The sequence below is a fragment of the Stenotrophomonas sp. FR012 genome (genome assembly GCF_047520565.2).
Lineage (GTDB): Bacteria > Pseudomonadota > Gammaproteobacteria > Xanthomonadales > Xanthomonadaceae > Stenotrophomonas > Stenotrophomonas sepilia.
In genome coordinates, this window is the sequence record NZ_JAXBQL020000014.1 from 1 (window position 1) to 57511 (window position 57511).

The 57511-nt window shown below is 67.2% G+C and carries 49 protein-coding genes (1 of these 49 cut by a window edge); 34 read left to right on the forward strand and 15 right to left on the reverse strand.

Annotation, left to right across the window (positions count from 1 at the left end; all coding sequences use genetic code 11):
* Window positions 1-267 precede the first annotated feature (267 nt).
* From ACM0O9_RS17550 to cueR, 17 genes are all read left to right on the forward strand, one after another.
* Window positions 268-576 carry a YerC/YecD family TrpR-related protein gene (locus ACM0O9_RS17550; protein WP_111173367.1) on the forward strand — a complete coding sequence of 103 codons (309 nt, stop codon included), beginning with the start codon at window positions 268-270 and terminating at the stop codon, window positions 574-576.
* Window positions 577-610: 34 nt separating this feature from the next.
* Entirely contained in the window at window positions 611-1522 is a 912-nt protein-coding gene (gene hisG / locus ACM0O9_RS17555; protein ID WP_065177576.1) for an ATP phosphoribosyltransferase, read from the forward strand.
* Window positions 1519-2814, forward strand: coding sequence for a histidinol dehydrogenase (gene hisD / locus ACM0O9_RS17560; protein WP_065184995.1), 1296 nt, complete (start codon window positions 1519-1521; stop codon window positions 2812-2814). Before hisG ends, hisD begins: the two co-directional genes overlap by 4 nt.
* On the forward strand, window positions 2811-3905 hold the full coding sequence (gene hisC, locus ACM0O9_RS17565; protein ID WP_065184993.1) for a histidinol-phosphate transaminase: 1095 nt from the start codon (window positions 2811-2813) through the stop codon (window positions 3903-3905). The genes hisD and hisC overlap by 4 nt, the downstream gene beginning before the upstream one ends.
* Entirely contained in the window at window positions 3902-4975 is a 1074-nt protein-coding gene (hisB, locus tag ACM0O9_RS17570) for a bifunctional histidinol-phosphatase/imidazoleglycerol-phosphate dehydratase HisB (protein WP_053499882.1), read from the forward strand. The genes hisC and hisB overlap by 4 nt, the downstream gene beginning before the upstream one ends.
* Window positions 4972-5574, forward strand: a complete 603-nt coding sequence (hisH, locus tag ACM0O9_RS17575; protein ID WP_065177579.1) for an imidazole glycerol phosphate synthase subunit HisH — start codon at window positions 4972-4974, stop codon at window positions 5572-5574. The genes hisB and hisH overlap by 4 nt, the downstream gene beginning before the upstream one ends.
* Window positions 5571-6305, forward strand: coding sequence for a 1-(5-phosphoribosyl)-5-[(5-phosphoribosylamino)methylideneamino]imidazole-4-carboxamide isomerase (gene hisA, locus ACM0O9_RS17580; protein WP_065177580.1), 735 nt, complete (start codon window positions 5571-5573; stop codon window positions 6303-6305). The genes hisH and hisA overlap by 4 nt, the downstream gene beginning before the upstream one ends.
* Entirely contained in the window at window positions 6299-7075 is a 777-nt protein-coding gene (gene hisF, locus ACM0O9_RS17585; RefSeq protein ID WP_065184991.1) for an imidazole glycerol phosphate synthase subunit HisF, read from the forward strand. The genes hisA and hisF overlap by 7 nt, the downstream gene beginning before the upstream one ends.
* Entirely contained in the window at window positions 7065-7685 is a 621-nt protein-coding gene (gene hisIE, locus ACM0O9_RS17590; RefSeq protein ID WP_414603884.1) for a bifunctional phosphoribosyl-AMP cyclohydrolase/phosphoribosyl-ATP diphosphatase HisIE, read from the forward strand. The genes hisF and hisIE overlap by 11 nt, the downstream gene beginning before the upstream one ends.
* A gap of 77 nt (window positions 7686-7762) precedes the next feature.
* On the forward strand, window positions 7763-9352 hold the full coding sequence (locus tag ACM0O9_RS17595; protein ID WP_065177583.1) for a calcineurin-like phosphoesterase C-terminal domain-containing protein: 1590 nt from the start codon (window positions 7763-7765) through the stop codon (window positions 9350-9352).
* Between the two features lie 35 nt (window positions 9353-9387).
* Window positions 9388-9672, forward strand: coding sequence for a hypothetical protein (locus tag ACM0O9_RS17600; RefSeq protein WP_005409434.1), 285 nt, complete (start codon window positions 9388-9390; stop codon window positions 9670-9672).
* Window positions 9673-9756: 84 nt separating this feature from the next.
* Window positions 9757-10779, forward strand: coding sequence for a glucokinase (locus ACM0O9_RS17605; RefSeq protein WP_065197007.1), 1023 nt, complete (start codon window positions 9757-9759; stop codon window positions 10777-10779).
* A 51-nt stretch (window positions 10780-10830) separates the two neighbouring features.
* Entirely contained in the window at window positions 10831-11829 is a 999-nt protein-coding gene (locus tag ACM0O9_RS17610) for a glycosylasparaginase (RefSeq protein ID WP_065177585.1), read from the forward strand.
* Window positions 11826-12563 carry a copper homeostasis protein CutC gene (locus ACM0O9_RS17615; protein ID WP_065184978.1) on the forward strand — a complete coding sequence of 246 codons (738 nt, stop codon included), beginning with the start codon at window positions 11826-11828 and terminating at the stop codon, window positions 12561-12563. Before ACM0O9_RS17610 ends, ACM0O9_RS17615 begins: the two co-directional genes overlap by 4 nt.
* A gap of 405 nt (window positions 12564-12968) precedes the next feature.
* Window positions 12969-15926, forward strand: coding sequence for a TonB-dependent receptor plug domain-containing protein (locus tag ACM0O9_RS17620; RefSeq protein WP_414603885.1), 2958 nt, complete (start codon window positions 12969-12971; stop codon window positions 15924-15926).
* 162 nt (window positions 15927-16088) lie between these two features.
* Window positions 16089-18590, forward strand: a complete 2502-nt coding sequence (locus ACM0O9_RS17625) for a heavy metal translocating P-type ATPase (protein WP_414603886.1) — start codon at window positions 16089-16091, stop codon at window positions 18588-18590.
* An 11-nt stretch (window positions 18591-18601) separates the two neighbouring features.
* Entirely contained in the window at window positions 18602-19057 is a 456-nt protein-coding gene (gene cueR, locus ACM0O9_RS17630) for a Cu(I)-responsive transcriptional regulator (RefSeq protein ID WP_065177589.1), read from the forward strand.
* Window positions 19058-19137: 80 nt separating this feature from the next.
* Here cueR and ACM0O9_RS17635 read toward each other — a convergent pair whose 3' ends face one another.
* Complete coding sequence (locus tag ACM0O9_RS17635) at window positions 19138-19332, reverse strand: heavy-metal-associated domain-containing protein (protein ID WP_065184972.1); 195 nt, start codon at window positions 19330-19332, stop codon at window positions 19138-19140.
* A gap of 187 nt (window positions 19333-19519) precedes the next feature.
* On the reverse strand, window positions 19520-22594 hold the full coding sequence (locus ACM0O9_RS17640; protein ID WP_414603887.1) for a TonB-dependent receptor: 3075 nt from the start codon (window positions 22592-22594) through the stop codon (window positions 19520-19522).
* A gap of 1071 nt (window positions 22595-23665) precedes the next feature.
* On the opposite strand from ACM0O9_RS17640, the gene ACM0O9_RS17645 reads away from it, so the two are divergent.
* The 6 genes from ACM0O9_RS17645 (at window position 23666) to ACM0O9_RS17670 (ending at window position 33586) form a co-directional block, all read left to right on the forward strand.
* Window positions 23666-26131, forward strand: a complete 2466-nt coding sequence (locus ACM0O9_RS17645) for a GH92 family glycosyl hydrolase (protein WP_065184969.1) — start codon at window positions 23666-23668, stop codon at window positions 26129-26131.
* Window positions 26132-26227: 96 nt separating this feature from the next.
* The gene (locus ACM0O9_RS17650; protein WP_005416345.1) at window positions 26228-27277 is read left to right on the forward strand and encodes a LacI family DNA-binding transcriptional regulator; all 1050 of its coding nucleotides are present in this window, start codon (window positions 26228-26230) and stop codon (window positions 27275-27277) included.
* 60 nt (window positions 27278-27337) lie between these two features.
* Window positions 27338-28651, forward strand: coding sequence for an L-fucose:H+ symporter permease (fucP, locus tag ACM0O9_RS17655; RefSeq protein ID WP_005416346.1), 1314 nt, complete (start codon window positions 27338-27340; stop codon window positions 28649-28651).
* Between the two features lie 7 nt (window positions 28652-28658).
* Window positions 28659-29654: a carbohydrate kinase family protein gene (locus ACM0O9_RS17660; protein WP_065184967.1), complete on the forward strand. Its 996-nt coding sequence runs from the start codon at window positions 28659-28661 to the stop codon at window positions 29652-29654.
* Window positions 29651-30877 carry an AGE family epimerase/isomerase gene (locus ACM0O9_RS17665; RefSeq protein ID WP_065177594.1) on the forward strand — a complete coding sequence of 409 codons (1227 nt, stop codon included), beginning with the start codon at window positions 29651-29653 and terminating at the stop codon, window positions 30875-30877. Before ACM0O9_RS17660 ends, ACM0O9_RS17665 begins: the two co-directional genes overlap by 4 nt.
* A 90-nt stretch (window positions 30878-30967) precedes the next feature.
* Window positions 30968-33586 carry a beta-mannosidase gene (locus ACM0O9_RS17670; RefSeq protein ID WP_329888927.1) on the forward strand — a complete coding sequence of 873 codons (2619 nt, stop codon included), beginning with the start codon at window positions 30968-30970 and terminating at the stop codon, window positions 33584-33586.
* Between the two features lie 81 nt (window positions 33587-33667).
* Here ACM0O9_RS17670 and mtnC read toward each other — a convergent pair whose 3' ends face one another.
* The 5 genes from mtnC to ACM0O9_RS17695 all read right to left on the reverse strand — a co-directional run bounded on the left by mtnC (window position 33668) and on the right by ACM0O9_RS17695 (window position 39197).
* On the reverse strand, window positions 33668-34363 hold the full coding sequence (mtnC, locus tag ACM0O9_RS17675) for an acireductone synthase (protein ID WP_134955628.1): 696 nt from the start codon (window positions 34361-34363) through the stop codon (window positions 33668-33670).
* A gap of 3 nt (window positions 34364-34366) precedes the next feature.
* A complete protein-coding gene (locus ACM0O9_RS17680) occupies window positions 34367-34924 on the reverse strand; it encodes a 1,2-dihydroxy-3-keto-5-methylthiopentene dioxygenase (protein ID WP_065177596.1) in 558 nt (185 codons plus the stop codon).
* Window positions 34925-35016: 92 nt separating this feature from the next.
* On the reverse strand, window positions 35017-35658 hold the full coding sequence (locus ACM0O9_RS17685; RefSeq protein WP_057497058.1) for a methylthioribulose 1-phosphate dehydratase: 642 nt from the start codon (window positions 35656-35658) through the stop codon (window positions 35017-35019).
* A 553-nt stretch (window positions 35659-36211) separates the two neighbouring features.
* The gene (locus ACM0O9_RS17690; RefSeq protein WP_005416353.1) at window positions 36212-37639 is read right to left on the reverse strand and encodes an amino acid permease; all 1428 of its coding nucleotides are present in this window, start codon (window positions 37637-37639) and stop codon (window positions 36212-36214) included.
* 88 nt (window positions 37640-37727) lie between these two features.
* Window positions 37728-39197 carry an amino acid permease gene (locus tag ACM0O9_RS17695; RefSeq protein WP_111200478.1) on the reverse strand — a complete coding sequence of 490 codons (1470 nt, stop codon included), beginning with the start codon at window positions 39195-39197 and terminating at the stop codon, window positions 37728-37730.
* Window positions 39198-39329: 132 nt separating this feature from the next.
* Between ACM0O9_RS17695 and ACM0O9_RS17700 the strand changes: the two genes are divergently transcribed.
* Together ACM0O9_RS17700 and ACM0O9_RS17705 are read left to right on the forward strand one after the other, a co-directional pair.
* Window positions 39330-39944 (forward strand): NUDIX hydrolase, encoded by a 615-nt coding sequence (locus tag ACM0O9_RS17700; RefSeq protein WP_235649554.1) that lies wholly within the window; start codon window positions 39330-39332, stop codon window positions 39942-39944.
* Window positions 39944-40336 (forward strand): hypothetical protein, encoded by a 393-nt coding sequence (locus ACM0O9_RS17705; protein WP_065184959.1) that lies wholly within the window; start codon window positions 39944-39946, stop codon window positions 40334-40336. The genes ACM0O9_RS17700 and ACM0O9_RS17705 overlap by 1 nt, the downstream gene beginning before the upstream one ends.
* 125 nt (window positions 40337-40461) lie before the next feature.
* On the opposite strand, the gene serA is transcribed toward ACM0O9_RS17705, so the two are convergent.
* Window positions 40462-41703 carry a phosphoglycerate dehydrogenase gene (serA, locus tag ACM0O9_RS17710; protein WP_005409458.1) on the reverse strand — a complete coding sequence of 414 codons (1242 nt, stop codon included), beginning with the start codon at window positions 41701-41703 and terminating at the stop codon, window positions 40462-40464.
* Between the two features lie 169 nt (window positions 41704-41872).
* Here serA and ACM0O9_RS17715 point away from each other — a divergent pair, with 169 nt between their 5' ends.
* The 3 genes from ACM0O9_RS17715 (at window position 41873) to ACM0O9_RS17725 (ending at window position 45460) form a co-directional block, all read left to right on the forward strand.
* Complete coding sequence (locus tag ACM0O9_RS17715) at window positions 41873-43261, forward strand: D-2-hydroxyglutarate dehydrogenase (RefSeq protein WP_065184957.1); 1389 nt, start codon at window positions 41873-41875, stop codon at window positions 43259-43261.
* Window positions 43262-43323: 62 nt separating this feature from the next.
* Window positions 43324-43623: a DUF2388 domain-containing protein gene (locus ACM0O9_RS17720; RefSeq protein WP_005416358.1), complete on the forward strand. Its 300-nt coding sequence runs from the start codon at window positions 43324-43326 to the stop codon at window positions 43621-43623.
* Window positions 43624-43663: 40 nt separating this feature from the next.
* Window positions 43664-45460, forward strand: coding sequence for a DUF7844 domain-containing protein (locus tag ACM0O9_RS17725; RefSeq protein WP_065184955.1), 1797 nt, complete (start codon window positions 43664-43666; stop codon window positions 45458-45460).
* Here ACM0O9_RS17725 and ACM0O9_RS17730 read toward each other — a convergent pair.
* Together ACM0O9_RS17730 and ACM0O9_RS17735 are read right to left on the reverse strand one after the other, a co-directional pair.
* A complete protein-coding gene (locus tag ACM0O9_RS17730; RefSeq protein WP_065184954.1) occupies window positions 45438-46514 on the reverse strand; it encodes an ATP-binding protein in 1077 nt (358 codons plus the stop codon). The two genes, ACM0O9_RS17725 and ACM0O9_RS17730, sit on opposite strands and share 23 nt — an antisense overlap.
* Complete coding sequence (locus tag ACM0O9_RS17735; RefSeq protein ID WP_005416361.1) at window positions 46514-47230, reverse strand: response regulator; 717 nt, start codon at window positions 47228-47230, stop codon at window positions 46514-46516. Before ACM0O9_RS17735 ends, ACM0O9_RS17730 begins: the two co-directional genes overlap by 1 nt.
* Window positions 47231-47359: 129 nt before the next feature.
* On the opposite strand from ACM0O9_RS17735, the gene ACM0O9_RS17740 reads away from it, so the two are divergent.
* From ACM0O9_RS17740 to ACM0O9_RS17755, 4 genes are all read left to right on the forward strand, one after another.
* Window positions 47360-48508, forward strand: coding sequence for an efflux RND transporter periplasmic adaptor subunit (locus tag ACM0O9_RS17740; RefSeq protein ID WP_414604135.1), 1149 nt, complete (start codon window positions 47360-47362; stop codon window positions 48506-48508).
* A gap of 36 nt (window positions 48509-48544) precedes the next feature.
* Window positions 48545-51694 carry a multidrug efflux RND transporter permease subunit gene (locus ACM0O9_RS17745; RefSeq protein ID WP_235649555.1) on the forward strand — a complete coding sequence of 1050 codons (3150 nt, stop codon included), beginning with the start codon at window positions 48545-48547 and terminating at the stop codon, window positions 51692-51694.
* Window positions 51675-52067: a nuclear transport factor 2 family protein gene (locus tag ACM0O9_RS17750; protein ID WP_065184948.1), complete on the forward strand. Its 393-nt coding sequence runs from the start codon at window positions 51675-51677 to the stop codon at window positions 52065-52067. The genes ACM0O9_RS17745 and ACM0O9_RS17750 overlap by 20 nt, the downstream gene beginning before the upstream one ends.
* 83 nt (window positions 52068-52150) lie before the next feature.
* Entirely contained in the window at window positions 52151-52843 is a 693-nt protein-coding gene (locus ACM0O9_RS17755; protein WP_065184946.1) for a COG3650 family protein, read from the forward strand.
* A gap of 162 nt (window positions 52844-53005) precedes the next feature.
* Here the strand turns inward: ACM0O9_RS17755 and yeiP are convergent, their stop codons facing one another.
* From yeiP to ACM0O9_RS17780, 5 genes are all read right to left on the reverse strand, one after another.
* Window positions 53006-53572, reverse strand: a complete 567-nt coding sequence (gene yeiP / locus ACM0O9_RS17760) for an elongation factor P-like protein YeiP (RefSeq protein WP_005409468.1) — start codon at window positions 53570-53572, stop codon at window positions 53006-53008.
* A 48-nt stretch (window positions 53573-53620) separates the two neighbouring features.
* Window positions 53621-54391, reverse strand: coding sequence for an SDR family oxidoreductase (locus ACM0O9_RS17765; protein ID WP_164093552.1), 771 nt, complete (start codon window positions 54389-54391; stop codon window positions 53621-53623).
* A 100-nt stretch (window positions 54392-54491) separates the two neighbouring features.
* Window positions 54492-55388 (reverse strand): hydroxymethylglutaryl-CoA lyase, encoded by an 897-nt coding sequence (locus ACM0O9_RS17770; RefSeq protein ID WP_065184942.1) that lies wholly within the window; start codon window positions 55386-55388, stop codon window positions 54492-54494.
* Window positions 55385-55786 (reverse strand): VOC family protein, encoded by a 402-nt coding sequence (locus ACM0O9_RS17775; RefSeq protein ID WP_005416368.1) that lies wholly within the window; start codon window positions 55784-55786, stop codon window positions 55385-55387. Before ACM0O9_RS17775 ends, ACM0O9_RS17770 begins: the two co-directional genes overlap by 4 nt.
* A 2-nt stretch (window positions 55787-55788) precedes the next feature.
* Window positions 55789-56577, reverse strand: coding sequence for an enoyl-CoA hydratase/isomerase family protein (locus tag ACM0O9_RS17780; protein WP_414604136.1), 789 nt, complete (start codon window positions 56575-56577; stop codon window positions 55789-55791).
* Between the two features lie 119 nt (window positions 56578-56696).
* On the opposite strand from ACM0O9_RS17780, the gene ACM0O9_RS17785 reads away from it, so the two are divergent.
* Together ACM0O9_RS17785 and feoB are read left to right on the forward strand one after the other, a co-directional pair.
* Complete coding sequence (locus tag ACM0O9_RS17785; RefSeq protein ID WP_005416370.1) at window positions 56697-56951, forward strand: FeoA family protein; 255 nt, start codon at window positions 56697-56699, stop codon at window positions 56949-56951.
* Window positions 56948-57511, forward strand: the 5' portion of a protein-coding gene (feoB, locus tag ACM0O9_RS17790; protein WP_235649556.1) for a ferrous iron transporter B. Its footprint extends 1302 nt past the window's final position; 564 of the gene's 1866 nt are visible here — the first part of the coding sequence; it begins with the start codon at window positions 56948-56950; the stop codon falls past the right edge of the window. The genes ACM0O9_RS17785 and feoB overlap by 4 nt, the downstream gene beginning before the upstream one ends.

The window sequence follows — 57511 nt, forward strand, 5'->3', positions numbered from 1 at the left end:
GACGTCAAATGCTGGATGGCTGAGGGTTGGCGGGGTGGGTCCGGTGGCATGCATGCCGCGGACAAGCCCCCATGGACGGGTTTACGGCGTCCCATGCCACCGGACCCACCCCGCCAACCCTCAGCCATCCAGCATTTGACGTCGCTTCGGCATCTAGCGGGTGCAGGGCAGCAGCCTTGCCGCCCCCTCAACCCCCGATTTGACGCACTGCGCAAGAATGCGCTAATGTACTAACGCGCTATTACATTGATGCATGGAAACGACCCCGTGAAAGCCCGCCCCGAGATTGCCGCCAAAGACCCGAAGGCCGACCTGGAAGCCTTGGCCCTGGCCTTTGCCGCCCTGCGCGAGCCGGAGGAGGTGGAAGCCTTCCTGCGCGACCTGTGCACTCCGGCCGAACTGGAAGCCATGGCCGACCGCTGGAAGGTGGTGCCGTTGCTGCAGCAGGGCGTGCCGTACCGCGAGATCCACGAGCGCACCGGGGTCAGCGTGACCACCACCGGACGGGTGGCGCGCACGCTCGAGCACGGCCATCGAGGCTATGCCGCTGCCATCGACCGCCTTGCTTCGCGCTGATCCGCGCCCCGTTCCGAACTTCGAGACCTCCCCCATGAGTGCAACCCAGGCAGCGCCGGCACGAGACCGGCTGCGTATCGCCATCCAGAAGAGTGGCCGGCTGGCCGAGCCCGCCCGTAACCTGCTCAGCGCCTGTGGCCTGAGCTGGCGCGAAAGCCGCGACAAGCTGTTCTGCTACGGCGAATCGCTGCCGGTGGACCTGCTGCTGGTGCGCGACGACGACATCCCCGGCCTGATCGCCGACGGCGTCTGCGACCTCGGCATCGTCGGCCGCAACGAGCTGGACGAACAGGCCGCGGCACGCCGCCAGGTCGGCCTGCCGGACGCCTATCAGGCGCTGCGCGGGCTGGGCTTCGGCCAGTGCCGGCTGATGCTGGCGGTGCCCGAGGAATGGCAGTGGCAGGGTCCGGCGCAGCTGGCCGGCACCCGCATCGCCACCAGCTACCCGGCCATCCTCACGCAGTGGCTGGCCGAGCAGGGAGTGGACGCACAGGTGGTCGAGCTGTCCGGTTCGGTCGAAATCGCCCCGCGCCTGGGCACCGCCGACCTGATCTGCGATCTGGTGTCCAGCGGCGCCACCCTGCGCGCCAATCAGCTGACCCCGGTGCACAACCTGCTCGACAGCGAGGCGGTGCTGGCCGGTGCAGTACGGGTGCCCGAAGATGCACGTGCATCGCTGCGCGCGATGCTGCTGCGCCGCCTCGATGGCGTGGTGCAGCGCCAGGACCGCAAGCTGCTGATGTTCCGCGCCAGCGAGGATCGCGTCGACGCGCTGGCGCAGTTGCTGGCCGATGCCGAGCCGCTGGTGCGGTTGCCGGCCGATGGCGGTGCGCTGCGCCTGCAGACCATGTGCCCCGGCCCGCTGAGCTGGCAGCGCATGGAAGAACTCGAGCGCGCGGGTGCGCAGGGCCTCATGGTACTGAGCGTGGAGCGGTCGCTGGCATGAACCGTCTGATCTGGTCCCAACTTGATGAGGCCGCGCGCAGCGCGGCATTGACCCGCCCGGTGCAGACCGTGGCGCAGCAGACCCGCGACGCGGTGGCGACGCTGATTGCACAGGTGCGCGCGCAGGGCGACGACGCGCTGCGTGCGATCACCGCACGCTTCGATGGTGTCGAACTGTCGTCCTTTGAAGTGAGCGAAGCCGAGTTCGCGGCGGCCGAAGCCGCTGTCCCCGCCGAACTGCGCCAGGCCATGGTGGACGCCGCCGAGCGCATCGCCCGCTTCCACGCCGCCGGCATGGGCAAGGGATACGCAGTTGAAACCGCGCCAGGCGTGGTCTGCGAACGCATGCTGCGCCCGATCGGGCGGGTGGGCCTGTACGTGCCGGCCGGCAGCGCGCCGCTGCCGTCCACCGCGTTGATGCTGGGCGTTCCGGCGCAGTTGGCCGGTTGCCCGCAGGTGGTGCTGTGCACGCCGCCGCGCGCCGACGGCAGCGCCGATCCGGCAGTGCTGGTAGCCGCGCGCCTGACCGGCGTGCAGCGCGTGTTCAAGTTGGGCGGCGCGCAGGCGATCGCCGCGATGGCCTATGGCACCGCCAGCGTTCCGGCCTGCGACAAGCTGTTCGGGCCCGGCAACAGCTTCGTCACCGAAGCCAAGCAGCAGGTCGCGCAGGATGGCGCCGCCGCCATCGATATGCCGGCCGGTCCCTCCGAAGTGCTGGTGATTGCCGATGCTGGCGCCAATCCGGCGTTCGTCGCCGCCGACCTGCTGTCGCAGGCCGAGCACGGCCCGGATTCACAGGTGCTGCTGTTGACCGACGATGCCGCGATGCTGGCCGCGGTCGAGGTTGAGGTCGAGCGCCAGGTGGCCCTGCTGCCGCGCCAGCAGATTGCGCGGCAGGCGCTGTCAGCGTCGCGCCTGATCCAGGTTGATTCGTTGGACGAGGCCTTCGCGATCAGCAACCGCTATGCGCCCGAACACCTGATCCTGGCGCTGCGTGAACCGCGCGATTGGCTGGACAAGGTGCAGGCGGCCGGCTCGGTGTTCCTGGGTGATTACACCCCCGAAGCACTGGGTGACTACTGCAGCGGCACCAACCACGTGCTGCCCACCGCCGGCGCCGCGCGTGCTTACAGCGGCGTGAGCGTTGCCAGCTTCCAGAACCTGATCAGCGTGCAGAGCGCCAGTGCCGCCGGCCTGGCCGCGATCGGCGGCTGCGCGCGCATCATCGCCAGCGCCGAAGGCCTGGATGCCCACGAGCGTGCGGTGGCATTGCGCATGGAGGTGGCGGCATGAGCGCGGCTGTCGAGGAGGTGCTGGCGCTGGTGCGTCCGGATCTGCAGGCGTTCGCCGGCTACAGCTCGGCACGCAGCGCAGCGGTGCAGGGCGAGGTCTGGTTGAACGCCAACGAGTCCGCCTGGGCCAATACGGCCGACGCGGCTGGCAGCAGCCGGCGCTATCCGGAGCCGCAACCGTTGGCGTTGCGCGAAGGCTTGGCGGCGCTGTACGGCGTGACGCCACAGCAGCTGCTGGTCGGCCGCGGCAGCGACGAGGCCATTGATCTGCTGGTGCGCGCGCTGTGCGTGCCGGGCCGCGACGGCGTGGTGGTCACGCCGCCGGTGTTCGGCATGTACGCCGTCTGCGCACGCCTGCAGGGCGCCGCATTGATTGAAGTGCCGCTGGTGGACAGCGAAGATGGCCTGCGTGCCGATCTGGATGCGGTGGTCGACGCGGCCAAGGCGCAAGGTGCCAAGCTGGTGTTCCTGTGCGCCCCGTCGAACCCGGCCGGCAGTGACATCGCCCTGGACGAAGTCGAGCGGGTGGTGGTTGCGCTGCGCGGGCAAGCACTGGTGGTGGTGGACGAGGCCTATGTCGAGTACGCGCAGCGTCCGTCGGCGACCACGCTGCTGGCCGCGAACCCGAATCTGGCGGTGCTGCGCACGCTGTCGAAGGCGCACGCTCTTGCCGCCGCCCGCGTTGGCACCCTGATCGCCGCCCCGGAGCTGATTGCCGTGCTGCGCCGCTGCCAGGCGCCGTACCCGGTGCCGACGCCATGCACGGAACTGGCGGTGCAGGCGCTGCAACCCGCCGCGCTGACCATCACCGCCGAGCGCGTAGCCACGGTGATTGCCGAGCGCGAACGCCTGCGCGAGGCGCTGCCGGGCCTGCCCGGCGTGCGTCGCGTCTACCGCTCATCCGGCAACTACCTGCTGGTTCGCTTCGCCGATGCCCAGGCCGCGTTCGATACGCTGCTGGCTGTGGGCGTGGTGGTGCGCGACCAGCGCGCCGCGCCGCAGTTGGGTGATGCACTGCGCATCAGTATCGGCAGTCCCGAAGAGAACGACCGCGTGCTTGCGGCCCTGTCGGCGCGGAGGGCCGCAGCATGACCCCGATCCTGTTCATCGACCGCGACGGTACCCTCATCGAGGAGCCGTCCGACTTCCAGATCGACGCCTACGAGAAGCTGCGCTTCGTGCCGCAGGTGATCCCGGCGCTGCTGAAGCTGCGTGATGCCGGCTACCAGTTCGTGATCGTCACCAACCAGGATGGCCTGGGCAGCGACAGCTACCCACGCGCCAGCTTCGATGGCCCCAACGACCTGATGCTGCAGATCTTCGAGAGCCAGGGCATCACCTTCCGTGACGTGCTGATCGACTGCAGTTGGCCGCAGGACAACGCGCCCACGCGCAAGCCGGGCATCGGCCTGATGACCGCCTACCTGCAGGACCGCAGCATCGACTGGGCGCGTTCGGGCATGGTGGGGGACCGTATCACCGACCTGCAGTTCGCCGACAACCTCAACATCCGTGGCTTCCAGCTGCGCACCGAACAGTTCGGTGGCGAGTGGAACTGGCCGGGCATCGCCCATGCGCTGGCCGACGCGCCGCGTACTGCCGTGGTCCAGCGCAACACCAAGGAGACGAAGATCCGCGTTGAACTCGATCTGGACCGTGCCGGTGATGCGCGCATCGCCACCGGACTGCCCTTCTTCGACCACATGCTGGAACAGATCGGCAAGCACGGCGGGTTCGCGCTGGACATCCAGGCCGAGGGCGACCTGCACATCGACGAGCACCACACCATCGAGGACACCGGGCTGGCGCTGGGTCAGGCCCTGCGCGAGGCGCTGGGCGACAAGCGCGGCATCGGCCGCTACGGCTTCACCCTGCCGATGGACGAGACCCTGGCCAGCGCTGCGCTGGACTTCAGCGGCCGCCCGTACTTCGTGTTCGAGGGCGAATTCAAGCGCGAGCGGGTGGGCGACATGCCGACCGAGCTGGTGCCGCACTTCTTCCGTTCGCTGTGCGATGCCAGTGGCCTGAACCTCAACCTGCAGGTACGCGGCGACAACGATCACCACAAGGTGGAGGCCTGCTTCAAGGCGCTGGCGCGCGCACTGCGCCCGGCGCTGGCCCGGCAGGGCACGGCACTGCCGAGCACCAAGGGGGCATTGTGAGCGACGTCGCGCTGATCGATGCCGGTGGTGCCAACCTGGGCTCGGTGCGCTACGCACTGGAGCGCCTGGGCGCGACGGTGCGGCTGGTGCGCGATGCGGACGAACTGGTGGGTGCGCAGCGGGTGATCCTGCCCGGTGTCGGCGCCGCCGGTCCCGGCATGCAGCGCCTGCACGCGCAGGGCCTGGTGGAACCGCTGCAGCGATTGCAGGTGCCGCTGATGGGCATCTGCCTTGGCATGCAGTTGCTGTTCGAACGTTCCGAGGAAGCGGGCGTAGAAACACTGGGACTGATTCCGGGCGTGGTGCGCAAGCTGGTGCCGGCCTGTGGCATCCGGGTGCCGCACATGGGTTGGAACCGGCTGCTGCCGCTGCGGGAGTCGTTGCTGTTGCAGGGTGTCCCGGAGCGGGCCAGCGCCTACTTCGTGCACAGCTACGCGGCGCCGCTGAATGCCCACACCGTCGCGGCGTGCGACCACGGTGGGCTGTTCACTGCCGTGGTGGAGCAGGGGCGTTACTACGGCGCACAGTTCCACCCCGAGCGCTCCGGCGAGACCGGCTCGCTGATGCTGCGCAATTTCCTCGAGGGCACCGCTGCATGAGTTTCATCGTCTACCCCGCGCTGGATATCCGCGATGACCGCGTGGTGCGGCTGCGCCAGGGCGACTACGCGCAGGAAACCTCCTACGGCGACGATCCGCTGCCGCGCGCGCAGGCCTTCGCCGCCCAGGGCGCGCAGTGGATGCATCTGGTCGACCTGGATGCTGCACGCGCCGGTGGCTATACGCTGGCACCGCTGCTGGCGGCGATCCGCGCGCAGACGCCGCTGCAGGTGCAGACCGGTGGTGGCGTGCGTGGCCGCGACGATGTGGCGCGCATGCTTGATGCTGGCGCCGGCCGCGTGGTGGTCGGCTCGCTGGCGGTGCGCCGCCCCGATGAAGTGGTCGGCTGGCTGGAGGAATTTGGCGCCGAGCGCATCACGATTGCGCTGGACGCGCGCCAGGACGCACAGGGGCAGTGGCAGCTGCCGGTGCACGGCTGGACCGAGAACGCCGGGGTGACCCTGGATGACCTGGCCCAGCGCTACGCGCGCGCCGGCATGCGCCACCTCTTGTGCACCGACATCGCCCGCGACGGCATGCTGGCCGGGCCCAATATCGGCCTCTACCAGCACCTGTCGGCATTGCTGCCGGGGGTGGCGGTGCAGGCGTCCGGCGGCATCCGTGACGTGGCCGATGTGGCCGAGGCGCGTGCCGCTGGCTGCGGTGGTGCGATTCTCGGCAAGGCACTGCTGGAGCAGCGCATGGACCTGGCGGAGGCGCTGGCATGTTGAGCCGCCGCATCATTCCCTGCCTTGACGTGCGCGATGGCCGCGTGGTGAAGGGCGTGCGCTTCCGCGACCACGTCGACATGGGCGACATCGCCGAGCTGGCGCAGCGCTACCGCGACCAGGGTGCCGACGAGCTGGTGTTCTATGACATCGGCGCCAGCCCCGAGGCGCGTTCGGTGGACGTGGCGTGGATCGAGCGCATCGCGCGCCTGATCGACATTCCGTTCTGCGTGGCCGGTGGCATCGACAGCGTGGAAGCCGCGCGTCGCGTGTTGTTCGCCGGTGCCGACAAGGTGTCGATCAACTCCCCCGCGCTGGGCCGCCCGGAACTGATCACTGAACTGGCCGACGAGTTCGGCGTGCAGTGCGTGGTGGTGGGTGTCGACTCGGTACGTGAAGCGGACGGCCAGTGGCGGGTGCGCCGTTTCAGTGGCGACCCGGACAAGACCCAGGCGGTACCGCTGCGTACCCTGGACTGGATCGTCGAAGCTCAACGGCGTGGCGCTGGCGAGATCGTGCTGAACTGCATGGACAGCGACGGCGTGCGCCGTGGCTACGATGTCGTGCAGCTGCAGCAGGCGCGGGCCCTGTGCCAGGTGCCGCTGATCGCCTCCGGTGGCGCCGGTGCGATGGAGCACTTCGCCGAAGCCTTTGATCAGGCCGACGTCGATGGTGCGCTGGCAGCGAGCGTGTTCCACAGCGGCGCCATCGCCATTCCAGAATTGAAGCGCTACCTGCGCGGACAGCAGATTGAGGTGCGGGATGTCTATTGAAGTCAGGCCTTCGTTGGACGCATTGCAGGCACTGGACTGGGGCAAGGGTGACGGCTTGCTGCCGGCCGTGGTGCAGGATGCCGATACGCTGCAGGTGCTGATGCTGGGCTATGTCAGCGCCGAATCGCTAGCGGCCACGCTGGCCATCGGCCACATGACCTTCTTCAGCCGCAGCAAGCAGCGGTTGTGGACCAAGGGCGAGCAGTCCGGCAACGTCCTGGCGGTGCAATCGATCAGTGTCGACTGCGATGCCGACACGCTGCTGGTGACGGCACGCCCGGCGGGGCCAACCTGCCACACGGGTGCGGAGAGCTGTTTCGACCAGGCGCCGAAGGACTTCCTGGGCGGGCTGGACCAGTTGGTCGCGATGCGTGAGGCGCAGCGCCCGCCGGGCAGCTATACGACCAGCCTGTTCGAGGGCGGCATCCGCCGCATCGCACAGAAGGTGGGTGAGGAGGGGGTGGAGACCGCTCTGGCTGCGGTTGCGCAGGATGACGCGGCGCTGCTCGGTGAGGCTTCGGACCTGCTGTACCACCTGCTGGTACTGCTGCGCGCGCGCAGTCTGTCGCTGGACGATGCGCGGGCGGTGCTGGAAAAACGCCATCGTTGAAGCGTGGTAGTGCCGGCAATGCAGCCGAGCGTGGCTCGGCTCTACAATACCGCGTCTCTTTCTGCCGGATGCCTCCCATGAAACTGCCTGCTGCCTGGCTGTGCTGCCTGTTGCTGACCTCGCCGGCCTGGGCTGCGGACACCGTGGTCACCGGCAAGGTCTATCTGGAGCGTGACGGCAAGCCGGGCCGCGGTGCGACCGATCCGGGCCTGGCCGGGGTGCAGGTCTCCAACGGCGAGACGATCGTCAAGACCGCCGCCGATGGCAGCTACAGCCTTCCGGTGCGTGACGGCCAGACCGTGTTCGTGATCAAGCCCGATGCGTATTCGTTCCCGAAGGCGACAGACGGCCTGCCTTCGTTCTGGCGCCACTTCCGCCCGAACGGCTCGCCGGCGCTGAAGTACGGCGGCATCGCCGCCACCAGCGATGTCACCCGCAACTGGGATTTCGCGCTGCAGTCGGATCGCCATGACAGCCGTCGCGGCTTCCAGATGCTGGTCTTCACCGACTCCCAGACCGCCAGCCTGAAGGACATCGGCTACTACCAGCAGTCGATCGTGTCGCCGCTGGTCGGCCAGACCAAGGCGCGCATGGGCACCACCCTGGGTGACATCGTCAACGACGATCTGACCCTGTATCCGGCAATCAACAAGGTCACCACGTCGCTGGGCGTGCCGTGGTTCCATGTGCCGGGCAATCACGACCTCGATTTCGATGCAGCCAGCGACGAGCATTCGCTGGACAGCTGGCGCAACATCTACGGCCCGGACACCTACGCGGTGGAAGAGGGCGGTGCCAGTTTCGTGTTCCTCGACGACGTGGTGTATGACCCCAACGCAAGGCCGAAGTATGTCGGTGGCCTGCGCGAAGACCAGTTCGCTTTCCTTGCCAGCTACCTGAAAGGCCTGCACAAGGACCGCCTGCTGGTGCTGGGCATGCACATCCCGCTGTTCGACGCCGCGCCGGGGCGCGAGACCTTCCGTCATGCTGACCGCCAGCGCCTGTTCGACCTGCTGAAGGACTTCCGCAACGTGCTGGTGCTCAGCGGGCACAGCCACACCCAGCAGCACGTCTACCACGGCAAGGCCGACGGCTGGAACGGTGACAAGCCGCTGCACGAATACAACGTCGGTGCCAACTGCGGCGCATTCTGGTCCGGGGTGAAGGATGCCGCCGGCGTGCCGGACAGCGCCATGAGTGATGGCACGCCAAAGGGCTACGCGTTGCTGGACGTCGCCGGCAATGGCAGCTACAAACTGCAGTACCGCGTGGCCGGCAAGCCGGCCAGCGAGCAGATCGGCCTGCATGCGCCGAAGGTGCTGCGCCAGGGGGCCTATCCGGCGTGGGGTGTCTACGCCAACGTCTACATGGGCGAGGACGCCAGCGTGGTCGAGTACCGCGTCGATGGCGGTGCCTGGCAGCCGATGAAGCAGGTCAGTCAGCCCGATCCGCGCCTGATGGTGGAGAACGTGGCTGACGATCTGGCTGACAGCCTGCGCGGCTACGACCGTTCGCCGGAGGCCACCGCGTCGCCGCACCTGTGGCGTGGCGCGCTGCCGACCGACCTGGCAGTGGGCAGTCACAAGGTCGAAGTACGCTCTACCCAGCCTGATGGTGCAGTATTCACCGCCACCACCCGCTACAGCCTGCAGACGGCACAGCCCTGATCCCCCGCATCTCCGCTCCAGCGAAAGGACCCCGCATGGATATCCGCTTCATGGCCGGCACCACGCCAGTCACCCTCAGCCGCCACTGGTTCACCGGCGCGATGCTGCTGCAGAGCGCCACCGAGAAGGTCTGGGTGCAGCATCCGCTGCATCCGGGCACCCACTTCTCGTTCTCGCTGGTACAGTCGTGGCTGCGCCACATCGCCGGCCATGAGGTGCTGGTCGAGCGCACCCGGCCGCTGTTGTTCGCCGGCTTCCGCCCGCAGCGCCTGCGCGTGCTGGTGGATGGTGTGCAGGTGGCCGAACAGGAAGGCATGTAGTCCAACCTGAACCGCCGGCGCGCTAGGCAAAGCCGCCCCGATGCCTGAGAATCGGGGCGATTCAATCGATCCAAGCAGGCCAGCGTGACCATCGCAGCAGCGTCTCCGGTTTCCACCGACTCCGCCCGCGGCGGTCTTCCGCGCAGTCTCGTTGTCGCCGATGTCGGCGGCACCTTCGCCCGTTTGGCGCTGGCTGAAACGCAAGCCGGCCAGGCACCACTGCTGGGCAGCCATCGCACCTACGCCTGCGCCGAGCACCCCAGCCTGGCCGCGATCCTGGCCGATTTCACCGCTGGCCTCGGCCAGCCGGTACAGGCCGCGGTGGTCGCCATCGCCGGCCTGCTCGATGGCGATGTGTTGATCAATTCCAACCTGCCGTGGACGGTCTCGCTGTCGGCCACGCGGGTGCAGTCCGGGCTGTATGAGCTGCAGCTGATCAATGATTTTGAAGCGGTGGCGTTGGCCATTCCCTACCTGCAGCCTGACACCCTGGTGCCGCTCAATGGCGATGCTGACCCGGCGCAGGCGTTCCCGGCGCTGGTGCTGGGCGCCGGAACCGGCCTGGGTGCAGCATTGCGCTTTGCCGACGGCGAGCGTCCGGTGCTGGCCAGCGAGATCGGCCATGCCGCGCTCGGCGCCGGCAACGCGCTGGAACTGCAGGTGCTGGACAAGCTGCTGCAGCGCTGGCCGCACGTGGACAACGAGCGCGTGCTGTCCGGCAGTGGCCTGATGAACCTGTATCCGTGCCTGTGCGAACTGCGTGGCGTCACTCCGGTGTGGAGCAGTACCGAGGCACTGATCGGTGCCGCGCGCAGCGGTGAGGATGCGCTGGCGGTGGAAACGCTGCAGGTGTTCTGTGCCTGGCTGGGCAGCCTGGCCGGCGACGCAGCGATCGCGGTGGGTGCGCGTTCGGTGTACCTGGCCGGGGGTATTTCCGCGCATGTGCAGGATTTCCTGGCCGATGGTCGCTTCCGTGAGCGCTTCCTCAACAAGGGCGTGCTGACCGAGGTGCTGCGCCAGGTGCCGGTATGGCGCGTGGAGCATGGCCAGCTGGGCGTTCTCGGCGCAGCGGTCTGGTACGCCGCACGGCAGCCCACGCACGACTGATCGGCGTGGCCGGCATCGGGCCGGCCGTGCATTGCAGACTGGGAGGGGAAGATGGTGGATCGCAGGCAGTTCCTGCAGGCCGGCGCACTGGCCGCAGGCATGGTGGCCTTGCCGGGCGTGCAGGCGCGCACGCAGGGTGGGGCCAGGGTGGTTTCGACCTGGGACTTCGGCGTGCCGGCCAACCAGGCCGCGTGGAAGGTGCTGGCGCAGGGTGGCAGCGCACTGGATGCAGTTGAAGCCGGTGCACGCTGGGCCGAGAGCGAGCTGTGCAACCCCACCGTCGGCCATTGCGGTAACCCGGATCGCGACGGGGTGCTGAGCCTGGATGCGAGCATCATGGATGGTGATGGCCGTTGTGGCGCAGTGGCCGCGCTGGTGGACATCCTGCATCCGGTGTCGGTGGCCCGCAAAGTGATGGAAAACAGCCCGCACGTGCTGCTGGTGGGCGAGGGCGCGCAGCAGTTCGCGGTGCAGCAGGGTTTTGAACGCAGGCACCTGCTGACGCCGCAGGCCGAAGCGGCCTGGCGCGAGTGGCTGAAGACCGAGAAGTACCAGCCGCAGATCAATGCCGAGCGTCGTAGTATTCCTGGCAACAGCGACAACCACGACACCATCGGCATGCTGGCGCTGGATGCCCGCGGTAAGCTGGCCGGCGCCTGCACCACCAGCGGCATGGCCTGGAAGCTGCACGGCCGGGTCGGCGACAGCCCGATCATCGGTGCCGGCCTGTATGTCGACAACGAAGTGGGCGCGGCCACTGCTTCGGGCGTGGGTGAGGAGATGATCCGCAACGCCGCCTCGTTCCTGGTGGTTGAGCTGATGCGCCAAGGGCGCTCGCCCGCGCAGGCCTGCCGCGAAGCCATCGACCGCGTGGTGCGCAAGCGCCCCGAAGCGAGCAGAACATTGCAGGTGTGCTTCCTGGCCATGAACAAGCAGGGCGAGGTGGGTGCCTACGCGTTGCACCGCGGCTTCGTCTACGCCGTGTGCGATGGACAGCGCCAGGACGACCTGCGCGACTCGCCGTCGATCTACACGAGCACTCAGGCGTGAGCACGCGGCTGACCCTGGAGATCGCCAGCAACTCGCTGGCCTCGGCGCTGGCCGCGCAGGCCGGCGGTGCCGACCGCATCGAACTGTTCGAGAACCTGGCCGAGGGTGGCACCACGCCGTCGTTTGCCACCATCGCGATTGCCCGGGAACGCCTGTCGATTCCGCTGTTCGTGCTGGTGCGCCCGCGCCCGGGTGATTTCCACTACGACGCATTGGAAACCGAACTGATGCTGCGTGACATCGCGCAGTGCCGCGCGCTCGGCTGCGATGGCGTGGTGATCGGTGCGCTGGATGTGCAGGGCGGGATCGATCTGGCGCTGTGCCGTGAACTGGTGCAGGCCGCCGGGCCGCTGCAGGTGACCTTCCATCGCGCCTTCGATGCTGCCCGCGATCTGCCTGCGGCACTTGAGCAGGTGGTTGAGCTGGGCTGCCAGCGCGTGCTGACCTCGGGCGGCCAGGTCAGCGCCGAGGCCGGCGCGGATGTGCTGGCGGGTCTGGTCACCCAGGCAGCGGGACGTATCACGGTGATGGCCGGCGCCGGGCTGGGCCCGGCCAACATCGCCGCCGTTGCGCGACGGACCGGCTGCACCGAACTGCACGCCTCGGCCAAGGGCCTGCGCCGCTCGGCCATGCAGTTCCAGAACCCGGCTTTGCGCGGCCTGGACCCGGACTGGAGCCAGACCGCCACCGCGACCGTGGCCGCGCTGCGGCAGGCGCTGGACGGCGCAAGGTAGCCCGCTTCTGCTGTAGAGCCGAGCCAACGCTCGGCTGCGCTTTGCGGCAAACGACATCAGCCGAGCACGGGCTCGGCTCTACAACGCCCCGCTGCCGCCGCACGCGACAACGCGGACAAAACCGTTCCGCGCGCGATTGTCGCGTTCGTGTCATTGTCGTGTGCGCCGTTCTCTCAGTGATGTTGCGCAACCCTTTGATTGTTCTGGATACCGGCAGCCGATAGCGGCATTCCGCCAGCGGTTGCTGCATCGCCGCATGCCCGGCGCTGTTCAGCTGTGCTTTAGTTTGGATCGATCCACAGGGGAGGGGCTGGGACGGTCGTGAACCGATCCCGGTACCCGGATCAGCCGTCGTGCTACGCCACCACCCGTCCGTGCGTCCACCCTTTCCAAGAGCAATCACCCATGGCTCAGTCCGTTCGCAAGCGTCGTCACCTGCTGTCCCAGGCACTGGTCCTGGTCCTGTTTCCCCTGGCCGCTGGTGCACAGGAAGCGGCCAGTTCGTCCACCAAGGACTTGGACGCGGTCACCGTTACCGGTTCGCGCATCAAGCGCGCCGCGGTCGAAGGTCCGGCCCCGGTCAACGTGATCACCGCGCAGCAGATCCAGAAAGAGGGCTTCGTCAGCGTGTACGACGCGCTGAAGACGCTCACCGAAGCGACCGGTACCGTCGAAGCCGCCTCGCAGTGGGGTTCGCACACGCCAAATGCCAGCGGGCTGAACCTGCGCGGGATGGGCCCGAATCGCTCGCTGCTGTTGGTCAACGGCCGTCGCGTGGCCGATTACCCGCTGCCGTATGGCGGTGAAACCAATTTCTCCAACTACGGCAACATTCCGGCCGCAGCGGTGGAACGCATCGAAGTACTGACCGGCGGCGCCTCGGCCATCTATGGTTCGGACGCGATCGCCGGCGTGGTCAACGTCATCCTCAAGACCAACTACGACGGCGACGAAGTGCGCGTGCGTGGCGGTACCTCCACCGAAGGCGGGCGCGACACCTGGGACCTGTCATGGGCCGGCGGCAGGACCGGTGACAACTGGAGCGTGACCTACGCGCTGCAGTACACCAAGCGCGATCCCCTGTTCGGCCGCGACCGCCCGCAGATGGACGATGCCGATGATGCGCCGTATGCGTCCTGGAACATGGAGCAGCGCAAGGTCGGTTTCCGCCCCACCTCGGGCCTGGCGTTGATCGATCCGACGACGGGCCAGCGCCTGGCGCCGCCCACCGGTACCTGCGAGAAGTTCGACGGTGAGTACTACACGGCCGATCGACTGGTCTACAACTACGCCGCCAACCGCATCACCAACACCGGCAGCCTGTGCGGCATGAGCGCCGACTACGCCAACTGGCTGCTGACCGGTGGTGCCGAGAACGTGTCCGGCAACCTGTATGCCACCTTCGATTTCAGCAGCGACCTGCAGGCCTGGACCAACCTGGCGGCGTACCGCTCCGAAGCGATCTGGGGCACCAATCCACCCAGCGTCTCGCTGATCGACGATGACAACGGCTACTACTGGGATGCCAACCGCAACCGCCCGATCCTGGGCGTGCGCCAGTTCACCCCGAACGAAGTCGGCGGCTTGGACACCCTGCGCAACACCAACCGCGAGCTGTCATGGGACTGGAGCGCGGGCCTGCGTGGACGCCTTGCCGACAGCTTCGACTGGAGCGCCACGGTGGGCCGTTCCTACCATCGCGTGGAAGAACGGCAGAACGTGGTCGACAAGCAGAAGTCGTACGACTACTTCCTCGGCCCGCGCCTGGGCACCACCGCCAACGGCGAGGCGATCTACGCGCTGAACGAATCGCGCTGGTGGAATCCGCTCACGCCGGACCAGTACTGGCAGATGGGTGCGGTGGCCAGGAACCGCGCGTCATCGTGGGTCAACCAGGCCTCGGCGGATATCACCGGCGAACTGTTCCAGGGCTGGGCCGGCCCGATCTCGTTCGCCGCCGTGGCCGAAGTCGCGCAGCAGGGTTATCACCTCAGCCCGGACCCGCGCGCCGGCATCGACTTCGATCTGCAGAACGTCGATCGCGGTGGCGGCGAGCGCACCCGTTACTCGGCCGGCGTCGAGTTCAAGATCCCGCTGCTGGAGAGCGTGACGGCCACTGCGGCCGCCCGCTACGACCGCTATGGCAACTACAAGGCCGATGACAGCAGTGAAGCGCTGGATATCGGCAGCCAGAAGGAGACCACCTGGAACGTCGGCCTGGAATGGCGCCCGGTCGAATCGCTGCTGGTGCGTGGCTCGTACGCCACCAGTTTCCACGCGCCGGACATGCACTATCTGCTGGGCCAGCCGAGCAGTTCCGAAGTGCAGACCTATGACCGCCTGCGCTGCATCCAGAGCGGTGCCTACCTGGTCAACAACTGTGGCGTGGGCAACACCGATGTCTGGTACACCTTCGACGTGAACCGGCGTGGCACGCCGCTGCTGCGTTCGGAAACCGGCGATTCGTGGACGGTCGGCTTCGTCTGGGACGTGATGCCGAACCTGTCGGTCAGCGCCGACTACTGGGCGATCAAGCTGGAAGACATGATCGTCGATGTCGGCGCTGACGAGGTGCTGGCCAGCGAGGCCGGCTGCCTGACCGGCAAGAACATCGATGGCACGCCGTGGGCCAATCCGGCCGGTGGCGATTATTGCGCCGGCATCCTTGCCCGCGTGAACCGTGACAGCAGCGGCCGGCTGGTGTCGATCGAGCGCGGCCCGTTCAACCTGGCCAGCCGGGAAGTGCGCGGTATCGACCTGACTGCACGCTATCGCCTGGAAACCGCGCAGTGGGGCAGCTTCCAGCTGGGCCTGAACTACACCAACCAGATCTCGACCAAGGAACAGCGCTACGCCAACGACCCGAACCCGGAACGGCGCGACCGGGACCTGCGCAGCAAGCTGCGCGCGAGCCTGGCCTGGCAGCGCGGCAACTGGAACGCCAACGTCTATGCCGACCGCGTGGGTTCGGTGCCGGGCGTGCGCTATCACTGGGGCACCGATCGCCTGGACAATCCCGGCGGTTGCCTGCCGTTCGCCGACGGCTACGTGCCCAGTGACAGTCCGTCGCTGAACTGCCTGGAACCGGCACAGCTGCCGGATGGCTCGGTGAACCCTAACCCCAACGCGGGCCAGCAGACCTCGCGCTACTTCGGCCGGGTCGGGCCGTTCATCACCTGGAACGTCAACGTGGGTTACCAGGTGACCGAGCACGCCAAGGTCAATGTCTACGTCAACAACGTGTTCAATTCGGCCAGCTGGAACCACAAGGACCCGTACAAGCTGGACTATGACTTCGCCCCGACCCGGTTGCTGAGCGCGGTCGGCCGCGAGTTCGCATTGGAGTATGTGTTCACCTTCTGAGGAGACCGGCCTCCGCCGGTAGATCCACGCCATGCGTGGATGCGGAAACGGAACACCGGGGGCGGCGCCCCCCTTCAGGCATGCGGACAGGCTGGATTTGACCTTCCCACGATGGCAAGGTTTAGCCTGTCCGCATCCAGAAGGAAACCCGGGAATCCGATCATGAGCACGCCGCGCGCCGCTGCCGCCCCCGCCAGCCCCTCCACCATCAGCCTGCCCATCGAGGGCATGACCTGCGCCAGCTGCGTAGGCCGGGTCGAGGCAGCACTGTCCAAGGTCGAGGGCGTGGGCAGTGTCTCGGTGAACCTGGCCACCGAGCGGGCGGATATTCGTCCGTCGGGCCCGGTGGATCGCGCGGCGCTTGTCCAGGCAGTGGAGCGGGTGGGCTATGACGTGCCCGCAGCGACCACCGAACTGGCGGTCGAAGGCATGACCTGCGCTTCCTGCGTCGGCCGTGTCGAACGCGCGCTGTTGGCCGTGCCCGGCGTCAGCCAGGCCAGCGTCAACCTGGCCACCGAGCGCGCCACGGTGCGTGGCATGGCGGACGTGGCTGCGCTGGTCGCCGCGATCGACAAGGCCGGCTATGACGCACGTGTGATCGAGGCGGGTGTGCAGTCCGATGACCAGGCTGCGGAAAAGAAGGATGCCGAGCGCGCCGAACTGAAGCGCGACCTGATCGTGGCGGCCGCGCTGGCACTGCCGGTGTTCGTACTGGAAATGGGCTCGCACCTGATTCCCGGCATGCACGCATGGGTGATGTCCACCCTCGGCATGCAGGCCAGCTGGTACCTGCAGTTCGTGCTGACCGCGCTGGTGCTGGCCATTCCGGGCCGCCGTTTCTACCAGAAGGGGTTCCCGGCGCTGCTGCGGTTGGGGCCGGACATGAATTCGCTGGTGGCGGTGGGCACCGCCGCGGCGTTCGGCTATTCGGTGGTAGCGACCTTTGCACCGCGGCTGCTGCCGCCGGGCACGGTGAACGTCTACTACGAAGCGGCGGCGGTGATCGTCGCGCTGATCCTGCTCGGCCGCTTCCTGGAGGCCCGGGCCAAGGGCCGCACCTCTGAAGCGATCAAGCGCCTGGTCAACCTGCAGGCCAAGGTGGCCCATGTGATCCGCGACGGCCGCGCGGTCGACATCCCGATCAATGAAGTGCAGAGCGGCGACCTGGTGGAAGTGCGCCCGGGCGAGCGCGTGCCGGTGGATGGCGAGGTGGTTGAAGGCCGCAGCTACATCGATGAATCGATGATCAGCGGCGAGCCGATTCCGGTCGAGAAGCTGCCGGGCAGCAGCGTGGTGGGTGGCACGGTCAACCAGAAGGGCGCACTGACGGTGCGGGCGACGGCCGTGGGCGCGCAGACCCTGCTGGCGCAGATCATCCGCATGGTCGAACAGGCGCAGGGCTCGAAGCTGCCGATCCAGGCGGTGGTCGACAAGGTCACGTTGTGGTTTGTGCCGGCGGTGATGCTGGCCGCGCTGGCGACCTTCGCGGTCTGGTTGATCTTCGGTCCATCGCCGGCACTGAGCTTTGCACTGGTCAATGCGGTGGCGGTGCTGATCATTGCCTGCCCGTGCGCGATGGGCCTGGCCACGCCGACCTCGATCATGGTCGGAACCGGTCGTGGCGCCGAAATGGGCGTGCTGTTCCGCAAGGGCGAAGCACTGCAGCTGCTGAAGGACGCGCAGGTGGTGGCGGTGGACAAGACCGGCACGCTGACCGAAGGCCGCCCGCGCCTGACCGACCTGGAGATTGCTGCCGGCTTCGATCGCAACAGGGTTCTGGCGGCAGTGGCCGCGGTGGAGTCGCGCTCGGAGCATCCCATCGCCCGCGCGATTGTTGATGCCGCGACCGGGCAGGGCATCACGTTGCCGGGCATGGTCGACTTCGAATCGGTCACCGGCATGGGCGTGCGGGCCAGTGTCGAGGGTGCACGCGTGGAGGTCGGTGCCGATCGCTTCATGCGCGACCTGGGCGTGGACATCACTGCATTCGCAGCATTGGCGGCGGAACTCGGCACGCAGGGCAAGTCGCCGCTGTATGCCGCCATCGACGGTCGCCTGGCCGCGATCATCGCGGTATCCGATCCGATCAAGCCGAGCACCCCGGCAGCGATCGCGGCACTGCATCGGTTGGGCCTGAAGGTGGCGATGATCACCGGCGACAACGCCGGGACCGCGCAGGCGATCGCGCGCCAGCTCGGCATCGATGAAGTGGTGGCCGAGGTGCTGCCGGAAGGCAAGGTCGAGGCAGTGCGCCGGCTGAAGGCCACGCACGGCCACGTCGCCTTCGTTGGTGACGGCATCAACGATGCCCCTGCGTTGGCTGAAGCCGATGTCGGCCTTGCCGTTGGTACCGGCACCGATATCGCGGTGGAGTCGGCCGACGTGGTGCTGATGTCGGGCAACCTGCAGGGCGTACCGAACGCCATTGCGCTATCGAAGGCGACGTTGGGCAACATCCGGCAGAACCTGTTCTGGGCCTTCGCCTACAACACCGCGTTGATTCCGGTGGCCGCCGGCGTGCTGTACCCGGTCTGGAGCGTGCTGCTGTCGCCGGTGTTCGCGGCCGGTGCGATGGCACTGTCCAGTGTGTTCGTGCTGGGCAACGCACTGCGCCTGCGCCGCTTCCAGCCGCCGATGGCGGATGCCGCCGTTGCGACCCACTGAAGGAGAATCGCATGAATATCGGTGACGCCGCCAAGGCCTCCAGCGTGTCGGCGAAAATGATCCGCTACTACGAACAGATCGGCCTGATTCCTGCGGCGGATAGAACGGAGTCGGGCTATCGGGCGTATTCGCAGGCCGACATCCATCGCCTGCGCTTCATCCGCCGCGCGCGCGATCTCGGCTTCCAGGTGGCCGAAATCGGCGACCTGCTGGGCCTGTGGAACGACACGTCGCGCCACAGTGCCGACGTCAAGCAGCTGGCCGAGCAGCACATCGCCGACCTGGAACAGCGCATCGAGCACATGCGGCAGATGGCCGACACGCTGAAATCGCTGATCCGCTGCTGTGCCGGCGATGAGCGCCCGGAATGCCCGATCCTGCAGCGGCTGGGTGAAGACGATGAGGCTCCGCTGCCGGTGGAAGCGGCCAAGACCGGCGCGGTGCGCCGCCGCGCACGCAAGCACTGAGTTTTCATGTTCGCATGCACTGAAAAGCCCGCCCAGTGACAGTGCAGGGGGCGGGCTCCGCTGTGGCAGAAAGCAGGGGATCAGGCAGTGCGCGGCGGGAACCCCGCATCCTTCAGCGCGGCGAACACCTGCTCCTGTGATGCAGTGGTCTGCACCTTGACCAGGCCGGTCGGCGGATCGGCCACCACACTGGCGCTCGGATCGATCTGCTGGATCGCGCGGGTCACGCTGCGCGCGCAGCCGCCGCAGGTCATGCCGTCAACATGGAATTCCATCTGTAGCTCCTTCGGTGCTCGTGAGGTGAAACCAGTGTGCACCTTCCAACGATGGCAGGGTCAAGCAGGTGGCTGAACGGCGGTGCAGGCAAATGAAAACGGCAGCCGCCTGTACCAGCGCGGCTGCCGTGGAGGACCATTCCCGTCGGGGCGGGCAAGACTGCGCCGGGCCAGGCCCGGCGCTGCCTCAGAACTTCCAGTTCACGCCGAAATACAGCTGGCGCCCGGCGTACAGATTGGACAGCAGGCGGGCCTGGCTGTCGTTGCCGATGTAGCTGCGCAGCTCGGACTTGGTGGCGTTCAGTACGGCCGCGGTCACCGTCCAGTCCGGGGTGAGGTTGTAGGCCACGTTCAGGTCAAGCTGGCTGTAAGGCTTGGTGTAGGTGGTCATGCCATTGTTCAGGCCGCCGACCACTTCACCTCGACGGTTGTACGAGGCGCGCGCCAGGAACTTTTCGTTCTCGTAGAACACCGTAACGTTGGCCTGGTTCTTGGCACTGCCGACCAGCGGCGAGGAGCCGATTTCCTCGCCATCCAGCACGATCGAGGCCAGGTTGGTGTCGTTGTAGGTGTAGTTGGCCTGCACGCCCAGCCCGAAGTCGAACGTGTACTGGCCATACAGTTCCACGCCCTGCGACACGCCATCGCGGCCATTGGCCTGGGTCTCGTACTTCTGCACGGTGACCGACTGCCCGCCGACGTTCATCTGCTGGTCGCGCACCACCGGCACGGTGAAGTTGTCCACGTTCTTGCGGAACAGCGAAACACCTGCGACCGCGCCCGGCTTGAAGTACCACTCCAGGCCCAGGTCGAACTGGACCGCCTTGAACGGTTCCAGCGCCTTGTTGCTGCCCGAGCCGTACCAGCCGGGCGTGTCGGTGCCGCCGGTGACGCGGCGGTCGTTGGCGTACTCTTCGCTGATGTAGCGCAGGCCACCGGGATAGGCGATGCTGGTGTAGCTCGGGCGCGCGACCACCTTCGACGCCGCGCCACGCAGCACCAAGTTGTCGGTGATGTCCCAGGCAATGTTGAAGCTGGGCAGCACGTCGGTATAGGTCTTTTCCAGCGACGACAGGGCATACACCTTGTCGCGCACCTGCGGGTCGGGCAGGCGGACGAAGCCACCCTGGCAGCGCAGGTTCGGGTCGGCGGCCGGATCATCGCAGCTCATCGGCGCGCCGCTGGCGTTGTCGATGAAATAGTCGTTGAAGCGCTCGACCGAATCGCTGGACTGGGCGAACTGCTTGGTCCGCACCACGCGCACGCCGATGTTGCCGCGTACCCGCTCAGTGCGGAAGTTGGCCTGGAAGTAGCCGGAATAAATCTTCTCGTTGACGTCGTAGACGAAGTCTTCTTCGGTGCGGTTGTGCGAGCCACCGTAGGTCTTGTTCAGGTAGTCGATGTAGGCCGGGTAGTTGATGCCCGGGAACACGTTGGCGTTGAACGCGCCGGTGATGTTGCTGATCGGGTTGGACAGGAAGAAGCCCGGCTGCGCATCGCCTGCGGTCGGATCGCAACCGGCCTGGTAGCGGTTGTTGTCATAGTCGGACGGATCCAGGCCCGGGCACACCCAATAGGTGTTGCCGGTGTTGCGGTGGACCTTGCCATCGCGGTACTTGGCGCCGAACTGGATCGAATCCAGCCAGCCGGCCTCGAACAGCTTGGTGACGTCGGCCTGGAAGTAGTTCTGCTTGACCTCGGTCTGCATCCACGACGAATCGGTCGAGCCGGTATCGACTTCGGCCACGCCCGCCATCAACTGCTGCTGCAGGTCCGGCGAGAACTGCACCGACGGCGTGCCGGTCAGGTCCCAGGCGGTGTACTGGTTGCCGGACTGCCACTGGTTGCCAACCTTGCGGCGCGGCTTGGCCGACATGCGGAAATTCATCGACGGACCACCTTCGGACCAGGTGCGGCCGCCGGTGAACGAGGCCTTCCACAGCGGGCTGATATCCCAGTCGATGGTCAGGTCGGCGGTCTGCGACAGTGCCTTTTCCTTGCTGTATCCACCGGTGAGCTGCGGAGTGGGGATGGTGCAGTCGTCCGGGCCCCAGCCACCGGGTTCCAGGCCGGCTGCCGCTGCTTCTTCCTCACTGCAGTAATAGGTCTTTCCGGCCAGCTTCTGGTACTGCGCACCCGTGACGATGCTGCCACTCGGGTCGAAATCCAGGCCGTTGAGCAGGCGGCCGCCGGCCCAGTTGCCGTCCTGGTTGTAGCGGGCCAGGTTCCACTCCGGCACCTTCAGCATGTTCTGGGTGTAGTCACCCTGCAGCTCGAAGCGGAAGTAGTTCGCGGTCATCGTGACGTTGTCGACCGGCTTGAACTGGAAGGTCAGCTGGCCGCCCTTGCGCTCGCGCTTTTCTTCCTTCACCGCGAAGTTCACCGAGGTCGGCATGAAGAATTCGCTGTAGTTCTTGCCAGCCTGGTTGTTGAAGCCGGACTGGCCCCACCAGTAGTGGATGCCATCCTGCTTCAGCAGGTTGCCGTTGGCATCGCGGGCCGTGGTGCCATTGCCGTACCACTGGTAGTCCTCGGTGCTGGCTTCCATGGTGCGGGTGGTGCGCTTCTGCTGGGTCACGCCGACGAGGACGCCGAAGCGCTCATCCTTGCTGTGCCACGAGTACAGCGCGGACGCCTGCGGATCGACATCGTGGCTGGTATCGGAGGTGGTGCCCTCCAGGTTCACGTAGCCGGAGTTGGATTCCATGTCCAGCGGGCGGCGGGTATGCAGGATGACCGTGCCGCCGATGCCGCCTTCGTCGATGCGTGCTTCCGGCGACTTGAACAGCTCCGCGCTGGACAACATGTTCGATGGCAGCAGGGTGTAGTTGAAGGAGCGCGTCGCTTCGTTGTTGGTCTCCGACGAGGCGACGAAGTTGCCGTTCAACTGGGTCAGGGTCAGGTCCGGCGCGAGGCCGCGCACGCTGACACTCTTGCCTTCGCCACCGCTGCGGGTGATGACCACGCCGGGCACGCGCTGCAGTGCGTCGGCCACGTTCTTGTCGGGGAACTTGCCGACGTCCTCGGCGGTGATCACCTCGACCACCGCGTTGGCGTCGCGCTTCTGCTCGAGGCTCTTTTCAATGGCGTAGCGGTAGCCGGTGACCTGGACGCTGTCCAGGGTGGTGGCGTCCTGCGAGCCGGTGGAAGCGGCCTGTTGCGCGGCGGCGCCACCCGGAATGACGGCGGCGGCCAAGGCCAGCGCGATGGCCAACGACAATGCGTCCTGGCCATGCGTACGTGTTGAATGCTTCATTCCCATCTCTCCCTCTCTCATGGATTGATCCGGTGACGTGGCACGGACAACTTGAATCGATCTAATTTGAAGTGACTTTGTCGCTGTCGCCAAGCAACTGCCAGTGGCGCCGCGCGCGTGGCCTGGTACGTCCTGTTGCTGCTCCCCCAACTCCCGGCCATCGCAGCGTCGTCTTGGATCGATCTAAGCGATGGGCGGGCGTTTTGTAGCACGGGTCGCCCGCAGGCGCATGCTGCTGCGCAATATGGTACTGGCGTGGCGAAGGGATGACGGTTTGCTGAAATCAGTGAAATCGTTTTCGTGCGCAGGGGAGGGGGAGTTGGCAGGGCTGCGCCCTGCACCTGCGGTAGTGCCGGCCGCTGGCCGGCAACAGCCAAAGCCAAAGCCAAAGCGGCTCTGGGTTGTCTGTGGCTTGGCGGGGCGGTGTCGGATTGCGGGGACGCCGTAAACCCGTCCATGGGGGCTTGGCCGCGGCATCCATGCCGCGGACACCCCGCAATCCGACACCGCCCCACCTTCGACAGTTTCCCGGTGACGGTTGGATTGTCCTGGCGACGGAATGTGGAACGGCATGGGGTCAGATCCGTTTTCCGTTGGAAAACGGATCTGACCCCGATTGATTTCGTTATCCGACAGAGATTCATCCACGCATGGCGTGGATCCACAGATCGCGGAAATCTGTCGAAGGCGGGGTGGGTCCGGTTGCGGGGGGCCAGATCAGTCCGCGGCATGGATGCCGCGGCCAAGCCCCCAGGGATGGGTTTACGGCGTCCCCCGCAACCGGACCCGTCCCGCCATCCCTCAGGAAACCAGCTTTTGCTTCGGCCTTTGCTTCGGCTTCGGCTGTTGCTTCGGCAGGTGCAGGGCGCAGCCCTGCCGAACACCCCATCTCATGCTGCGCCGCAGAATGCATTCGGCTGAACCTGCATGCTCTACTTGAATCGATCTAAATTCACGGTCTGGTGGGTCGGGCGTCATTCCAGGGGGAGCTCTCTGCAGGTCAGGGCAGGGCTCAGCGGAACGGTGCCGGACGGCCCCGGCCGTCTGCCTCCGCGTCATCGACTACAGGAACCCGACATGCGTCCAGTGCCGTCCGCTCCCGCCGTCCCATTGTCCTCGCGCCCGCTGGTGCGCCTGGCCTGCCTGCTCGCGCTGTCGTCAGTGCCGGTGCTGCTGCAGGCCGCACCGGCCGCGCTGGAACGCGAGGTCAATACCTTCATCGGCAGCAAGGACGACGGCAACACGTTCCCGGGTGCGTCGGCACCGTTCGGCCTGATCCAGGTCAGTCCGATCGGCAGCCACTACTCGGGCTGGCGCTATGACGACGAGAAGATCCGCGGGTTCGGCCACTCCTTCCTGTCCGGCGCGGGTTGCTGGGAACAGGGCGGGCAGGTGTCGGTGCTGCCGGTGACCGGCTCGATCGGTCCGGGTGGCGATTTCGATACCGGCAATGCCAAGCAGTTCGACCACAAGGCCTATGCGTCGGCTTACACCCACGATGGCGAGGTCGGCCAGGCCGGCTACTACAAGGTGCGCCTGACCAGCTACGGTGGCATCGATGCCGAGGCGACCGCGCGTACCCGTGCCGCGGCCGAGCGCTACACCTTCAGCCAGCGCAGCGGCGATGGCCACGTCCTCGTCAACGTCGGCCAGGCTAACGAGCGCCATTCGGTGATCGGCAGCGTGGTCGATGTGGTCGGCGATCGTGTGGTGGAAGGCAAGCTGGTCACCAAGAGCTTCTGTGGTGGCCACCAGTACACCACCTGGTTCCGCATCGAGTTCGACCGTCCCTTCAAGGCGCATGGCACCTGGGGGGAGGGCGGTGGCCTGCCGGGCGCGCGCCACAGCATGGAAGGCGAGCAGAAGCCGAACGGCGCCTGGCTCAGTTTCGACCTGGCCAAGGGCCAGTCGGTGACGGCGGTCAGCGCGATCTCGCATGTGGACGCCGAAGGCGCGCGCACCAACCTGCGCGCAGAAGGCATGCAGAATGGGGCGCTGCTCGGCTTCGACCGCATGCGCGCGCTGTCCCAGCAGGCCTGGCGTGAGCAGTTGGGCCGGGTGCGCGTGCAGGGCGGCACCGCCGATGACCGCACCGTGTTCTACAGCGCGGTCTACCACGCGCTGCTGCAGCCGATGACCGGCAACGACGCCGACGGCCGCTACCGTGGTTATGACGACGGTATCCACCGCGCTGATGGTTGGACCTATTATGAGTACTTCTCGCTGTGGGATACCTACCGCGCGCAGAACCAGTGGCTGGCGCTGACCCGCCCGGACGTAGCGCGCGACATCGGCCGTACCCTGCTGGCGATCGACGAACAGGTCGGTTGGCTGCCGCGCTGGGGTTATGCCAACTTCGAGACCAACATCATGACCGGCGATCCGGTCACGCCGTTCATGGTCGACCTGTGGCGCTTCGGCGCGCTCAAGGGCCGTGAATCGCAAGCCTGGGATGCACTGCGCCGCAATGCCTTCGGCACGCCACCACTGAACTCGCGCATGGCCGGCCGTTCCGGCAACCCGACCTACCTGGACAAGGGCTATGTGGTCTACGACCGCGCGTTCCCGTCCAAGGGCATGGACGTCGACCCGCACCACGGCGGTTCGGCGACCTTGGAATACGCACTGGCCGACTGCGCGCTCTCGCAGATGGCCGATGGCCTGGGCCATGCGCAGGATGCGGCGACACTCCGTGAGCGTGGCCGCAACTGGCGCAAGGTGTGGGACCCGCAGGTGCGGGATGCCGAGACGGGTTTCACCGGCTTCCCGCGCCCGCGCACCGAGGATGGCCAGTGGTACACGCCGGCCGATGGCCACTACAGCCCGCGTTCGCACCACGGTTTCCATGAGGGCACGGCGTGGCAGTACCAGTGGCTGGCGCAGCAGGACGTGCCGGGCCTGGTCGAAGCGATGGACGGCCGCGAACAGGCCGGTCGCCGCCTGGATGCGTTCTTCGCGATGGACGCGCTGCAGGCCGATCCGCTCAATGCCGCCCGCAAGGCGTGGGTGGTGGGGCCGTACAGCTACTACAACCAGTTCCGCTACAACCCGAACAACGAGCCGGACCTGCACTCGCCGTGGCTGTACACGCTGATCGGCCAGCCGTGGAAGACCGCCGCCGTGGTGCGTGCCGCGCAGCAGTTGTTCACCAATGCCCCTAATGGCGTGACCGGCAACGATGACCTCGGCACGATGTCGGCCTGGTACCTGTTCAGCGCCATCGGCGTGTACCCGGCGGTGCCGGGCAGCGGCCAGTTCCTGCTGCACGCGCCGCGCTTCAGCAAGGTCGAAGTGGATATGGGCAATGGCCGAACCCTGCGCATCGACGCGCAGGGAGCCGATGGCCGCCGCCTGCAATACGTGCAGGGTGTGCGGGTCGACGGCCAGGCGCATGCACCGGTGTGGTTGGACTGGGACCGCCTGCAGCAGGGCCCGCGCCTGCAGTTCGCGCTCGACGCGAAGGCGCCGGAGCAGGGCTGGGGCACCGCGGTGAAGGACCTGCCGGTGTCCTGGTGCGCGGCACCGGGCAGCCAGCTGCGCTGAGCCGGACTGTGCCGTTCGCGCTGACCCAGCGAACGGCACGGCACGACACGGCCCTGATCCATTAGGCTTGAGCCTCCAGCGGAGTCCGGGAAGACGATGAACGACAACGGCAACAGTCCCAGCAAGCGCGCCGGCAAGGCGGTGACGGTGACCGACATCGCGCGCGCGATCGGCGTGTCACGGGCAACCGTGTCGCTGGTGCTGCGTGGCAGCCCGCTGGTCAACGTCGATACCCGCGCCAAGGTCGAGGCCGAACTGCGCCGCCAGCGTTACGTCTACAACCGCGCGGCGGCCAACCTGCGCCGTCGTACCTCGTCGAGCATCGCGCTGGTGATCAACGATCTCTCCAACCCGTTCTTCGCCGAGTTCGCATCGGGTGTGGACGAGGCGTTGGGCGGGCGTGGCTACGTGACCCTGCTCGGCAGCACGGGTGAATCGCCGGAGCGGCAGCAGGCGGTGCTGTCCACGCTGATGGAGCACACCCCGGCCGGCCTGATCCTGTCGCCGGCCGAGGGCAGCGATACCGCACAGCTGCGGCAGGCACTGGGTGCCAATGCCAACGTGCTGCTGTTCAACCGCGAACTGGCCGGGGCCGACTGGGACTTCCTGACCCTGGACAACCAGCACGGCGCCTATCTGGCCACGCGCCACCTGATCGAGCGCGGCCACCGCCAGATCGCGTTCTTCGGGGGCCACGCCGCATCCAGTTCCTGCCACCAGCGCCGCGCGGGTTTCCAGCAGGCGCTGGCCGAGGCCGGTCTTTCGCTGCCGCCGGGCTGGATGATCGAGTCGGCCCCGAACCGCCTGGAAGCGGCAGCGCGCACCGATGAACTCTTCGCCGACGGTCATCGGCCGAGTGCGGCGGTCTGCTACAACGACACCGTCGCGCTGGGCCTGATGCTGGGCTTGAACTCGCGCGGCATCCGTCCGGGCGGCGATTTCGCCGTCACCGGCTTCGATGATATTTCCGAGGCGGCGGTGGCCGTACCGCCGTTGACCACGCTCACCGCCGACCCGCGCGAGCGTGGCCGCCAGGCTGCGGCGCTGCTGTTGCAGCGGCTGGACGAACCCGACGCGCCGCCTCGGCGCACGGTCGCGCCGGTGCAGTTGCGCATCCGCGAAAGCAGTGCCGCACGACCGAACTGATTCCTTCCGCATACCCCTTCCACGCAACAACGACCTTCCGCGCATCGAGGCGCGTACCGCATGCCGATCTCCGCAACGCCCCGTCCATCGGGTTCTTCGGGCAACGCACCCGCCGTCACCAACGGCAAGGCGTTGGCTGTCGTGACCACGATCTTCTTCATGTGGGGCTTCCTGACCTGCCTCAATGACATCCTGATCCCGCACCTGAAGGCGGTGTTCGAACTGAACTACGCCAAGGCGATGCTGGTGCAGTTCACCTTCTTCGGTACTTACTTCCTGATGTCGCTGCCGGCGGGCCGCCTGGTGGCGGCGCTGGGCTACAAGAAGGGCATCGTGGCTGGACTGGTGATCGCCGGCATTGGCGCGCTGGGCTTCTGGCCGGCGGCCGAACTGCGCGTGTACGGCGCCTTCCTCGGTGCGTTGTTCGTACTGGCCACGGGCATTACCGTGCTGCAGGTCGCCGCCAACCCGTACGTCGCGCTGCTGGGCCCGGAACAGACCAGTTCCAGCCGCCTGACCCTGGCGCAGGCGCTGAACTCGCTGGGCACGGCCATCGCGCCGATCTTCGGCGGCATGCTGATCCTGTCCAACACTGTCAAGAGCGCTGACGACATCGCGGCGCTGCCGGCGGCCGAGCAGCTGGCCTACCGTGCCGCCGAGGCGCAGGCCGTGCAGGGACCGTACGTGGGCCTGGCCGTGGCGCTGGTGCTGCTGGCGCTGTTCGTGTTCCTGTTCCGCCTGCCGGCGCTGAGCGACGCCACCGAGCAGGCCGACCAGGGCCACCACCACAGCTACCTGGATGCGCTGCGCAAGCGCCACCTGCTGCTGGGCGTGCTGGGCATCTTCTTCTACGTCGGCGCTGAGGTGTCGATCGGCAGCTTCCTGGTCAACTACCTGTCGATGCCCAACATCGGTGGCTTCAGCGAACAGGAAGCCACGCACTACGTGTCGGCCTACTGGACGATGGCGATGATCGGCCGCTTCGCGGGTTCAGCGCTGCTGGCGCGCTTCTCGCCCAGCCGCCTGCTGGCGATCTTCGCGCTGGTCAACGTGGCGCTGCTGGTCACGACCATGCTGAGCTCCGGCAACATCGCGCTGTACTCGGTGGTGGCGATCGGCCTGTTCAACTCGATCATGTTCCCGACCATCTTCGCGCTGAGCATCGAGCGCCTGGGGCCACTGACCAACAAGGGCTCCAGCCTGCTGATCATGGCCATCGTCGGCGGTGCCGTGGTGCCGTACCTGCAGGGCGTCCTGGCCGACCACATCGGTGTGCAGGCCAGCTTCATCCTGCCGCTGCTGTGCTACGGCTACATCATTTTCTACGGACTGGTCGGCGCGCGTACGCCGGCCTCCGCAACGCAGGGAGGCTGAGTCCGGAATGGGTGCCATCGTTTGCTTCGGCGAAATTTTGATCGATCTACTAGCGCAGCCGCCGGCCTCGGCCGACACGCCGCGCGCCTTCCTGCAGTACGCCGGTGGTGCACCGGCCAACGTTGCCGTTGCGGCCGCACGGTTGGGTGCGAAGACGCAGTTCGTCGGCACGCTGGGCCGCGACATGTTCGGCGACTTCCTGGCCGACAGCCTGGTCGAGCACGGCGTGGGCACGGATTACATCGTGCGTACCGATGCGGCCAAGACCGCACTGGCCTTCGTCGCACTGGATGCCAGCGGCGAGCGCAGCTTCAGCTTCTATCGCCCGCCGGCAGCCGACCTGCTGTTCCGTGACAGCGACTTCCAGGCGGCGTGCTTCGACAGCGCACAGTGCTTCCATGTCTGTTCCAACAGCCTGACCGAAGCGGCCATCGCCGAGGCGACCTTCGCCGGCATGGATCGCGCGCGTGCGGCTGGCGCGGTGGTCAGCCTCGACCTCAATCTGCGTCCGGCGCTGTGGCCGGCGAACGAGGACCCGACACCGCGCCTGTGGCAGGCGCTGGAACGCGCCGACCTGGTCAAGCTGTCGCGCGAGGAGCTGGACTACCTGGCCGCGCCGCTGGGTGCCGATGGCGAGGCAGCGGTACTGCGGCGCCTGCTCGCTGCGCGCGCGCGCTGGGTGATCGTCACCGACGGTGCGGCCACGCTGCACTGGTACACGCGCGACAACCACGGCACGATCACAAGCTTCCGCGTGGCTACCGTCGACACCACGGCGGCTGGCGATGCTTTCGTCGGTGGCGTGCTGGTTGGGCTGCTGGAGCGCGGCGGCGCCGGTGCCGGTTTTGCCGCCTTCTGCAAGGACCCGGAGGCGATCACCGCCACGCTGCGCTTCGGTGCTGCGGTCGGTGCGCTGGCTGTTACCCGCAAGGGCGCGTTCGCCGCGATGCCCTCGCTCGATGAAGTGCAGCAGCTGCTGCAGGCCCAGGACATTACCGCATGAGCACCTCCCCCGACTTCCGTTCGCCCGCGTTCCTGCGCGCGCATATCGCCGACACGATGGCGTTCTACCACCCGCGCTGCATCGACCCGAACGGTGGCTTCTTCCACTACTTCCGTGACGACGGCAGCATCTACGACGCCAACCATCGCCATCTGGTGAGCAGCACGCGTTTCGTCTTCAACTATGCGATGGCCTACCGCGAATTCGGCAACGCCGAATACCGTGAGGCAGTCGAGCACGGCGTGCGCTACCTGCGCGAGGTGCACCGCAACCCGGCCACCGGCGGTTACGCCTGGACCCTGCGCGATGGCAAGGTCGAGGATGACATGAACCACTGCTACGGCGTGGCGTTCGTGCTGCTGGCCTACAGCTGCGCACTGAAGGCCGGTCTCGAACAGGCCCGCGCATGGATGGACGAGACCTGGCAGCTGCTGGAAGCGCGCTTCTGGGAGCCGCAGCACGGCCTCTACAAGGACGAAGCCGATGGGCAGTGGAATTTCACCGGCTACCGTGGCCAGAACGCCAACATGCACATGTGCGAGGCGATGCTGGCCGCCTTCGAGGCCAGCGGCGAACAGCGCTATGTGGAGCGCGCGCTGCAGCTGGCCGACAACATGACCCGCCGCCAGGCCGCCAAGGCCGGTGGCCTGGTGTGGGAGCACTACGATTCCAACTGGGAGATCGACTGGGACTACAACCTGGACGACCCCAAGCACCTGTTCCGCCCGTGGGGCTTCCAGCCGGGCCACCAGACCGAATGGGCCAAGCTGTTGTTGATCCTGGACCGCCATGTGCAAGTCGACTGGCTGGTGCCGACCGCGCAGCACCTGTTCGACGTGGCCGTGGCGCGCAGCTGGGACGAGGCGCGGGGTGGCCTGTACTACGGTTTCGCGCCGGAGTCGCGCCGGCAGCCGGGCATGGATGGCGCCCCGATCGGTGGCGACAGTTTCGTCTGCGACGACGACAAGTATTTCTGGGTGCAGGCGGAGACGCTTGCGACCGCCGCACTGATGGCCAAGCGTACCGGCGATGACCGCTATTGGCAGTGGTACGAGCGTATCTGGGCGTATTCGTGGGAACACTTCGTCGATCACCGGTACGGCGCCTGGTTCCGCATCCTCGATGCCGACAATCGCAAGTACAGCGACGAGAAGAGCCCGGCCGGCAAGGTGGATTACCACACCATGGGTGCGTGCTACGAAGTGTTGAACGTGGTGCGTTGAGGTTGGCGCGCCGGGCATGGCCCGGCGCTGCCGTGAACTGGACTTGCAGGTAGCGCCGGACCATGCCCGGCGGAAAGACAGGAGCATCCCGTGCATCGCCTTCCCCTCGTTGTCCGCCTGCTCCTGCTGCTGATCGCGGCGTCCGCCTTCCCGGTCGCTGCCACGCCGCTGCAGGCACAGTGGGAGTTCCGTATGCTGCCCGGCGACGCGCAGGGCGCCGCTCATCCAGGTCTGCAGCAATGGCGGGCGGCGACGGTGCCGGGCAGCGTGCACACCGACCTGCTGGCTCACGAACTGATCCGTGATCCGTATGTCGGCGCACCAGAGGCCGAACTGCAATGGATCGGCCTGGCCGCCTGGGAGTACCGCGCCCGCTTCGACGTGGATGCGGCGACGCTGGCCAAGCCCAATGCCGAGCTGCGCTTCGACGGTCTGGATACCTACGCCGACGTCAGCCTCAACGGCAAGCCGCTGTTGCGCGCGGACAACGCGCACCGGACCTGGCGCGCGCGCGTGAATGGGCGCCTGCGGGCCAGGGACAATGAACTGCAGATCGTGTTCCGTTCGCCTATCCGCACCCTGCTGCCGGGCGTGCAGGCAATGCCGCACAAAATCGCTGGCAACTACCCGTCGCCGTATGGCGATGAGCCGAAGGAGGCGATGGTCGGCAACTTCGCGCGGAAGCCGGCCTACCACTTTGGCTGGGACTGGGGGCCTCGCTATGTCACCGCCGGCGTCTGGCGCGGGGTTGACCTGCAGGCCTGGGAGGCTCACCGCCTGACCGATCTTGCGGTGCGTACAGATGCATTGAGCGCGGAGCAGGCGAAGCTGGCCGTGCTGCTGCAAGTGGAGCAGGGCGCGGCGGCGGGCTCGGCCGTGGTGAATGTGGATGTGCGCGATCCGCAGGGCCGCAACGTGGCCCAGGTGCAGCGCACGGTGCTGCTGAAGCCCGGCCAGAACAGCATCGAGGTTCCGGTTGAACTGGCCGATCCGCGGCGCTGGTGGCCAGTCGGCCACGGTGCGCAGGACCGCTACATGGTGCAGGCCCGCCTGGACCAAGGTGGCACGCCGGAGCTGGCGCGCGAACAGCGCATCGGCCTGCGCACGGTCGAACTGCGCCGCGAGGAAGACCGCAAGGGCGGGCAGGGCTTTGCCTTCGTCATCAACGGCGTGAAGATCTTCGCCAAGGGCGCTAACGTCATTCCGTTCGATGCCTTCCCCGCGCGCGTCGATGCCGCACGCCTGCGCCAGGTGCTGACGGCCGCGCGCGACGCAAACATGAACATGCTGCGCAACTGGGGCGGCGGCTACTACGAGGACGACGCGTTCTTCGACATCGCCGACGAACTGGGCCTGCTGGTGTGGCAGGACTTCATGTTCGGCGGCGGCATGCAGCCGGGCTACGATCCGGCGTTTCGTGCCAACGTGGTGGCCGAAGCACGCGACAACGTACGTCGTCTGCGCCATCACCCCAGCATCGTGCTGTGGTGTGGCAACAACGAGGAAGAAACCGCCTGGAAGGACTGGGGCCACGGCCGCGACCTGAAGGCGGCCGACCCGGCATTTGCGGCGAAGGTCTGGCAGGGATACGTCGACCTGTTCGGCAACGACCTGCGCCAGGTTGTGGGCGAGGAGGGGCTGGGCGTGCCGTACTGGTCCAGCTCACCGAGCAACGACCTTGACGAGAAGGCCAACGATTCAACGCGTGGCGACAAGCACTACTGGCAGGTCTGGGGCAATCCGGCGTTGCCGGTGCAGGCCTACCTGCGCGAGACGCCGCGCTTCATGTCCGAGTACGGGCTGCAGGCGTGGCCGTCGGTGGCGACAGTGGACCAGATCGCCACCCGCGCCGAACAGCGCATCGACAGCCCGGTGATCCGCGCGCACCAGAAATTCATGGCCGGCGAGGGCAACAGCCGCCTGCTGCACTACATCGAACTGGGTTACGGCACGCCGAAGGACTTCGAGGACTTCGTCTATCTCAGCCAAGTGATGCAGGCCGATGGCATCGCACTGGCGGCGCTGCATCATCGCGCCTCGCGGCCATACACGATGGGTTCGCTGTACTGGCAGCTCAACGATGTCTGGCCCGGCGCCTCGTGGTCCAGCGTGGACTATTTCGGCCGCTGGAAGGCGCTGCACTTCGCCGCGCGGCGTTTCTTCGCGCCAGTGACGGTGGCAGCGCTGCGCGACGAGGGCAGCACGCGGGTGCGCCTGATCAATGATGGCGCCTCACTGGAAGCGCGCTGGCGTCTGCGGGTGATGGACGTGGAGGGGAAGGTGCTGCGTCGTCGCGAGGAAACGGTGACGTTGGTGGCGGCGGGTGTCACCTCGATGGGCGATTTCAGCGATGCAGAGCTGCTGGCCGGTGCCGACCCGACGCGTACGGTGGCGGTGTTCGAGTTGCTGCAGCACGGCGACGTGAGCGCGCGGCAGGTGGTCGGTTTCGTTGAGGCCAAGGACCAGCTGTTGCCGCGGCAGAAACTCAAGGCCACGTTGTCCATCGAAGGGGACCACTATCGTCTGCGGCTGGAAAGCGCGGCGTACGTGCGCGCGGCGTGGATCGACTTCGGCGCGCTGGATGTGCAGGTCGAAGACAACCTGCTGGACCTGCTGCCGGGCGAAACACGTGATATCGCGGTGCGCGGCCCGGTGGATCTGGTTACCCTGCGCGAAGCGCTGAAGGTGAAGACCCTCAACGACCGTTGAGGGGTTTCCCGCTTTGGTAGGTGCCAACCTTGGTTGGCACACCAGCAGCATGCCAACCAAGGTTGGCACCTACCATTTTGCTTACAGCTGGATCTGCTGGAAATTCTCGACCCGTTCGTGGCCGTTGGCGGCCTGGCCGGTACGCGGCATCGGGTAATCATCCAGGCGATCGATCAGGCGGGTCTGCAACCCGGCTTCGCGGGCGGCATCCAGTTCTTCCACCACATCGGACAGGAACAGGATCTCGCCGGCCGGTACGCCGATGGCCTGCACGATGCGGCGGTAGCTGTCGGCCTCGCGCTTGCCGCCGACTTCGGTATCGAACCAGCCCGACACCAGCGGGCTGAGGTCGCCGGCGTCGCTGAACCCGAAGAACAGCTTCTGCGCCGGCACCGAACCGGAGGAGTACACGTACAGCGGCAGGCCGGAAGCGTGCCAGCCCTTCAGCACCGGCGCCACTTCCGGGTAGAAGTGCGCGGTGTAGTCGCCACGGCGGTATCCTTCGTCCCAGATCAGCCCCTGCAGCGCCTTCAGGGCGGTGTGCTTGCGGTCCTGGTCGATCCAGCCCTGCAGCGTCTCGGCTACCAGATTGTCCTTGCAGGCACCGCCGATCTCGGTAGCCACCGCGTCCAGCCAGCGGCGGACTTCAGGCTGCTGGCCATGCTCGGCGACAAACGCGGGCAACGCCTTGCGCGCATAGGGGAACAGCACGTTCTTGACGAACGAGATGCTGCTGGTGGTGCCTTCGATGTCGGTCAGGATGACGCGGGCTTGCATGGATCAGGACGCCTGGGTGGGTACGTAACGAGGGAACTTCTGCGCGATGTCGGTGCCGGTGAAATGGCCGACCCAGCCGTCCGGCTCGGTGAAGAAGCGGATCGCCACGAAGCTGGGTTCCTCGCCCATGTCGAACCAGTGGGTGGTGCCATCGGGCACGGCGATCAGGTCGTCCTTCACGCATTCGATCTCATAGACCTTGTCACCCACGTGCAGGGTGAACAGGCCCGAGCCAGCAACGAAGAAGCGCACTTCGTCTTCCTTGTGGAAGTGCTCGTCGAGGAACTTCTTGCGCAGCTCGGCGCGATTCGGGTTGTCCGGGGCGATCGAGGCTACGTCCACGCTCTTGAAGCCGCGCTCGGCGACCAGGCGGTCGATGTCAGCGCGGTAGGCGGCGAATACTTCCTCCTGGCTGGCGCCCGGTGCGACGGGCGCGGTGGCCTGCCAGCGCTCGAAGGTGACGCCGATCTTCTGCAGCTCGGCAGTGATGACCGCGCCGTCCTGGGTGTCCAGCAGCGGCGAATCGGGGCGGGTGTCGTCGTAGATGCGCAGTCGGCTCATGGCGGCAGCTTGAACGTCTCGGGGGGAAGACAGGGTAGCAGGGTGGGTGTAGGGCGCAGATTCCGGATCGGCATCTGCACCTGCGCGCCGGTTCAGCCGCGCAGCCTGCGCAGCTCCAGTTCGCAGTGGAACAGGAACTCGAACGCTTCCAGGTGGCGGCGTGCCTCGGCCATGTCGCGGCCCCAGGCGTACAGGCCGTGGCCATCGATCAGATAGCCCCACAGGTTCTGCCGGTCGAGCAGGTCATCGACCTGCTTCGACAGCACGTTCATGTCCTGGGTGTTGGCGAACACCGGCACATCGATGGCCATTTCGTGGGTACTGTTGCCGGCGAAGGCCTTCAACAGCTCGTAGCCTTCCAGGCGGATATGACCCTGCGGCGCGTACAGGCGCGAGGCGATGGTCTGCACCGGAGAGTGCGTATGCAGCACGCAGCCGACCTCCGGGAAGCGGCGGTACAACTGGGTGTGCAGCAGGGTCTCGGCGGACGGGCGCAGCGGACGGCCGACGGCCTGGCCGTCGAAGTCCACCACCATGATGTCGTCCTCGATCAGGCGGCCCTTGTCCTTGCCGGACACCGTGATCGCCGCGTGGCGATCGTCCAGGCGGTGGGAGAAGTTGCTGCTGGTGGCCGGGGTCCAGCCGGCATGGGCCAGTTCGCGGACGTTGTCGATCAGCAGCTGGGCCAGTTCGCTCAGGCGCGCGGTGTCGTAGGGGAAGGTGGGGGCGTTCATGCCGACGATTTTACTGGATTCGGCCAACGGCTGAGCCCCTCGTGGCGGGTCGTATAGAGCGGTTCATGGGCGGGGCGGGGCAGGTGGGCCGTGCAGGGGACGCTGCAAGTACGTCCCTGTAAGCTCGATGGCGCCATCCATGGCGCCAGCGCCCCTACACGGCCCACCCGCCCCGCCTCTGACAGGTTCCGGTGTACGGCCGGCCACGGAGTGAAGAAGGAAAAGCGAAAAGCGGGTCGCGGCGCTGCGCTTGCTCGGAGCCGAGCATGGCTCGGCTCTACAGGGAATTCATCGACCGGAGAGAATTCATCTCTCAGACGCAATTCATCCACGCATGGCGTGGATCTACCGGACGTGCCAGGAGACTGTCGGAGGCGGGGAGGGGGGAGGTTGCGGGGGAGTGAGCCGCATGGATGCGGCGACCGAGCTTACAGGGATGTACTTGCAGCGTCCCCCGCAATCTCCCCCCTCCTCGCCAAACCCTCAGTCCAGCTGTTGCTGTTGACGTTGCTCCAGCGGGTGCAGGGCCGCAGGCCCTGCAATGCAAAAAACCCTACTTCACACGCAGCCGGCTGTGCCTGAAGCCGTAGCAGAAATAGATCACGAAACCGACGAAGGTCCAGACGCCCATCAGCATCCAGTTGTGCATCGTCATCGCCGACAGCAGGGCAACGCAACTCAGCACCCCCAGGCTGCAGATCAGCCAGGCCATCGGCATGCGGAACGGGCGCGGCAGGTCCGGCTGGGTGCGGCGCAGGATCAGCACGCCGGCACACACCGCCGCGAACGCGATCAGCGTGCCCATCGAGGTCAGCTCGCCAAGGATGTCCAGTGGGAACAGCGCCGCCAGCAGCGCGATGCCGATGCCGGTGATCACCGTGTTGATGTGCGGGGTGCGGTACTTCGGGTGGATCCTGGTGAACACCGGCGGCAGCAGGCCGTCGCGCCCCATGATCATGAAGATGCGCGGCTGGCCGATGATCATCACCAGTACCACCGAGGACAGGCCGACCAGCGCGCCGACCTCGACCACCCAGCGCAGCCAACCCAGCTGCGGATGCGCGGCCACCGCGGTCACCACCGGTTCGTCGGTGCCCAGCAGCTGGAACGGCACCAGGCCGGTCATCACCGCCGCCATCGCGATGTAGAGCACGGTGCAGACCACCAGCGACAGCATCATGCCGATCGGCATGTCGCGCTGCGGATTCTTCGATTCCTGCGCCGCCACCGACACCGCCTCGAAGCCGATGTAGGCGAAGAACACCATCGCCGCGCCACGCAGCACGCCTTCCATGCCGTACTTGCCGGGGCCTTCATTGGCTGGGATGAACGGCGTCCAGTTGCTGGTGTCCACGTACTTCCAGCCGACCACGATGACCAGCAGGATCAGGCCGGTCTTGAGCACGACCATCGCCATGTTCATTGCCGATGACTTGCTGATGCCGACGTAGCACAGCCAGGTCAGCAGCAGTACCAGCGCAGCGGCCGGCAGGTTGGCGATCGCGCCGGTGGGGCGCAGCTGTGCATCGAGTGGCGCACTGACCAGCGCCGCCGGTAGATGGATGTCGAACTGGCTGAGCAGGCTGAGGAAATAGCCGGTCCAGCTGACCGCCACCGCCGACGCAGAGACGCCGTACTCAAGCACCAGCATCCAGCCGATGAACCAGGCCGACAGTTCGCCGAAGGTGGCGTAGGTATAGGTATAGGCGCTGCCGGAGACCGGCACCATCGAGGCGAACTCGGCGTAGGCCAGCGCGCAGAAGGCGCAGCAGATGGCGGCCAGCACGAACGACAGCATGATCGCGGGGCCGGCGTGGTTGGCGGCGGCCTGGCCGGTGATGACGAAGATGCCGCCGCCGATCACGGCACCGATGCCGAGGGCGGTCAGGCCCCAGGGGCCGAGGTGGCGGCGCAGGCTCAGGCCGTTGGCGTCTTCATGGGCGGCATGCGGGTGCTTGGTGGCCCACAGTTGCTTGAACATGTGTGGTGGTCTTGTCGAAGCGCGCGGTGTCTGGCGCGCGGGGAAAACGGACGGGCCGGCACAGGGCCGGCCCGTAGGCGGATCAGGGTTACTGGGCCAGCTTGCTGTTGCGCATGCCATAGCCGAGATAGATCAGCATGCCCAGCACGGTCCAGCCGACGAACAGGTGCCAGTGCACCACGAACGCCTGCCAGAACAGGAACAGGCAGGCCGCAGCGCCAAGCGGGCAGATGATCCACACCGCCGGCACGCGGAACGGGCGATGGATCTCCGGCTTGGTATAGCGCAGCACCAGCACGCCGATGCAGACCGTGGCGAAAGCCAGCAGGGTACCCATCGACACCAGTTCGCCCAGCACGTTCAGCGGCACCAGGCCGGCCAGTGCGGCGGCGATCACGCCGACCACGATCGTGGCCCAATAGGGTGTGCGGAAACGAGCGTGGACCTTGCCGAAGAACTTCGGCAGCAGGCCGTCGCGGGAAATGGTGTAGGCGATGCGGGTCTGGCCCATCATCATCACCAGTACCACCGAGGACAGGCCGGCGATGGCGCCGATCTCGACCAGGGTCTTCAGCCAGGACAGGGTCGGGTAGGGCTCCAGCGCGGTCGCCACCGGCTTGTCGGTGCCCAGCAGGTGGTACGGCATCATGCCGGTCAGCACCGCGCAGACGATGATATAGACGATCGTGCACACGGCCAGCGAGCCGAGCAGGCCGATCGGCATGTTGCGCTGCGGGTCCTTGGTTTCGCCGGCGGCGGTGGAGACCGCATCGAAACCAATGTAGGCGAAGAACACGATGGTGGCCGCGCGGAAGATGCCGCTCCAGCCGAACTCACCCGGCACGCCGGTGTTTTCCGGAATGAAGGGCTGCCAGTTGGCCGGATCGATGTGGGCCGCGCCGATGCCGATGAACAGGCAGATGACGGTGACCTTGATCGCCACGATGATGGCGTTGACGAATGCCGACTGGGTCACGCCCACGTACAGCAGGCCGGACACCGCCGCCACGATCAGCACCGCCGGCAGGTTGAACAGTTTGCCGGAAGATACGAACTCGCTGCCGGTCCAGGCGATGGGTGCGGCGCTGAGCAGGTCCGGGAAGGGCATGTGCAGCGTGGTGGTGATGAAGCTGATCAGGTAGGCCGACCAGCCCACCGCGACCGACGCCGAGGCGAACAGGTACTCCAGCACCAGGCACCAGCCGATGAACCAGGCCATGCCTTCGCCGAGGGTGGCATAGGAGTAGGAGTAGGCACTGCCGGAGACCGGCATCATCGCCGCGAACTCGGCGTAGCACAGGCCCGCCAGGGCGCAGGCGAAGCCGGCCAGCACGAACGACAGCATCACCGCCGGGCCGGCGTGGTTGGCTGCGGCCTGGCCGGTCAGCACGAAGATACCAGCGCCGATCACCGCACCCACGCCAAGCAGGATGAGGTGTTTAGCCGTGAGGGTCCGTTTCAACGTGGCTTCGCCGTCCAGGCTGCCTTCGATGGGTTCGCCGGCATCGACGTGCCCGGCCGGCTGGACCGGCTTGACCCTCAACAGAGCTTTCAGCATGCAGTACTTCCTAATGATCGGATGGGGTGGGCCGCCGATACGTTGCCGGCAACCTTGAATGGTGAAGGCCGTGCGAACGGCCCGCTGTACCTTAGCCAAAGCTGAAGCCAACGCACAAGCGCAATCGCAACAATGAACGGCGATAATGAGCAGTATTTTTCCGAACCGCCCCCATTCATGCGCCAGACCGCCGAAACCCTTGCCGTGCTTGACGATCGCCTGCGCGGCCTGTTGCGGGACTATGCCCGCCGCGAGCCCGCCTACGACGCACTGGCTGCCGAATTCGGCACATTGCTGGACGATCCAGAAGATCCGTTCCGTCGCGAACGGCTGGCCGGGCATTTCACCGCCAGCTGCTGGCTGGTCAGTGCCGACGGCCAGCGCCTGCTGCTCACCCATCACCGAAAGCTGCAGCGCTGGCTGCAGCTGGGCGGTCACGCCGACGGCGACCGTGATCTGGCGCAGGTGGCGCTGAAGGAAGCCGAGGAGGAGTCCGGGCTGAGCGGCCTGGTACTGGAAGACCCGGCCATCTTCGATCTGGACAAGCATTGGATTCCGGAGCGCAAGGACGTGCCGGGGCACTGGCACTACGACGTGCGTTTCGTGATCCGGGCGCTGGGTGGCGAGGCCTTCGTGCTCAGCGAGGAATCGCTGGACCTGGCCTGGCGGCCGGTAACCGAGGTCGCGGCCGACCCCGAATCGGATGAATCCATGCAGCGCATGGCGCGCCGCTGGCTGGCACGTTGATGCTCTCGGACGGCTGTGCCGCGTTTGTTGCGGCTCATGCGTGTGGCGAGGCGAAGCAGGATGCTGCCCTTGCGATGATCAAGGCTGCATTGCCAGTCATCACATCCATCGACTGGGAGCGCGTGCCATCACGCCTGGAGGTCCCCGGGGTGGGGCGGGAGCGGCTGGCGCAGGAGTTGAGCGACATTGCAGATGCTGTTGGCTTGCCAAGCGAGGCTGCGTTGACGGTTGTCCAGGTGGATGGGGCGGTACCTTCGCTGGGCAGCCGCCTGCAGGACTGGCTGGTTCATGCCGAGGAGCTGGATTTCGTCGATACGCTGTTCCTGTCGATGGAAGACAGGGTTCTGATCCATTGGGACTTTTACAAGAACCTCCACGCCGTAAGGTTCTGAGGTGTTCCATCCACGCATGGCGTGGATCTACTGCGGGATCGCGCGAAACGCCAGTAGATCCACGCCATGCGTGGATGGCGCGATGCCGGAAGCACTCCGCCGGGGTATGCCCGGCGACGCCTTGCTCAATACAGAATGCGCGTCCGCAGCGTGCCCGGAATCGCGGCCAGCTCGTCGCGCACGGCGGCGGCCTGTGCCTCGCTGGCGGTGATGTCGATCACCACGTAGCCCACCTTCGGGTCGGTACGCAGGAACTGGCCGTCGATGTTGACGTTGTGGCGCGAGAAGATCTCGTTGACCTTGGACAGTACGCCCGGCACGTTCTGGTGGATGTGCAGCAGGCGCAGGCTGTCTTCGTGTTCGGGCAGGGTCACTTCCGGGAAGTTGACCGCCGACAGGGTGCTGCCGTTGTCGCTGTAGCGCACCAGCTTGGCTGCCACTTCCACGCCGATGTTGTCCTGCGCTTCCAGCGTGCTGCCGCCCACGTGCGGGGTCAGGATCACGTTGTCGTGGCGGGTCAGCGGCGACTCGAAGATATCGCCGTTGCCCTTCGGTTCGACCGGGAACACGTCCAGCGCGGCACCGCCGACGTGGCCGCTGGCCAGCGCAGCATCCAGCGCATCGATGTCGACCACGGTGCCGCGCGCGGCGTTGATCAGGTGCGCACCCTTGCGCATCTTCGCCAGCTCGGTGCTGCCGATCATCCACTGCGTGGCCGGCGTCTCCGGCACGTGCAGGGTGACGATGTCGGCGCGCGCCAGCAGGTCGTCCAGGCTGGCCGCGGCACGCGCATTGCCCAGCGCCAGCTTGGTTTCCACGTCGTGGAAGATCACCTGCATGCCCAGCGATTCGGCCAGCACGCCGACCTGGGTGCCGATGTGGCCATAACCGATGATGCCCAGCGTCTTGCCACGCACTTCATGGCTGCCGCTGGCCGACTTCGACCAGCCGCCGCGATGGCATTCGGCGTTCTTCTGCGGGATGCCGCGGGTCAGCATGATCGCCTCGGCGATCACCAGCTCGGCCACGCTGCGGGTATTGGAATAGGGCGCATTGAACACCGGGATGCCGGCCAGTTCGGCCGCATCCAGGTCGACCTGGTTGGTGCCGATGCAGAAGCAGCCCACTGCGATCAGGCGCTTCGCCTCGGCCAGCACCTCGGCGCTGAGCTGGGTGCGCGAACGGATGCCGACAATATGTGCCTCGGCGATGCGCGCCTTCAATTCGTCCTCGGGCAGCGCCTTGGTGTGTGCCTCGATCTGGCTGTAGCCGGCGGCGCTGAACACCTCCACGGCGGTCTGGCTGACCCCCTCCAGCAACAGCACGCGGATATCCTGCTTCGGGAACGAGGTCTTCTTCGGCGACATGGGGCAACACGGCCAGTGGGACAGGGGCCAACCACTATGCCAGATCACGGCGCTCATGGTGCAGTGCGCAATTGGTTGCATCCGTAGCTATCTGCCTGTCTGCAGGGCTGGACGCTGGCGCGTGCCGCTGGCACGCTTGCCCGTTCTTCACGCCCCGCGCTGGACCGTCATGACCGATTCCCGCATTGCCTCGCTGCAGCAGGCCTGTCCCGGCCTGAAGCTGAAGACCGACCCGGCCGACCTGGAGCATTACGGGCGCGACTGGACCCGGCGCTGGACGCCGGCGCCGCTGGCGATCGCACTGCCGGCCACGGTCGAGGAGGTACAGGCGGTGATGCGCTGGAGTGCCGCCGAGGGCGTGGCGGTGGTGCCGTCGGGCGGCCGCACCGGCCTCTCGGGCGGCGCGGTGGCGGCCAACGGCGAGCTCGTGCTCAGCCTGGAGAGGATGAACAGGGCGCTGGACTACGACGCGGTCGATCGCACCCTGGTGGTGCAGGCCGGCATGCCGCTGGAGGCCGTGCACAACGCCGCGCTGGACCACGGCCTGATCTACCCGGTGGATTTCGCCGCGCGCGGCTCGTGCACGATCGGCGGCAACGTTGCCACCAATGCCGGCGGCATCCGAGTGATCCGCTACGGCAACACCCGCGAGTGGATCGCCGGGCTGAAGGTGGTCACCGCCAGTGGCGAACTGCTCGAGCTCAACAAGGGCCTGATCAAGAACTCCAGCGGCTATGACTTCCGCCAGCTGTTGATCGGTTCGGAGGGCACGCTGGGCGTGATCGTCGAAGCCACCGTGAAGCTGACCGACCCGCCGCCGGCCAGCAACGTGATGCTGCTGGCCGTACCCAGCTTCGAAGTGCTGATGCAGGTGTTCGCCGCGTTCCGCGCGCGCCTGCAGCTGCAGGCCTTCGAGTTCTTCACCGACCGCGCGCTGGAGCATGTGCTGGCGCACGGTGCGCAGGCGCCGTTCGACGAGGTGCACCCGTACTACGTGGTCACCGAGTTCGCCGCCAACGACGAAGCGCAGGAAGCGGCGGCGATGGCGGCCTTCGAGGACTGCATGGGCAACGGCTGGGTCAGCGACGGGGTGATCAGTGCCAGCGACGCCCAGGCCGCCCAGCTGTGGCGCCTGCGCGAAGGCATCACCGAATCGCTGGCGCGCTACAAACCCTACAAGAACGACGTCTCGGTACGGATCTCGGCGATGCCGGCGTTCCTGGCAGAGACCCAGGCACTGATCGGGCAAGCCTACCCGCACTTCGACGTGGTCTGGTTCGGCCACATCGGCGACGGCAACCTGCACATCAACGTGCTCAAGCCCGACGACACCAGTGACGCCGATTTCGTGGCGCAGTGCGAGCACGTCACCAAGCTGCTGGCGCAGGTGCTGGCGCGTTTCGATGGCAGCATCTCGGCCGAGCATGGTATCGGCCTGGTCAAGAAGGGCTACCTGGACAGCACCCGCGGCCCGGCCGAAATCGCGCTGATGAAGGCGGTCAAACGCGCGTTCGATCCCCAAGCGCGGCTGAATCCCGGCAAGCTGTTCGACGCCTGAGCCGGGCAAATCCTTCACGCACCCGTTACGCTCCACGCATCCTCACAACCGGCTTCGAACCGATGACCCGTAAGCTTCTGCTGCTCGCCCTGCTGTCCCTGCCGCTGGCCGGCTTCGCTTCCAGCTTCGCCGGCACCTCGGCCGGTTCGGCCACCGGCGCTTCCTCCGGCTCCTCGGGCAGCAGCTCGGGTGATGACAAGGTGGTGCTGGCCGCGCGCGACGATGCCGCTGCGTTCGTTGCCAGCGACGGCCAGATCCGTGGCGCCCGCCTGCAGGCCGCGCTGGTCCACCTGCGTGAGCAGAGCGCCACCGCACAGCTGCAGAGCGACCTGGAACTGGCCCGCGCGCTGCTGGCCCGTTGATCCGGCCTTCGGGTAGTGCCGGCCGCTGGCCGGCAACTGCATGACATCTGCACGGAACGCCGCCACGCTTGGCGTGGCTCTACTGCTGACCGCCCACGTCGCGCCTGCAGCTGATCGCCTGCAGCTTGATCCGTCCGGTCTCGATCCGGCACAGCAGCGGCTCGCCAGCCAGACCCTGGCCGACGTGCAGTCACTATTGCCGGACGGCCTGCTGGCTGCGTTGCCGGCGCAGGTGCGGGTGCGCTGGACGGATGACCTGCCGGCCGATGTGCATGGCCGCACCTTCGCTGGCCGTATCGTGCTGCGCCGGAGTCTGCTGGGCGACAGTGCGCCGGGCGCCCGGCGCGCACGCCGCAGCGCGCTGGTACACGAACTGACGCACGTCGCCGACCGTGGCGGTGCGAACTGGTCGCAGAGCATGCGATGGCGTGACCTCGCGGGTTGGCAGCGCAAGCCCTGGCATCTCGGCCGTGGCGACAACGACTTCCGTGACCGCAGCCCCGATGCGTATGAACTGAAGGACCCGGCCGAGTACCTGGCAGTGAACGCCGAGCATTTCGTGCTCGACAGCGAGTTCGCCTGCCGGCGCCCGGCACTGGCGCGGTGGTACCAGGCCCATTTCGGAACCCCGCCATCGCTGCCGCAGTCGCACTGCGCGACCGCGTTGCCATTGCTGCAGGCCGAATCGGAAGAGGGGGCGGCATCGCTGCTGCAGCTCGACCCCGCGCGTGTCTACGCCGTGGATTACCTGTTCGCCGAAGGCAGCGCGCAGCCGATGAGCCGCTGGGGCCACAGCATGCTGCGATTGGTGATCTGCAGGCCCGGGCGCGCACCGGGGCCGGACTGCAGGCTGGATCTCGAACACCACCGCGTGCTGTCCTTCCGCGCGTTCGTGGGCGACGTGCAGATATCCAACTGGCGCGGCTTGACCGGCGGCTACCCGTCGCGGCTGTTCGTGCTGCCGCTGCAGCAGGTGGTGGACGAGTACACCAAGGTCGAACTGCGCGGCCTGCAGTCGCTGCCATTGCGGCTGCAGCGCGATGAGATCGCCAGCCTGCTCGAGCGCACCGCCCAGGTGCACTGGAGCTATGACGGGCGCTATTACTTCGTCAGCAACAACTGTGCGGTGGAGACCGCCAAGCTGCTGCAGGCCGGAGTGCCGCGGCTGGGCGAGGCCGGGCTGGCCCAGCTGAGTCCGCGCGGTCTCAAGCGCCGGCTGGCGCGGCTGGGCATGCTCGACGAGCGGGTACTCACGGACCGCAACGCTGCGCAGGCACAGGGCTATTACTTCGCTTCCGCGCGCGACCACTACCAGCAGTTGTTCACAGTGGCGGCGACCCAGCTGAGCCTGCCCGCCCGCGATGTGCGCGGCTGGTTGAAGCTGCCGGCGGAACAACGGGCACCGTGGCTGCTGAAGGGCGACCTGCGCGCCAGTGCCGGCCTGCTGTTGCTGGAACAGGCCGCACAGCGGCGTGCCGAGCTGCGGGCACGCGATGTGCTCAAGCGGCAGCTGCTGGCTGCTGCGGACAGCGCGGAAACCCGCAGCCTGCGCGGCCTGCTGGCGCAGAGTGGGCAGTGGTTGCGCCCAGGGACGCTGCTGCAGGACGGCGGCTATGGGTTGCCTCTGGGCGACGAGCAGGTACTGCTGTCTGCGGCCGTGACCACTGCCAGTGCGCAGGCGGTACCGGCATGGCAGGCATTGCGTGTGCAGCTTCGCCAGCAGTTGCCGGCGCGGCAGCGTGAGGAAATGGATGCGATCGACGCCAATCTGGCCGCGCTGGGGGCACACCTGCGCACGCAGGCCGCTGGACCGGCTACTGGCGCGGCAGTTCGATGACGAAACGGCTGCCGCCACAGCTGCCGGGCGTGCAGTAGGCATGGCCGCCATGTGCATCGGCGATGGCCTTGACCACCGCCAGGCCGAGCCCGCTGCCACCGCCCTGGCGCGAACGTGAGCCGTCGGCGCGCATGAACGGAGTGAAGATGTCGGCATGCAGTCCCGGATCAATGCCCGGGCCTTCATCCTCGATGGCCACCTGCACATGGCCCGGCGTGTCATGCACGGCGATGCGCACCTTGCCTGGGCTGGCATAGCGACGCGCGTTCTCCAGCAGCGCCAGCAGCGCCTGGCGCAGGCGCGTGGGATCACAGTGCGCGTTGTGTTCCTCGCGGCTGGTTTCCAGTTCCAGCACGAAGCCCGCAGCGCGGAACTGCGGGTCGACCAGCGTCATCACCGAATGCACCTCGGCCACCACGTCGGTGCGTGCGCGACGCACGTCCAGCCGCGCATTGTCGGACAGGCTCAGCACGCGCAGATCTTCAATCAGTCGCGACAGCCCTTCGACCTGGGCGAGCAGGCTGCGGAACTGCGACTCGTCCGGCTGGAACACGCCCTCGGCCAGTCCCTGCAGGCGGCCGCGCAGGATCGTCACCGGAGTACGCAGCTCATGTGCGATGGCCGCATGCCACATCGCGCGCTCGCTCTCCATGTGCTGCAGGCGGCGCGCCATCGCATTGAAGTCCTCAACCAGGGTTGCCACTTCGCCCGGCGAATTCTCCTCGACGTTGGCGCGCGCCCCAAGGTCACCGCTGGCGAGCGCACGCACGCTGTCCACCAGCGAATTCAACGGCGACAGGATGCGGTGGGCGAGGCGGAACGAGGCGGCGATGGCCAGCGCCAGGCCGGTCAGGATCACGCCCACCATCCATGCAAGCTCCGGCCCGGTCGGCAGCCAGCTTTCCGGCTCTTCGGTACTTCCGGGGAAGAACTCGACCAGCACCGCGTACAGCAGCCACGACGACAGGATCATCATCACGATGACGCCGATCACCATCAGCGACATCGAGACGATGATGTGGCGGCTGAGCCCGGAACGGCGCAGTCGGGCCATCAGCGGTCAGCCATCAACCGGTAGCCGACGCCGCGCACACTGGCCGGAACATTGACCATGCCCACTTCGTCCAGCTTGCGGCGCAGCTTGCTGACATGGCTGTCGACAGTGCGCTCCAGCGCTTCGCTTTCCGGCAGGCATTCGTGCATCAGCTCGCTGCGGCTGAAGATGCGGGTCGGTGCCAGCGCCATGCAGTGCAGCAGCTTGAACTCGGTGAGCGTGAGCAGCACTTCGTGACTATAGCCTTCGCCCTCCACGTGCACGGCGTGGGTGGCCGAGTCGATCAGCAGCGGGCCGACGCGCAGCGCAGTGGGCGCGTCCACGCGCGAGGCGCGCAGCGTACGCCGCAGCACCGCGCGCACGCGCGCCGCCACCTCGGCCGGGTTGAACGGCTTGACCACGTAGTCGTCGGCACCCATGCGCAGCGCGGTCAGCTTGTCCAGGTCCTGGTCCAGCGCGGTCAGCATGATCACCGGCGTCTCACCACGCTGGCGCAGCTGGGTCAGCACGCTCCAGCCATCCAGGCGTGGCAGCTGTACATCGAGCAGGACCAGGTCGGGGCGGGCGCTGCGATGCAGGTCCAGTGCGCTATGGCCATCGGCCGCGCGCAGCGTGCGCAGTCCTTCGCGTTCCAGGTAGGCGCTGAGAATATCGGCGATCTCGGCCTCATCCTCGACGATCAGGACCAGGGCGGCGAGGGCGGGGGAGGCATGCATGCAGGGGCGGGGCCGTAAGGTGCTTGCCTCCATCGTATCTCCACAGTTCCTCCATCGAAACCCCATCATTGCCACGCACACTGCGCGCTTCAGAACCTATCCGCCGCCTGCGCGGCATTGTGCACAGCAATGAGAACCTTCAGGACTCCGGTCGCGTTGATCGCGGCCCTCGCCCTGGCCATGACGGCCTGCTCAACCCCCGAAGCCACTCCCGAAGCCGCACCGCGTGTCAGCGTGGTCACCGTCGGCCCGCAGGTGGTACAGCGCGATGACGAACTGCCCGGCCGCGTGGCTGCCGTGCGCACCGCACAGATCCGTGCCCAGGTGGGCGGCATCGTGCAGCGCCGCCTGTTCGACCAAGGCGCAGAAGTGAGCGCCGGCCAGGCCCTGTTCCAGATCGATCCGGCGGCGTTCCGTGCAGATGTTGATTCGGCACTGGCAGCCCTTCAGCGCAGCGAAGCGGCGCTGGGCCGCAGCCGCGTGCAGTCGCAGCGCCTGCATGCGCTGGCCGCCGCACAGGCGGTCAGCCAACAGCATCGCGACGATGCCAGTGCCGAGTACGAACAGGCCCGTGCCGCGGTGAACGAAGCGCGCGCGATCCTGGCCCGTCGCCAGCTTGACCTGCGCTATGCCACGGTCAGCGCGCCGATTGCCGGCCGCATCGACCAGGCGCTGGTGGCCGAAGGCGCACTGGTGGGCGTGGCCGATGCCGAGCCGATGGCAGTGGTGCAGCAGATCGACCAGGTCTATGTCGATGTGCGCCAACCGGCGGCGCAGCTGGAGTCTCTGCAGCGCAGTGCCGCCGGTGGCGGCGAGCTGCCGGTGACGATCATCGGTGCCAGCGGCAAGCCACTGCCCGAACGCGGCCAACTGCTGTTCTCCGGCATCAATGTCGATGCGCGAACCGGTGATGTCATCCTGCGCATCCTGGTCGACAACCCGCAGCGACAGCTGCTGCCCGGCATGTACGTGCGCGCGAGGGTGCCACGTGGCGCGCCGGCCAGTGCATTGACCGTGCCACAGCAGGCGGTGCTGCGCAGCGCCGGTGGCCAGGCCTATGCCTGGGTGATCGGCGCCGACGGCAAGGCGGTGATCCGCACGCTGGAAGTGGACGGCAGTGTCGATCGCCAGTGGCTGGTGCGCACGGGCCTGAAGGCCGGCGAGAAGGTGGTGGTCGAGGGCCAGGAGCGCCTGCAGGAAGGCGTGGTGGTCGATGCGCGCGACTGGCAGATGCCGGTCGCCAGCGCCGGTGCAGTGCAGGCCGGCAGCAAGGGCTGAGCCTTTCCGGGGCCGGTCCCTCCAGGGAAATCCAACATGGCACGTTTCTTCATCGATCGCCCGGTGTTCGCCTGGGTGCTGGCGATCTTCATCATCCTGGCCGGCGTGCTGGCGATCCCGCGGCTGGCGGTGGAGCGCTATCCAGCAGTCGCCCCGCCCAGCGTCAGCATCTATGCCAGCTACCCGGGTGCCAGCCCGCAGACGCTGAATGATGCCGTGGTTGGCCTGATCGAGCGCGAGCTGTCCAGCGTCAAGCACCTGCTGTACTTCGAGTCGTCGGTGGACGCGTCCGGCGAAGCGTCGATCACTGCCACCTTCAAGCCCGGCACCAATCCGGAGCTGGCGCAGGTGGACGTGCAGAACCGCATCAAGGCGATCGAACCGCGGCTGCCGCGCAGCGTGCGCCAGAACGGGCTGTTCGTGGAGGCCGCTGATTCCGGCTTCCTGATGCTGGTCGGCCTGCGTTCGCCCGATGCCAGCGTCAGCGAGGCGGCGCTGGGCGATTTCATGGCGCGCAACATCATCGAAGAGCTGCGCCGTATCGATGGCGTCGGCCGCGTGCAGTTGTTCGGTGCCGAGCAGGCGATGCGCGTGTGGCTGGACCCGACCCGGTTGACCGGCTACGGCCTGACCATGGGCGATGTGGCAACCGCGATCGAGCAGCAGAACCTGGAGATTTCGCCAGGACGCATTGGTGATTCGCCGGGTGTTCCAGGCCAGCGCATCACCGTGCCGCTCAGTGCCGACGGCCAGTTGTCCACGCCGGAACAGTTCGCGGCGATCGTACTGCGTGCCGGCGCCGACGGTTCACGGGTGGTGCTGGGTGATGTCGCCCGCGTCGAGCTGGGCGCGCAGAGCTATGCCTGGGGCACCCGCGAGGACGGCCATCCAGCCACCGCCGCCGGCGTGCAGCTGCGCCCGGGCGCGAACGCGGTGCGTACCGCTGCGGCGGTGCGTGAGCGCATGGCTGAGCTGGCGCCGCTGCTGCCGCGCGGGGTGGAAGCGAGCATCCCGTTCGACACCGCGCCGTTCGTGGAGATATCGATCCAGAAGGTGGTGCAGACCCTGCTGGAGGCGATGCTGCTGGTGTTCGCGGTGATGTACCTGTTCCTGCAGAACTGGCGTTACACGCTGATCCCGGCGCTGGTCGCACCGATCGCGCTGCTGGGTACGTTCGCGGTGATGCTGGCGCTGGGCTTCTCGATCAACGTGCTGACCATGTTCGGCATGGTGCTGGCCATCGGCATCATCGTCGACGACGCGATCGTGGTGGTCGAGGGCGTGGAGCGGATCATGGCCGAGGAGGGCCTGCCGCCGCGCGAGGCCACCATCAAGGCGATGCGTGAACTGACCGGCGCAGTGATCGGCATTACCCTGGTGCTGACCGCGGTGTTCATCCCGATGGCGTTCGCCAGCGGTTCGGTGGGCGCGATCTACCGTCAGTTCACCGTGGCGATGGCGGTGTCGATCCTGTTCTCGGCGCTGCTGGCCCTGAGCCTGACGCCGGCGCTGTGCGCGACCCTGCTGCGCCAGGCCAACCACGGCCATCACGGTCGCGGCGGGCTGTTCGGCGCCTTCAACCAAGGCTTCGAGCGGATGACCGGGCGTTACCAGCGTGGTGTGGCGACGGTGCTGCAGCGGAGCGGGCGGGTGATGGGCGTGTTCGCCGCACTGGTGGCGGCGTTGCTGCTGGGCCTGCACTGGCTGCCGGGCGCATTCCTGCCGGAAGAAGACCAGGGCTATTTCATGACCTCGATCCAGCTGCCGGCCGAGGCGACGGCCGAGCGTACGCTGGCCGTGGTCGAAGCCTACGAACGGCACGTGGCCTCGCGTCCGGGCATCGGCTCCAACCAGTCGATCCTCGGCTACAGCTTTTCCGGTTCCGGCCCGAGTGCGGCGCTGACCTACACCATGCTGAAGGACTGGGGTGAGCGCGCAGGCGCAACCGCGGCCGGTGAGGTGGAGGCCGCGCAGCAGGCGATGGCCACGATTGCCGAGGGCGAGGTGATGAGCGTGATGCCGCCGGCCATCGACAGCCTGGGACGTTCGTCCGGCTTCTCGCTGGCGCTGCAGGCGCGCACCGGGCAGGGCCAGGCCGAACTGCGCGCGGCCCTGCAGCAGCTGCTGAAGCTGGCCGAAACCAGCCCGCTGCTGTCGGAGGTGCATGCCGATGGCCTGCCGGCCGGCACCAGCGTGCGGCTGGACATCGACCGGGCCAAGGCCGAGGCAATGGGCGTGGGCTTCGAGCAGATCAGCAGCACGCTGTCGGCAGCCATGGGCTCGCAGTACGTCAACGACTTCCCCAACAAGGGACGGCTGCAGCAGGTGATCCTGCAGGCCGATGCGCCGCACCGGATGGAGCTGGAAGACGTGCTGAAGCTGTACGTGCGCAACAGCGAGGGCGGCATGGTGGCGTTGTCCGAGCTGGTCACCCCGCACTGGACCGAAGCGCCGTTGCAGCTGCAACGCTATCTTGGTTTCCCCGCGCTGAACCTGTCCGGCGCCCCGGCCTCTGGCGTGTCCACCGGCCAAGCCATGGCGGAGATGGAGCGGTTGGCCGCAAAACTGCCGTCCGGCTTCGCCCTGCAGTGGACCAGCCAGTCGCTGCAGGAGCGTGAGTCGGGGGCGCAGGCGCCGTGGCTGCTGTTGTTGTCGATGCTGGTGGTGTTCCTGGTGCTTGCCGCGCTGTACGAGAGCTGGTCGATTCCGTTGGCGGTGCTGCTGGTGGTGCCACTGGGCCTGCTTGGCGCGGTCGCCGCGGTGCTGTTGCGCGGCATGCCCAACGACGTGTTCTTCAAGGTCGGCATGATCACCGTGATCGGGCTGTCGGCGAAGAACGCGATCCTCATCGTCGAATTCGCGCGCCAGCTGCAGCAGCAGGGGCGCGGTCTGGTTGAAGCAGCGCTGGAGGCGGCGCGGCTGCGCCTGCGCCCGATCGTGATGACCTCGCTGGCGTTCGCGCTGGGCGTTGTGCCGCTGATGCTGGCGCAGGGCGCGTCGAAGGAAACCCAGCAGGCGATTGGAACCGGTGTGTTCGGCGGCATGGTCAGTGCGACCGTGCTGGCGGTGTTCTTCGTGCCGGTCTTCTATGTAGTGGTGCAGGGCGCGCGGCAGTGGATCGCGCAGCGCCTGCGCAGGCGCCGGCCGATGCCGGGAGGAACCGTGGATGGAACGGAACATCGTTGAAGATCTGCATGAGCAGCAGTTGCTGGCGCTGGAACAGCGCCTGTGCGCAGCGCTGCTGGAGAACAATCACGATGCGTTGAACGCGCTGGTATCGCCGGCCCTGTTCCTGATGGACGGCCACGGTGGCCGCATGCTCGATCTGCCGTGGCTGGGTGATTGGTTGGCCGGAGACCTGCAGGTACGAAGCCTGCAGCTGCACGCGGTGGAAACGCTGCTGTGTGGCCGTCTGGCGTTGCTGTCCAGCGACGTGCGGATGTCGGTGTGGCGGCAGGGCTTGGAGCGCGAACTGAAGCTGCGCCTGTTGCGGGTCTGGACCTGCAGTTCCGGCGGCAGTGGCGCGCAGCTGCTGTCGATGGCGGTGCTGGCCGCATGAGTGCGGTCAGGCCGTTTTCAGGCCCCGCTCACCCCGAGGTGGTAGGGTCGAGCATTCCTGTAGTGTCGACAAGGAGTCGAGCCATGCGTGTAGTACCCAGTCTGTTGGCAGCCTCCCTGGGGTTGGTCCTGGCCGCGTGCCAGCCGGCCCAGGCACCCGCGGCGGGCAGCAATGACGCCCCGCCTGCCACGCCGCAGCCGAGCGCCAACACGGAAGGTGGCAGCGAGACCGCCTACCAGTGTGGTGATCTGAGTGTGGTCGCGACCTTCAATGGCGAGGATGCTGCCACGCTGGTGATCGGCGAGCGTGGCTTCGCCATGACCTCCGAGCGCGCGGCATCGGGCGCCAAATACAACGATGGCCTTGGCAACAGCTTCTGGACCAAGGGTAGCGATGATGGCCTGCTGAGCCTGAAGGGCGAGCCGGATCGCGAGTGCCATGCGGTGGAAGCCACCGAAGGCGATGGCAGCGCCGGCAATGCCGCGTTCCGTGCCACCGGCAATGAACCTGGATGGCTAGCAGTCGTCGATGGCGATATGCCGGGCCTGCAGGTGGAAGTTGACTACGGCGAGCGCCGCTTTGACGTGGCCAGGCCCACCCAGGGCGCTGATGGATGGAGCGGCAAGGCGTCCGACGGCACCGACGTCAAGCTCAGCTTCCAGCGCACCACCTGCCAGGACGATATGAGCGGGGAGGCGTTCGAGGCCAAGGTGATGCTGACCGTAGGTACCCGCCAGTACCACGGCTGCGGCAATTTCGGCGCGAAGCAGCCGTAAGTTACCTGTAGAGCCGAGCCCACGCTCGGCTGCAGTACCTGTCCAACCCACCGCAGCCGAGCACGGGCTCGGCTCTACACAACTAATGTCAGCGATGCGCTGCTTGCTGCCTGCGGCGAACTTGCCGCAGGCAGCGATCGGCAGGCGATCGGCGCAGGGTGCTTAGTCGGCACGGCCGGCGAATTCGCCGGTGGCGGTGTTCACCAGCACGCGCTCGCCGTTGACGATGTACTCCGGCACCATGATCTCGATGCCGGTGTTGAGCTTGGCCGGCTTCGGGCGCTTGGTGGCGGTGCCACCCTTCAGTTCCGGCGGCGTCTCGATCACTTCCAGCACCACGGAGGCCGGCAGCTGGATCGCCACCGGCTGCTCGTCGATCACCTGCACGTAGATGCCGGTCAGGCCGTCGGTGATGTAACCGGCGTCATCGCCGATCACGTCCGCATCCAGGGTGTACGGGGTGTAGTCCTCGTCATCCAGGAACACGAAGGCATCGCCGTCCTTGTACGAATAGGTGGACTGGCGGCGCAGCAGTTCGACCTCGACCAGGTTGTCGTCGGCATCGAAGCTGGCGTCGAGCTTGTTGCCGCCCGGCACGCTGTACATGATGAAGCGGAAGCGGACGTTGCCGCCGCGACCCTGAGGCGAGCTGCGCTCGATGTCGCGGATCTGGTACACGCCGTTGTTGTACTCGACGACGTTGCCCTTCTTGATGTCGTTGGCTTTCATGGTGATCTAGGTCGTTGGGGGAGGGCGCCGTCCCGGCGCCCGGGGGAATCACTTCGGAGCGAGGCGGGTAGCGCCGTCCAGGCGGATGGTCTCGCCGTTGAGGTAGGTGTTGCCAAGGATGAAGCCGACCAGGCTGGCGAAGTCTTCCGGCTTGCCCAGCCGCGGCGGGAACGGGATCGAGGCGGCCAGCGACTGCTGCACGGCTTCGGGCATGCCATCGACCATCGGCGTCCAGAACACGCCCGGGGCGATGGTATTGACGCGGATGCCGAAGCGCGACAGTTCGCGCGCCATCGGCAGCGTCATCGAGACCACGCCGCCCTTGCTGGCGGCATAGGCGGCCTGGCCGATCTGGCCTTCATAGGCAGCGATGCTGGCGGTGTTGATGATGACGCCGCGCTCGCCATCGGTGCCGGCCTCGTTGTGCTGCATGCGGTTGGCCGCGGCCTTGGCCACGTTGAAGCTGCCGACCAGGTTGACCATCACCGTGCCCTGGAAGCCGGCCAGCGGCATCGGGCCTTCTTTGCCCAGCACGCGGCCGGCGCCGAGGATGCCGGCGCAGTTCATCGCCACGTTCAGGCCGCCGAGGAAATCGTGGGCCTGGTCGATGGCTGCCGAGACGGCCGCTTCATCGCTGACGTTGACGTTGAAATAGCGGGCCTTGTCGGCACCCAGATCGGCAACGGCGGCGGCGCCCTTGACGTCGTTGAGGTCGAACAGGGCCACCTTGCCGCCCTGGGCGACGAGGTGCTGGGCCACGGCCAGGCCGAGGCCGGAGACGCCGCCAGTGATCACGGCACGTACGGAAGACAGCTGCATTGAACGGTCCTGCAGGTTCGAGAACCGCCGATTCTAACGGAAGCCGTGACCGCCGCTGTTGTGCACTGCGCCGCCGGTGCAGGGCGGCGCAGTGCAGCGGTCAGCCGGCGGCGGCCAGCGCCTGGCCGGTGCGGCTGGCGGTGGCGCGACCGAGCAGGCCGGCCAGCCAGCGGCCGGTCTCGGCCAGTGCCGGCAGGTCCACGCCGCTGTCCAGGCCCAGGCCCTGCAGCAGGTAGACCACATCCTCGCTGGCGACGTTGCCGCTGGCGCCCTTGGCATACGGGCAGCCACCGGCGCCGGAGACCGCGCTGTCGACCACGCGCACGCCTTCTTCCAGGCAGGTGGCGATGTTGGCGATGGCCTGGCCGTAGGTGTCGTGGAAGTGCACGGCCAGTGCCGTCATCGGAATCTCGGCGGCAACCGCCTGCAGCATCGCCCGTGCCTTGCGCGGGGTGCCGACGCCGATGGTGTCGCCCAGTGAGATTTCGTAACAACCCATCTGGTGTAGCGCGCGCGCCACCCGCACCACGTCGGCCAGCGGCACCTCGCCCTGGTAAGGGCAGCCGAGCACGGTGGAGACGTAGCCGCGCACGCGCACGCCATCGGCGGCGGCGCGGCGCAGGATCGGCTCGAACCGGGCCAGCGATTCGTCGATGCCGGCATTGGTGTTGGTGCGGTTGAAGGCCTCGGACGCAGCGGTGAACACCGCCACTTCCTCCACGCCCACCGCGCGGGCGCGGTCGTAGCCCTGTTCGTTCGGCACCAGCACCGGGTAGTGCACGCCCGGCCTGCGCTGGATGCCGGCATAGACCTCGGCGGCGTCGGCCAGTTGCGGGATCCACTTCGGGCTGACGAAGCTGGTCGCCTCGATGCTGCGCAGGCCGGTGGCCGACAGGCGGTTGATCAGTTCGATCTTGTCGGAGGTGGACACCGACTGCTTTTCGTTCTGCAGCCCATCACGCGGGCCGACCTCGACGATGCGGACGTAATCGCTCATGCGGCTGCCCCATCGGACGGACGGTGGCAGACCGCTTCGATGTTGTTGCCGTCCGGGTCGAGCACGAAGGCGGCGTAGTAATCCGGGTGGTACCACGGGCGCAGGCCCGGGGCGCCGTTGTCGCGGCCGCCGGCGGCGAGCGCGGCGGCATGGAAGGCATCCACCTGCGCACGGCTGGCGCAGGCGAAGGCCACGTGCACGCCGTGACTGGTGGTGCCGCCATTGCCGAGCCAGAAGAACGGCTTGCCGTCGCTGCCGAAGCCGATGTGGTCGTGGTCACCGGTTTCTTCGGCGCTCACTTCCATCACGACGCCGATCTGCAGCGGCGCCAGTGCCTGCAGGAAGAAGGTCCTGCTGCGCGCCAGGTCGGCGCTGGTCAAACCAAGATGATCGAGCATGTTCAGGCTTCCGTGACCCAGTGGGGGGCGCGCTTGTCGAGGAAGGCGCCCAGGCCCTCCTGGCCCTCGGCGGAGACCCGCAGGCGCGCGATCAGGGCGGCATTATCCCGATCCAGCGCGTCGCGGTCATGGCTGTCGCGGACCTGCCGCACCAGCTGCTTGGCGGTGGACGAGGCGATCGGGCCGGCCTTGTCGAGCAGGGCCAGCTGGCGTTCCAGGGCTTCGTCCAGGCGTTCGGGCTCGACCAGCTGGTGGACCAGGCCGATGCGCAGCGCGGTGTCGGCATCGAAGTGCTCGCCGGTGGCGAACCAGCGCCGCGCCTGGCGCGGGCCGATGGCCTCGATCACGTAGGGCGAGATCACCGCCGGCAGCAGGCCGAGGCGGCTTTCGGTCAGGCCGAAGCGGGCCGAGGTGCTGGCGATGGCGATGTCGCAGCAGGCGACCAGGCCGACGCCGCCCCCGAAGGCGGCGCCATGGACCCGGGCCAGGGTCGGCTTGGGCAGCTCGTCCAGGGTGCGCATCAGCCGCGCCAGGGCCAGCGAGTCCTCGCGGTTGTCGGCCTCGCTGGCGGCGGCCATGCCGCGCATCCACTGCATGTCGGCACCGGCCGAGAAGGAAGCGCCGTGACCGGCGACCACCACGGCCCGGACCGAATCATCGCCGCCGGCGACTTCCAGTGCGGCAGTCAGCCGGGCGATCAGGCTGGCGTCAAAGGCGTTGTGCAGCTCCGGCCGGTTCAGCCAGAGGGTGAGGACAGCGCCACGGCGCTCGATCTGCAAAGCATCGTTCATGGGATTCCAGGGTCACTCCATACCTGTATGGATCATAGCGGGCCATTGGTCATGGGCCATGACGCGACGCGGGAATGTTAGAATCGAGAACCATTTACATCCAGCAGAGAACACGCTAGATGACGCTGTCCGAACTGCCGCTGCACACCTCGGCCGTGGTCGAGTCCGTGCAGGACCTGCATGCCAACGATGCCATTGCCCGTCGCCTGCGCGAGCTGGGTTTCGTGAATGGCGAGGAAGTACGCTTGGTGGCCAAGGGCCCGGTGGGGGGCGAGCCGCTGCTGGTGCAGGTCGGGTTCACCCGGTTCGCGCTGCGGATCAGTGAAGCCAAGCGCGTCGTGGTCGACGCTGCCAGCCAGGAACGACGTGCATGACCGCCACTGTCTCCGCCTCACCGCTGCGCATCGCGCTGGTCGGGAACCCCAACAGCGGCAAGACCGCGCTGTTCAACCAGCTGACCGGCAGCCGGCAGAAGGTCGCCAACTACACCGGCGTCACCGTAGAGCGCAAGGAAGGTCGCCTGCGCGCGCCGTCCGGCCGCGAATTCGCCGTGCTCGACCTGCCGGGTGCCTACAGCCTGCATCCGGCCAGCCTGGATGAGGCGATCACCCGTGACCTGTGCCGGGGCTTCTACCCGGGCGAAGCTGCGCCGGACGTGCTGCTGTGCGTGATCGACGCCACCAACCTGCGCCTGCACCTGCGCTTCGCGCTGGAGCTGCGTGAGCTGGGCAAGCCGATGGTGGTCGCCCTGAACATGGTCGATGCGGCCCAGCGCCGTGGCATCCAGGTGGACGTGGCCGCGCTGGAGCGCGAGCTGGGCGTACCGGTGGTGGAGACCGTAGCGGTGCGCAAGCAGGGTGCCAAGGCCCTGGTCGAACGCCTTGATGCGATGGTGCCGCATCTGGATGCACCGGTGCCGGGCCCGGAAGGTGGC

Bases quoted from the DNA above. Each gene is read 5' to 3' on its own strand.
- ACM0O9_RS17650 (WP_005416345.1), top strand. From the start codon at position 26,228: ATGAACGACAACGGCAACAGTCCCAGCAAGCGCGCCGGCAAGGCGGTG.
- hisB (WP_053499882.1), top strand. From the start codon at position 3,902: ATGACCCCGATCCTGTTCATCGACCGCGACGGTACCCTCATCGAGGAG.
- ACM0O9_RS17660 (WP_065184967.1), top strand. From the start codon at position 28,659: ATGGGTGCCATCGTTTGCTTCGGCGAAATTTTGATCGATCTACTAGCG.
- hisC (WP_065184993.1), top strand. From the start codon at position 2,811: ATGAGCGCGGCTGTCGAGGAGGTGCTGGCGCTGGTGCGTCCGGATCTG.
- hisIE (WP_414603884.1), top strand. From the start codon at position 7,065: ATGTCTATTGAAGTCAGGCCTTCGTTGGACGCATTGCAGGCACTGGAC.
- ACM0O9_RS17695 (WP_111200478.1), bottom strand. From the start codon at position 39,197: ATGCTGAAAGCTCTGTTGAGGGTCAAGCCGGTCCAGCCGGCCGGGCAC.
- ACM0O9_RS17765 (WP_164093552.1), bottom strand. From the start codon at position 54,391: ATGCAGCTGTCTTCCGTACGTGCCGTGATCACTGGCGGCGTCTCCGGC.
- serA (WP_005409458.1), bottom strand. From the start codon at position 41,703: ATGTCGCCGAAGAAGACCTCGTTCCCGAAGCAGGATATCCGCGTGCTG.
- ACM0O9_RS17635 (WP_065184972.1), bottom strand. From the start codon at position 19,332: ATGGAATTCCATGTTGACGGCATGACCTGCGGCGGCTGCGCGCGCAGC.
- yeiP (WP_005409468.1), bottom strand. From the start codon at position 53,572: ATGAAAGCCAACGACATCAAGAAGGGCAACGTCGTCGAGTACAACAAC.
- hisD (WP_065184995.1), top strand. From the start codon at position 1,519: ATGAACCGTCTGATCTGGTCCCAACTTGATGAGGCCGCGCGCAGCGCG.
- ACM0O9_RS17690 (WP_005416353.1), bottom strand. From the start codon at position 37,639: ATGTTCAAGCAACTGTGGGCCACCAAGCACCCGCATGCCGCCCATGAA.
- ACM0O9_RS17755 (WP_065184946.1), top strand. From the start codon at position 52,151: ATGCGTGTAGTACCCAGTCTGTTGGCAGCCTCCCTGGGGTTGGTCCTG.
- ACM0O9_RS17770 (WP_065184942.1), bottom strand. From the start codon at position 55,388: ATGAGCGATTACGTCCGCATCGTCGAGGTCGGCCCGCGTGATGGGCTG.
- ACM0O9_RS17775 (WP_005416368.1), bottom strand. From the start codon at position 55,786: ATGCTCGATCATCTTGGTTTGACCAGCGCCGACCTGGCGCGCAGCAGG.
- ACM0O9_RS17720 (WP_005416358.1), top strand. From the start codon at position 43,324: ATGACCCGTAAGCTTCTGCTGCTCGCCCTGCTGTCCCTGCCGCTGGCC.
- ACM0O9_RS17705 (WP_065184959.1), top strand. From the start codon at position 39,944: ATGCTCTCGGACGGCTGTGCCGCGTTTGTTGCGGCTCATGCGTGTGGC.
- ACM0O9_RS17600 (WP_005409434.1), top strand. From the start codon at position 9,388: ATGGATATCCGCTTCATGGCCGGCACCACGCCAGTCACCCTCAGCCGC.
- ACM0O9_RS17780 (WP_414604136.1), bottom strand. From the start codon at position 56,577: ATGAACGATGCTTTGCAGATCGAGCGCCGTGGCGCTGTCCTCACCCTC.
- hisG (WP_065177576.1), top strand. From the start codon at position 611: ATGAGTGCAACCCAGGCAGCGCCGGCACGAGACCGGCTGCGTATCGCC.
- mtnC (WP_134955628.1), bottom strand. From the start codon at position 34,363: ATGCAAGCCCGCGTCATCCTGACCGACATCGAAGGCACCACCAGCAGC.
- ACM0O9_RS17595 (WP_065177583.1), top strand. From the start codon at position 7,763: ATGAAACTGCCTGCTGCCTGGCTGTGCTGCCTGTTGCTGACCTCGCCG.
- ACM0O9_RS17730 (WP_065184954.1), bottom strand. From the start codon at position 46,514: ATGGCCCGACTGCGCCGTTCCGGGCTCAGCCGCCACATCATCGTCTCG.
- ACM0O9_RS17715 (WP_065184957.1), top strand. From the start codon at position 41,873: ATGACCGATTCCCGCATTGCCTCGCTGCAGCAGGCCTGTCCCGGCCTG.
- hisA (WP_065177580.1), top strand. From the start codon at position 5,571: ATGAGTTTCATCGTCTACCCCGCGCTGGATATCCGCGATGACCGCGTG.
- ACM0O9_RS17725 (WP_065184955.1), top strand. From the start codon at position 43,664: ATGACATCTGCACGGAACGCCGCCACGCTTGGCGTGGCTCTACTGCTG.
- fucP (WP_005416346.1), top strand. From the start codon at position 27,338: ATGCCGATCTCCGCAACGCCCCGTCCATCGGGTTCTTCGGGCAACGCA.
- ACM0O9_RS17785 (WP_005416370.1), top strand. From the start codon at position 56,697: ATGACGCTGTCCGAACTGCCGCTGCACACCTCGGCCGTGGTCGAGTCC.
- cueR (WP_065177589.1), top strand. From the start codon at position 18,602: ATGAATATCGGTGACGCCGCCAAGGCCTCCAGCGTGTCGGCGAAAATG.
- ACM0O9_RS17685 (WP_057497058.1), bottom strand. From the start codon at position 35,658: ATGAACGCCCCCACCTTCCCCTACGACACCGCGCGCCTGAGCGAACTG.
- ACM0O9_RS17640 (WP_414603887.1), bottom strand. From the start codon at position 22,594: ATGGGAATGAAGCATTCAACACGTACGCATGGCCAGGACGCATTGTCG.
- hisF (WP_065184991.1), top strand. From the start codon at position 6,299: ATGTTGAGCCGCCGCATCATTCCCTGCCTTGACGTGCGCGATGGCCGC.
- ACM0O9_RS17665 (WP_065177594.1), top strand. From the start codon at position 29,651: ATGAGCACCTCCCCCGACTTCCGTTCGCCCGCGTTCCTGCGCGCGCAT.
- ACM0O9_RS17625 (WP_414603886.1), top strand. From the start codon at position 16,089: ATGAGCACGCCGCGCGCCGCTGCCGCCCCCGCCAGCCCCTCCACCATC.
- ACM0O9_RS17645 (WP_065184969.1), top strand. From the start codon at position 23,666: ATGCGTCCAGTGCCGTCCGCTCCCGCCGTCCCATTGTCCTCGCGCCCG.
- ACM0O9_RS17740 (WP_414604135.1), top strand. From the start codon at position 47,360: ATGAGAACCTTCAGGACTCCGGTCGCGTTGATCGCGGCCCTCGCCCTG.
- ACM0O9_RS17620 (WP_414603885.1), top strand. From the start codon at position 12,969: ATGGCTCAGTCCGTTCGCAAGCGTCGTCACCTGCTGTCCCAGGCACTG.
- ACM0O9_RS17745 (WP_235649555.1), top strand. From the start codon at position 48,545: ATGGCACGTTTCTTCATCGATCGCCCGGTGTTCGCCTGGGTGCTGGCG.
- ACM0O9_RS17680 (WP_065177596.1), bottom strand. From the start codon at position 34,924: ATGAGCCGACTGCGCATCTACGACGACACCCGCCCCGATTCGCCGCTG.
- ACM0O9_RS17610 (WP_065177585.1), top strand. From the start codon at position 10,831: ATGGTGGATCGCAGGCAGTTCCTGCAGGCCGGCGCACTGGCCGCAGGC.
- ACM0O9_RS17750 (WP_065184948.1), top strand. From the start codon at position 51,675: ATGGAACGGAACATCGTTGAAGATCTGCATGAGCAGCAGTTGCTGGCG.
- ACM0O9_RS17735 (WP_005416361.1), bottom strand. From the start codon at position 47,230: ATGCATGCCTCCCCCGCCCTCGCCGCCCTGGTCCTGATCGTCGAGGAT.
- ACM0O9_RS17700 (WP_235649554.1), top strand. From the start codon at position 39,330: ATGAACGGCGATAATGAGCAGTATTTTTCCGAACCGCCCCCATTCATG.